The sequence below is a fragment of the Collinsella sp. wc0529 genome (assembly GCF_046116875.1).
Classification (GTDB): Bacteria; Actinomycetota; Coriobacteriia; order Coriobacteriales; family Coriobacteriaceae; genus Collinsella.
Genome location: NZ_JBJXBO010000002.1, coordinates 173,015 through 229,925 on the forward strand (window position 1 = coordinate 173,015; position 56,911 = coordinate 229,925).

Below are 56,911 nucleotides of genomic sequence, written 5' to 3' on the forward strand. Positions count from 1 at the left end.
ATGATGAGGCCCGTCGCGCGCTGACCGTTCAGGCCGCGCAGGATTCGCAGCGTCAACGCGAACTGCAAAAGTCGATCGGCGGCGTGGCGGACCCCTTCCGTTTGATCGGCCTGGAGGCCGCAGGCACCGAACAAGCCTAGATGTTGTGGTCAACCAGCGTATTCTCGCCTATATCCAGTTCTCTTTTTGGGTATAGACGTCAATGTGTGTGCTAAAGTATTGAGTCCTGTGGACTATGAAGGGAGAATCTGTGCCAAAAAAGACTGAGAGCACGGGTGCTGGGCTGGAATCCTACGTTGCAAAGCTCATGGGCAACGGCTCAAACAGGACTTCGGTAACCGAGGACGAGATTCAGGTCGCCCTGAAGGATATCGATGTTTCTGACGAGCAGCTCACCGCGGTGTATTCCGCGCTGCGCAACAGCGGCATCCAGATTATCTCCGCGAGCGGTAACGACGACGCCCCCATGGACGTCGACGATGACGATAACGATACCGATACCGACGATTTCGATGACGACGACGAGCACGATTCCGGCTCGCTCGACGATCACGAGCTCAAGATGGCCCGTCAGGCCGACGCCGAGATGGGTTCTTCCAAGAGCAAGAAGAAGCGCACCGTGCGCACGTCTCGTTCACGCTCGCGCGTGCGTGGCATCGATGCCTCCACGGTGATGCTGACCGGCGACCCGGTCCGTATGTACCTCAAGGAGATCGGCAAGGTCGACCTGTTGACCGCCTCCGAAGAGGTCGATCTGGCCATGAAGATCGAGGCCGGTCTTGAGGCCACCGAGAAGCTCGAGGCTGCCGATGCTGGTGAGCTCGAACTCACGCGTGCCGAGATGCGTCGTCTTACGCGCATTGAGAACGTGGGCCTCGAAGCCAAGCAGGCGCTCATCAGCGCAAACCTGCGTCTGGTCGTCTCCATCGCCAAGCGCTATGTCGGTCGCGGCATGCTGTTCCTGGACCTGATCCAGGAGGGCAACCTCGGTCTGATCCGCGCCGTCGAGAAGTTCGACTACCAGAAGGGCTTTAAGTTCTCCACGTACGCCACGTGGTGGATCCGTCAGGCCATCACGCGCGCTATCGCCGACCAGGCCCGTACCATCCGTATTCCCGTGCACATGGTCGAGACCATCAACAAACTCGTTCGCGTGCAGCGCCAGCTCCTTCAGGACCTGGGTCGCGACCCGACCCCCGAGGAGATCGGTGCCGAGATGGATATGAGTGCCGACCGCGTCCGCGAGATCCAGAAGATCTCGCAGGAGCCCGTGTCGCTCGAGACCCCCATCGGCGAGGAAGAGGATTCTCAGCTGGGCGACTTCATCGAGGACTCCCAGGCCATCGTTCCGCCCGATGCGGCCAGCTTCTCCATGCTGCAGGAGCAGCTCACCCAAGTGCTCGATTCGCTTGCCGATCGTGAGCGCAAGGTTATCGAGCTGCGCTTTGGCCTTGTCGACGGACATCCCCGTACGCTCGAGGAAGTCGGCCGCGAGTTTGGCGTCACGCGCGAGCGCATCCGCCAGATCGAGTCCAAGACCCTGGCCAAGCTCCGCCACCCGAGCCGCTCGAGCAAGCTCAAGGACTACATCGAGTCTTAACCTCGCAAGGAAGAAGCGCCCTCAAGCACATCTGCTCGGGGGCGCTTTCATGTAGTCATTGGGGACGTTCTTGAATGGCTAGTCGTTTAAGAACGTCCCCAATGACTAGGTCGGAAAATTTCTTAAAAAAGTTCTTGCCCTAAGCTGATTCGTCCGTATAATAAACTTCGTTGCTTGAGAGCACGCACCTATTCCTCGGTAGCTCAATGGTAGAGCACGCGGCTGTTAACCGCGCTGTTGTAGGTTCGAGTCCTACCCGGGGAGCCAGGTTGTTAAACCCGTCGCTTATGCGGCGGGTTTTTTCATGCCGCGATCGCCGTTCGCAAACGTTACCGTATCAACATTTCGTGTCGAGGATGTAATCCCGAGTCCCGCCACCTCAACATGGCGCGGTCGTTGTAGAATATTGCAATGATTGCTCCCACGACATGGTGCCGCGAGCACCAAGAAAAGGAGATTCTTGTGTCTGAGACCATTAACGGCAGCCTGAGCGTCTCGAACGACGTTATTGCCGATATTGCCGGTTATGCCGCGATGACGTGCTATGGCGTTGTCGGTATGGCTGAGCAGCTCCAGGGCGCCGAGAGCGTGCGCCTGCTTGCCGGTCAGCGCCTCCGCAAGGGCGTGCTTGTTTCCGCCGACGAGAACGGCCTTACGGTCGATCTTCACGTCGTGCTCGAGAACGGCGTCAACATGAAGTCCGTCTGCCACAATCTTTCGAGTTCCGTTGCCTTCACTCTGCAGGAGATCGCCCAGATCGATCCCGCCAGCCTTAAGATCGGCATCCATATCGACGCGCTCAAGAGCCGTCTGAACTAGCATCCGAAAACGGAGATTCAAATACCCATGATTGCAAAGACCATTCGCACCTGTTTTCCGATCGCTGCGGCTGCCGTTTCCGACAAGGCCGAGGAGATCAACAAGCTCAACGTCTTCCCCGTACCCGACGGCGACACCGGCACCAACATGTCGCTCACGCTCGCCTCGGTGACCAAGGAGCTTTCCGCCCTTCCCGCCGATGCCGATATGGAGGCCATCGCCGGCGCCATCACCCACGGCTCCCTGATGGGTGCCCGCGGTAACTCCGGAGTCATCACCTCGCAGATTCTGCGCGGCGTGGCCGAGGGTCTTGTCTCTGCCGACGAGCCTATTACGTCCGCCAACATTGCCTTCGCCTTTCGTCGTGCCGTCAAGGTCGCCTTCCAGGCTGTCCGCAAGCCCATCGAGGGCACGATCCTCACGGTCCTGCGCGATGTCTCGACCAAGGCCGATGAGTGCGAGAAGAAGAAGTTCTCGGCCGAGGATGCGCTCGATGCTATCGTCGTCGAGGCGTACCAGTCCGTCGCCCGCACGCCCGACTTGCTGCCCGTCCTCAAAGAGAACGGCGTGGTCGACTCAGGCGCCTTCGGCTTTGCCATCTTCCTGGAGAACTTTGTTGCCGCCGCGCTTGGTCGCAGCACCGTTGTCGAGGATTTCTCCGCTACGTTTGACTCCGCCGGCTCTGCCCGCGATGCCGCTCTTGGCCGCGTTGAGATCGAGGCTAACGACGACTGGGAGGGCTCGGAGTTCCGCTACTGCAACGAGTTTCTCTTTAAGGCCGACGCCCCGTTTGACGAGGACGAATGCCTTAAGTTCCTAGGCTCCATGGGCGACTGTGAGCTGCTCGTGGGCGCCTATCCCGACTACAAGATCCATGTGCACTCCAATACCCCCAACCTGGTGCTCGAGCACATGCTGCAGCTCGGTCAGATCTATGAGGTCTTTATCCACAACATGGAGATGGAGGCCCACGACCGTACCGCCAAGATTCATGAGGACCAGGAGAAGGCTGCCGAGCCCGCCAAGGCGCTGGGCTTTGTCGCCGTTGCCGCCGGTTCCGGCGAGGCCGACATCCTCAAGTCCCTTGGCGTCGACGTGGTCGTCTCCGGTGGCCAGACTATGAATCCCTCGACCGCCGACCTGCTGGGCGCGGTGGACCAGGTCAACGCGACCTCGGTCATCATCTTGCCCAACAACGGCAACATCCGCATGGCCGCTGAGGCTGCTGCCTCAGCCTGCACCGACAAGAAGGTCGCCGTCGTTCCCACCAAGACCGTCCCGCAGGCCTTCTCCGCGCTGTTCGCAGTCCTGCCCGATTCCGAGCTCGAGGATGCCGTCGCCGCCATGGTCGACGCCATCAGCGAGGTCCGCGATGGCGAGGTCACCCGCGCCGTGCGCGACTCCAGTGCCTCTGACGGTTCTCCGATTCACTCCGGTGACGTCATGGGTATCATCGCCGGCTCCATCGACGTGGTCGGCTCCGACGTGAAGCAGGTCACGCTCGACTGCATCAACCGCATGCAGGAGGAAGAGGAGGGCGACGCGCTGACGATTCTGGCCGGCGAGGAGCTGTCCGATGAGGCCTTCCAGGAGATCGTCGACGCCATCGAGGAAGCTCAGCCCGACTTGGAGATTGACGCCCATCGTGGCGAGCAGCCGCTCTATCCCGTGATCTTCTCGATCGAGTAGGCATCTGCCCATGTCCGAGCTCTGCTCCGTGCCGCGCGTCTCGGAGCGCTTTGCCCAGAGCAATGCGCTCGACGAGGATATCGCGCGACTCAAATATGTTTCGGGTAAACGTGAGGAGGCCCTTCGCCGTCTGGGAATTAGGACGGTGGGGGACCTCCTTCTCCATATCCCTCATCGATACCTCGACTTTACCCGTTCGTGGTCCATCGAGATGGCGCCCATCGGTACCGTGTGCACCATCATCGCCACGGTCGACCGCATCGTCCAAAAGCAGCCGCGTCCGCGCATGCAGGTGACCGAGGTATCGCTGGTGGACGAGACGGGCGTGTTGCAGGTCGCCTTTTTCCGCCAGCCCTGGATTGCCCAGCAGCTTAAACAGGGCGACCGCCTGGCCGTGATGGGCAAGGTCGAGTTTGCCTACGGTTTTAAGCAGATGGCCTCGCCGCATTTTGAAAAGCTTGAGGATGGTCGTGCCGCGGGTACCATTTTGCCGGTCCACTACGTAAGTGACGGCGTGAGCCAGGCATGGATGCGTCGCATCGTGAGCGGTGCTCTTGAGCTCGTCGGCAATCCCTTTGATCCCATCCCGGCACCGCTGCGCGCAAAGCGCAAACTCATGAGCAATGCCCGTGCGCTTCGTTCGATTCACTTTCCCTCGAGTATGGCCGAGCGCGACATTGCGCGCCGCCGTTTGGCCTATGAGGAGTGCCTGTACCTGCAGCTCGCGCTGCGTCTGCGCAATGACGGCGGCTTGGTCGAGGTGGTTCCCTACGCCCACACCGCGGGCGAGCATCTTGTTGCTCTCAAACAGGCCCTGCCGTTTTCGCTGAGCGACGAGCAGGAGGCCGCATTCCAGGATATTTTGCACGACATGTGCGATGGTGCGCGCGTCATGAACCGTCTGCTGCTGGGCGACGTCGGTACCGGCAAGACGGCCGTTGCCGCCTGTGCGTTGGCCGTAGCCGTCGATAGCGGCACCCAGGCCTGCGTCATGGCGCCTACGGGCGTGCTGGCTCGTCAGTATGCCGATAAGACCGGCCCTTTGCTCTCTCAGGCTGGCATGTCCTGGGCGCTCCTGACGGGCGCCACGCCGGCGGCGGAGCGCGATCGCATCCATGTGCAGCTGGAATCGGGCGAGCTTGACGTGCTCTTTGGTACGCATGCCGTGCTTTCCGAAGACGTGAATTTTAGGCACTTGTCGCTCGTGGTCATCGACGAACAACACCGCTTTGGCGTGGGTCAGCGCAACGCCTTGCGCGCGAAGGGTCCTGGTGCGGACCTGCTCGTCATGACGGCGACGCCCATCCCGCGCACGTTGGCGCTCTCGGTCTACGGCGACCTGGACACGAGCGTCATCCGCCATCGTCCAGTCCCTGGTGCCGGCGTGACGACGCGCGTCCTCACCGAGTCGAGCCGAGACCTGGCCTATGGTGCCATCCGCGAGGCGCACGAGAAGGGTCAGCAGGCCTACGTGATCTGTCCGCTTGTGGAGCCGAGTGACTCGGCCGACGAGCTCGAGGATGTGTCCGGTATCGCCCGCGACGACGAGGGCCGCGTGACCGTCCCCGTGCCGCTGCACGATACGGCGACCGAGCTCGACCGCCTGCGCCTGGCGCTGCCGGGCCTTACGATCGATCGCCTCCACGGCCGCATGCGGGCGGGGGAGAAGGATCACGTGATTGACGCCTTTAAACGCGGCGAGATTGACGTGCTCGTCTCGACTACGGTGGTCGAGGTGGGCGTCGACGTGCCTAACGCCACCGTCATGGTCATCGAGAACGGCGAGCGCTTTGGATTGGCTGCCCTGCACCAGCTGCGCGGCCGCGTGGGCCGTGGCAGTGTGTCGGGCACGTGCCTGGTCATGACGCACTCCAAGGGCAATGGCGGCGCCTCGGCGGCACAAGACCGTCTACAGTCGCTCGAAAAGACCTCGGATGGTTTTACGCTTGCCCAGATGGACCTGCGTCTGCGTCACGAGGGCGAAATCCTGGGGTACCGTCAGCACGGTGGCGTGACCTTGCGCTTTGTGGACCTGGATGCCGATGAGGACCTTATCGAATGGGCCCATTTGGACGCGGTCGAGCTCTTGCGGTATGCTTGCAACCTTGACTCTGTGGCGACGCGTCCCTTGCGCGAGGCGGTCGCCATGCGATATCGACACATTTTTAAGGAGGTCAGCGGAGGATGAGAATCATCGGCGGCGAATGGCGCGGTCGTAAGATCGAGGAGCCCCGTGGTCGCGATGTCACCCGCCCCACGACTGATCGCGTGCGCGAGGCGTGCGCATCTATGGTCATGTCGGCATTCGATTTCGATTTGGACGAGGTTCGTGTGCTGGACGCCTTTGGCGGCTCCGGTGCCTTAGGGTTAGAGATGCTCTCTCGTGGGGCCCGCTCGCTCACGACGTTTGAGATCGATCGCAACGCCGCGCTGCTCATTGCCAAGAATATCGAGTCGCTCTGCCGTGACCGTGCGCGTTGGCGTGTGGTCACGGGCGACATGCTGGCAAGTGCCTCGCGCGGTCGTGTACCGGGCGGCCCCTTTGATTTGGTCCTGCTCGACCCGCCCTATGCCTTTGGTGCCGAGCCGGTCGAGGAAATGCTGCAGAACCTGGCTCAGCAGGGTCTGCTTGCGCCTGGCGCTTATGCCCTGTTTGAGCATGCCTCCGCCGATGCGGGCGCGCATCCGGCAGGCTTTGAGACTGTACGTGAGAAGCGCTACGGCATTACCTCGGTCGACCTGCTTCGTTGGGTCGGCGATGACGACGGTGAGGACGATAGTGCCGTCACCGATGCCGATAACAACGATGCCACGACGTTTCAGGAGGACGCCCATGAATGACACCATCAACCGCGTGATCGTTCCGGGCACCTTCGATCCCATCACGTTTGGCCATATCGATGTGATCCGCCGCGCCCGCCGCATCTTTCCCAGTGTGATCGTCGCTGTTGCAGAGTCGCAGGGTAAAAACGGTGTGGGCACCACGTTTATGCTCGATGAGCGCGTGGCGCTGGCCCGCGAGGCGCTCGGTAATATCGACGGCGTCGAAGTCCTGCCCTTTACCGGCCTCTTGGTCGACTTCGCTCGTGAGCAGGGGGCGGGGGCCGTGGTCAAGGGCCTGCGCGCCATGACCGACTTTGAGTATGAGCTGCAGCAGGCCGACCTCAATTATCGCTTGGATAGCGAGCTGGAGTCCATCTTTGTCATGAGTGCTCCGCAGTACGGTTACATCTCGAGCTCGGTCGTTCGCCAGATCGCCTCGCTCGGCAGCGATGTATCGACGTTTGTGCCGCCCAACGTGGTCGAAGCGCTCAGACATCGCTTTTCGTGACGTTTTTTATTGCCTGGTGGCATGTGGTAAACTAGCACGATGATATGTTACCTATGAAAGGAGACCGGATGCCGGGCGAGAATTTTCCTGGCGATAGGATCGTCAGCTTGGTCGATGAGCTCGAAGGGCTGATCGAGGAAGCCAAGCCGCCTTTCGGCAAGAACGCTCAGTTCAAGGTCATCGACGCCGACGTGTTCTTCAACATCCTCGATGAGATCCGCATGAGCTATCCCGAGGAATGGCAGAAGTCCCGCCGTATCCTCAAAGAGCGCGAGGAGCTTATGGCTTCCGCCGCCGCTCAGGCCGATTCCATCATCGCCGATGCTCAGCAGCAGGCCCTCACCATTGCCGGTGAGCAGGAGATTGTCCGCCTTGCGCAGCAGCAGGCCGACGACATCCGCGATCGTGCCCAGCAGTACGAGCGCGAGACGCGTTATGCTGCCGAGGACTACGCAGAGCAGGTCTTTACGCACCTGGAGGAGAACCTCAAGAGCCTGACCGGCACCGTTACCCGTTGCCGTCAGCAGCTCAACGAGGGTGCCGCCCAGCAGAATGGTCAGTGGTAATGGCTGAGTTCCCGAGCGTTACCGTCGATCTTTCCGAGCAGCTCGAGTTTCCTGGAGATTCGTTTCCGCTGACCGGTAAGGTCGATGTCGCCACCTACACGGTGGGCGAGAAGGAGTACCAGCTACAGGACGGCATCGACTACGACGTTGTCTTTACCAATGCCGGTACCGGTGTCTTGCTCACGGGCATGGTCCGCGCGCACGCCACCGGTGAGTGCGACCGTTGCCTGGAGCCCGCCTCGTTTGATATCGCCGGAGAGATCGAGGAGTTCTACCTCTTTGAGGAGCCCGAGGATCCCGAGGCCTACGAGGACGGCTACGAGCTCCTGGGTGAGGACCGCATCGTCGATCTGGGTGAGCCCATCAATGACGCGGTCGTTATGGACACGCCGTTTGTGGTGCTCTGCAAGCCCGATTGCCGTGGTCTGTGCCCCACCTGCGGTTGCAATCTCAACGTCGAGCAATGCGATTGCGCCGCCCAGGCAGAGGCAGAATGGGCCGCTGCCACGGAAAATCCATTTGCAGCATTGAAGAATCTCAAGCTCGATGAGTAAAACTGTGGTAGTATCGCTACTTGCGCGTAATCGCCACACTGGATAGTTCATAAGGAAGGTCACTATGCCCGTACCTAAACAAAAGCAGGGTCGTATCCGCACTCACACCCGTCGTTCCGCCAACATGAAGATCTCGGCTGCGGCTCAGTCCACGTGCCCCCGTTGCGGCGCTGTCAAGCTTCCGCACCACGTGTGCCCCAGCTGCGGTTTCTACAAGGACCGCGAGGTTATCGTTACCGAGTAACGGTATACTCTGGATGCGATGCCGTTCCAAATGGAACCACAATGGCCGGCTCAGTGAGTCGGCCATTTTTGTATAAGGAGCATGTATATGAGTAACGTTCGCGTTTGTGTAGACGTTGTGGGCGGAGACGAGAAACCTCAGGTTGTTCTCGATGGTATCGAGGCTGCGCTTGCCGCCGATCCCGATATCGAGGTCTTGGCAGCTGGCCCCGCCGAAATCGTCAATCCCTTTGCAGCTTCCCATGCACGTGTTGAGGCCCTTGAGGCACCTGACGTTATCGCCATGGATGACGATCCCATTCGCGCCGTGATGACCAAGCGTAAGTCGTCGATCGTGCTTTCTTGCCGCGCCATTAAGAAGGGCAACGCGGATGCGTTCTTCTCCGCCGGCTCGACCGGTGCCATGACCGCCGCTGCCACCGCCTACGTGACGCCGTTTAGGTATCAGGCCGAAGGCAAGAAGCAGCCGGTGCGCCCCTGTTTGACCAATGCACTGCCCAATCGCGCCGGCGGTCTGACGGTGCTGTGCGACATGGGTGCCAACCCCGATGTCGAGGTTGACGATATGGTGCGTTTTGCCCAGATGGGCAGCGCCTATGCCCGCGTCGTCCTGGGCATCGAGCATCCTCGCGTGGGCCTGCTCGCCAACGGCACCGAGGACGAGAAGGGCTCCAACTTTACCAAGGCCTGCTTCCCGGCCATGAAAGCCGCCGTTCCCGGCTTTGTTGGTAACTGCGAGGGAACGGACATCACCTCAGGTAACTTCGATGTCGTCGTTGCCGATGGCATGTCGGGCAATATTGCGCTCAAGGCCACCGAGGGCGCTGCCAAGTTTTTGCTGCAGGAGCTCAAGGGTGTCTTTATGTCTTCGCTTGGCACCAAGATTGCCGCGCTGCTCATCAAAAAGCAGATGCGCGAGATTAAGGCCAAGCTCTCTGGCGACGCCAAGGGCGGCGCGATTCTTCTGGGCCTGCGCGGCGTGGTCCTGATCGGCCATGGCGCCACCTCGGTCGAGGCTGTTAAAAACGGTACGCTCGCGGCGGCCGAAGCCGTGCGCGCGGGGCTGGTCGAGAACGTCGCCAACTCCATGGACGGTATCGTTTTATAAGAGCGAGTTAGAGCGCTGTTATGTGCTTCGCGGCGCACGTCGTGGGGTAGAATCAGAACCGTGTCTTGGTACCGCCCGGGCGGTACCATTCTTTTGGTATTCATGCACTATGAGAGGAAGCGCTATGGACCGCTCCGAAATCTTCGACAAGATCGCCGAGGTCGCTGCTGACGTTCTGGGCGTCGATGTTGCCGAAATTAGCGATGAGACCACCTTTGACGACCTCGATGCCAACTCGCTCGAGCGCCTGCAGCTGGTTACGGCTATCGAGGACGAGTTCAACCTCGAGATCGATGACGAGACCCTGCTCTCGCTCAACTCTGTCGCCGACGCCGTCGACGCTATCGAAGCTGCCAAGGAGGCCTAAGTCTTGGCTTTATCCGAACGACTTACGCGTGCCCAGGAAATCCTGGGCCACGAGTTCAATAATAAGGTGCTGCTGCGCGCGGCACTTACGCATCCCTCGGCCGTCGAGGGCCAGCCGGTTTCTGCCAGCTATGAGCGCCTTGAGTTCTTGGGCGATTCCATTTTGGGCGCTGTGGTCGCACGCTCCCTGTTTGAGTCCTATCCGGAGTTTGACGAGGGCAAGCTCACGCGCTTGAAGGTGTCGCTTGTCTCGGGCGCTACGCTGTCCGAGGTTTCTCACGAGCTGGGCATCGACGACATCATCATCTTTGGTGCCTCCGAGACCGGTACCGGTGCGCGCGGCTTGCATTCGGCCCTCGAGAACGTCTATGAGTCGCTCGTGGGCGCGCTGTACCTGGATGCCGGCTGGGATGCCGCGGCAGAGTTTATCCATCGTACGCTTAAGCCGCATTTGGCTTCCGAGCGTGCCGAGCATCCTGCAAACCCCAAGTCGTTTTTGCAGGAGTGCGTGCAAGCCGACGGTCACGAGCCCCCGGCGTATAAGCTCGTTGGCTCCGAGGGCCCGGCGCATGCGCCCACCTTTACCGCCGTGGTGTTGATCGATGGTATTCGTCAGGGTCGCGGCTCCGGCTCCTCAAAGAAGGAAGCCGAGGGAGCCGCTGCACTCGAGGCACTTGACCGCATGGGCTACACCACCAACGGCGTGATTCTCAACAAGAAGCCTGTTTAAGCGAGGAACCGTGTATCTCAAGTCCCTCACGCTCAAGGGGTTCAAGTCGTTTGCCGACCGCGCCCATATGACGTTTGAGCCGGGCCTGACCGTCATCGTCGGTCCCAACGGCTCGGGAAAATCGAACATCTCCGACTCGATTCTGTGGGTCCTGGGCGAGCAGAGCGCCAAGCAGCTGCGCGGCCAGGCCATGGAGGATGTCATCTTCTCGGGCTCGTCGGCGCGCAAGCCGGTGGGTGTCGCCGAGGTCACGTTGGTGCTCGATAACTCGGACCATGTACTACCTGTCGATTTTGACGAGGTCGCCATCACCCGTCGCATGTATCGCTCGGGTGAAAGCGAGTACCTCATCAACTCGAGTCCGTGCCGCCTGATGGACATTCAGGACATCCTGCACGATTCGGGCCTGGGCAAGGATACGCATTCCATCATCAGCCAGGGCAAGCTCGACGCCATTTTGCAGAGCCGCCCCGAGGAGCGCCGCGCCCTCATCGAGGAGGCCGCCGGCATCTCCAAGCACAAGCGCCGCAAGGAGCGCGCGCTCAAAAAGATTAAGTCGATGGACGAGCACCTGACGCGTGCCCGCGACATCAATAAGGAAATCGCCCGTCAGCTGCGACCGCTGGAGCGTCAGGTCGATCGCGCGCGCAAGTACAAAGAGCTGTCCTCGCGCGCGAACGAGCTTACGCAGATGCTGGCCGTTGACGAGCTGCGTTCGCTGCAGTCGCAGTGGAACGACCTGGAGAGCCGCTCCAAGGAAGGTGCCGCCGAGCTTGAGCTTGCGCAGTACCGCTTGGGCGAAAAGGAGCGCGAGCTCGAGAAGCTTCAGGTCATGCTCGAGGAAAAGGGCCTGTTTGTGGGCGACCTAGGCGAGCAGCGCCGTCATATGCAAGATGTGGTCGGCCGCATTAACTCCGACATGCGCCTGCTCGAGGAAAAGGGCCACAACATGGTGTCGCGCCTGTCTGACATGCGCGGGCAGATTTCGAGCTCCGAGCATCAGCGACGTCGCGTGGTCGAGGAGCTCGAGGACGCGCGTGCGCAGCTTGAGGAAGTGACCGGTGCGCACATGCAGGCCCAGGAGGACGTTGACGCCGCTGGTCCTGCTGCCGCTGAGCTCCACGAGCGGCGCGTGGCGCTCGACAATCAGATTTCGCAGCTTACGCGTGAGCAACGCGATGTGCAGCGCGTGGCCGACAACGCCGCGCTCGAGCTCGCCAAGGTGAAGGACTCGCTGAGCAACGCCGAGGTCGAGGACAACATGTATGTCTCGCGCCTGGAGCAGATTGACGAGCAGCTCGAGGAGGTCACGGCCTCGCTCGAGAGCCGTCGCAACCGCGCAGAGGAGCTTGAGGGTGCTCTTGAGGAAGCGCGCCAGGCCCAGGTCGATGCGCGTGAGGCCACCGAGGTCGCCCGTGCGGCGCTGAAGGACTTGCGTGCCCGCGAGAGCGAGGCGCGCAACAAGCTGTCCGAGGTGCGCTCGGAGCTTGCCAGCCAAAAGAAGCTTGATGCCCGCATGGCCGACAGCTCGCCGCTCGTGAGCCGTCTGGTGGGTGCGTTGGGCGACGATGTCTCGGGTCGTCTGGGCGACGTGCTCGAGGCCCCGCGCGAGCTTGAGGGCCTGGTGGAGCAGCTACTTGCCGGCGATATCGATGCCCTGTTGTTTGATGACGCCGCCGCGCTTGAGCGTGCCGGTCGTGTGGCTCTGGACCAAAAGAAGGCCTCGGGTGAGGCGCTGCTGGTGGCGCGCGGCGTGAGCGGCTCTGCTGCCGCCGAGGGCGCTGCCGGTATCCGCCTGGTTGATCGTCTGTCCGTGCGCGCAGGCTACGGACCCGTCGTCGAGGCGCTGCTCGGCGGCTATTACATGGTCGATGACTTGGCTGCCGCGCTGTTGGCGCCGGTCGTTGACGGTGTGACCTATGTGACTCCCGATGGCGCCCGCGTAAGCTGTGGCGGCCTGGTGCGCGTGGGCCTCGATGCTGGCGAGGCCTCGGGTGCTCTGGAGCGTAAGCGTCGCATTCGCGAGCTGGAGGGGCTTGAGCCCGATCTGGCTGCCGTGTTTGAGCATGTGTCGGATCAGGTCGTCGAGGCCAATGCGGCCGTTGAGGAAGCGCGTGCCGCTGAGGGCGATGCCGCCGGCGAGATCGCCCGTCTTGAGGGCGAGCGCCGCTCGCTGCTTTCCGAGATCGGCCGCTTGGAGCAAAGCGCCAACAATGCCGAGGTCGAGCGCGTGCGCATCTCCAAGCGCCGCGAGCAGGCCTCCGAAGCCGTTCGCGCTGCGCGCCCGCGCGTTGACGAGCTCACCCGTTCGCGTGACGAGGCCCGCGCGCGGGCAAGCGATCTGGGCTTGCAGATTGCCGAGGCCAACGACGAACTCGACCGCGTTCGCCGTGACGATTCCGAGGCTGCCGGCAAGCTCGCCGACGCCAAGGTTCGCCTAGCCCAGACGAGCGAACGTCTGCGTTCGCTGAAGGGCCGCGTGCCCGACCTGGAGCATCGTCTTGAGGGCATCGACCGTCGTATCCGCGGAACACGCCAGGCCTCGCGCTCGCTCGAGCTGCTGCGCCTGCGCGTCGATCCCATGCACGAACGCTATTCTGCCCTGTTGGAACGCGCGTCGGATTGGGCAGCGCGCCTGCGTGACCAGGCCTCTCTGGAGGAGGCGGACTCCGCTTCGCTCAAGAAGACCATCGAGGATGCCAAGGCAGAGGTTGCCCGCGCTAAGGAGCGAGTCGATACCGCCTCTGCCACGCAAAACGAGTTCAAGGTCGCGCGTGGCAAGCTCGAGGTGCAGGTAGAGGCCGCCATTAAGGCCATTACCGCCGATGGCACGACGGTGCTCGAGACAGCGCTCATGCTTCCGGCGCCCACGGACCGCGATGCCGCCGAGCGCGAACTCAACCAGCTTGTGCGCCAGATCAACAACCTTGGTCCCGTTAACCAAGTTGCCATGGAGGAGTACGAGCAGCTCAAGCGCCGTGCCGACTACATCGAGGAGCAGCTGGCCGATCTGGAGAGCGCGCGCAAGGCGCTCACCAAGATCACGGTGGCCATTGATTGCAAGATGCGGAAGGCCTTCCTGGTGACGTTTGAGAAGGTCGACGCGAACTTCCGCGAGATCTTCGCTATGCTCTTCCCGGGCGGCCAGGCTCATCTGGAGATGACCGATCCCGAGCATCCTGCCGAGACGGGTATCGAGGTCGTGGCGCAGCCGCGCGGCAAGCGCATTACCAAGATGATGCTCATGTCGGGTGGCGAGAAGAGCCTGACGGCGCTCGCCCTGCTCTTTGCCGTGTACCGTACGCGTACGGTGCCGTTCTATGTGTTGGACGAGGTCGAGGCGGCGCTCGATGACGCTAACCTGTCCAAGCTCATCGGCGCACTCGATGTGTTGCGTTCCGATACGCAGCTCTTGGTTATCTCGCACCAGCGCCGTACTATGGAGGACGCTGACGTTCTCTACGGCGTCTCGATGCAAGCCGACGGCGTCAGTCGCGTCGTCTCGCAAAAACTCGATCGCGAAACCGGAAAGGTCGTGAATGCATAATGGGATTCTTCGATGCTCTCTCGCGCGGACTTGAGCGCAGCCGTGAGGCTCTCAACGAGGTCTTTTACTTTGGCGGCGAGGTCGATGAGGATTTTTGGGAGGATCTAGAGGACACCCTCGTCATGGGTGATATGGGTGCCGAGGTCGCGATTCAGGTCTCCGATGATCTGCGCGATGCCGCGGCCAAGAAGAACCTTAAGACCGCCCCGCAACTCCGTCGCGCCCTGGCCGAGCAGCTCGAGCAGCATTTTGTGCCCGTGGAGCGCGATCCGTTCGCCGATACGCCGAGCTGTGTGCTGTTTGTGGGCATTAACGGTGCCGGCAAGACCACGACGGTCGGCAAGATCGCGAGCGCCATGGCTGCCCGCGGCAAGAATGTCGTGATCGGTTCGGCCGATACCTTCCGCGCCGCCGCCATCGAGCAGCTCGATGTGTGGGGCCAGCGCGCCGGCGTTCCCGTCATCAAGCGCGACCGCGGCTCCGACCCGGCAAGCGTTTGCTACGACGTGCTCGACGAGGCCGACAAGCGCGGCAGCGACCTGGTGCTTATCGACACCGCCGGCCGTCTGCACACGAGCCCCGAGCTCATGCGCGAGCTTGCCAAGGTGGTCAACGTGACGCGTAAGCGCGCCGCCAATATGGCCGCCGGCCCCATGCCCGTCTCGGTCGTCCTTGTAATCGATGCCGCGACAGGCCAAAACGGTCTGAATCAGGCGCTTGAGTTTAACGAGGCGCTGGGCCTGGACGGTATTATCATGACAAAGCTCGACGGCACGGCAAAGGGCGGTATCGCCATGGCCGTGGCCGAGAAGCTCAAGCTCCCGATCCTGCGCGTGGGCGTGGGCGAGCAGGTCGATGACCTGCAGGAGTTCAATGCCAAAGATTTCTGCCGCGCCCTGGTGGGCGAGTCCAATTAAGGAGTGACTAGTGTTTGATTCTCTGAGCGATCGCCTCAACGACACATTTGACCGCCTGCGTGGCAAGGGTAAGCTGACCGAGGCCGATATCACCTCGGCCATGCGTGACATTCGCATGGCGCTGCTCGAGGCCGACGTCAACTTCAAGGTCGTCAAGGAGTTCGTCGCCAAGACCAAGGAGCGCTGCATGACCGCCGAGGTCATGGAGTCGCTGTCGCCGGCGCAAAACGTCGTCAAGATCGTGCTCGACGAGCTCACCGAGATGCTTGGCTCCACCGAGAGCAAGCTCGTCTTTAGCAACCGCATTCCCAATGTCATCATGCTCGTGGGCCTGCAGGGCTCCGGTAAGACTACGGCGGCCGTAAAGCTGGCCTATCTGCTCAAGAAGCAGGGCCGCTCGCCGCTGCTCGCCGCGTGCGACGTCTACCGTCCCGCAGCTGCCGACCAGCTGGCCACGCTCGGTGGAGAGATCGGCGTTCCGGTCTTCCGCGGTGACGGCGAGCATCCGGTCGATATCGCCAAGGGCTCCATCAAGGAGGCCGTCGACCACCTTCGCGACGTGGTCATCGTCGATACCGCTGGCCGTCTGCAGATCGACGAGCAGATGATGCAGGAGGCCGTGGATATCAAGAAGGCCGTCAAGCCCGATCAGGTGCTGATGGTCGTCGATGCCATGACCGGCCAGGATATCGTCAACGTCGTCTCGACCTTCGCCGAGCGCATCGACTTTGACGGCGTGATCATCTCCAAGCTCGACGGCGACGCCCGTGGCGGCGGCGCGCTTTCCGTGCGCCAGGTGACCGGCAAGCCCATCAAGTTCGTGAGCATGGGCGAGAAGCCCGATTCGCTGGAGCCGTTCTATCCCGACCGCATGGCCAAGCGCATCTTGGGCATGGGCGACGTCGTCGGCATCATCGAGAAGGCCCAGGAGGCGGCTGACGCCGAGCAGCTCGAGGCTGCTGAGCGTATGCTGCGCGAGGGCTTTACCATGAACGACATGCTCGACCAGATGAAGGCCGTCAAGAAGATGGGCGGCATGAAGGGCATTCTGGGTATGCTCCCCGGTGGCCAACGCGCGCTCAACCAGATGGGCGGCAACCTGGACGAGGGCATCTTTGACAAGAACGAGGCCATCATCATGTCGATGACCAAGGAGGAGCGTTTGCGTCCCTCCATCATCAACGGCCAGCGTCGCGCCCGTATCGCCAAGGGCGCCGGTGTGACCCCCACCGAGGTCAACAGCCTTATGAAGCAGTGGGGCGAGATGAATAAGATGATGGGCCGCATGCGCACGATGGCCAATCAGGCGCAGGCCGGCGGCAAGAAGGGCAAAAAGGGTAAGAAGGGCAAGAGGATGCGCATGCCCAATATCCCTGGCCTGGACGCTATGGGTCTGGGCGGCATGGGCGGCCTGGGAACGGGCAGCCCCAAGTCCGATATGGATCTGCTGCGCCAGATGGAAGCGCAGATGCGCAATAAGAAGTAACGACTGGTTGAGTCGTGTATGGCGAAGGCCGCCTGGATGGTACTCCAGGCGGCCTTCGCCGTTCGTTCGTAGGCTGTCGCACGCGCGTAAGCGTGTTGGCGTTGAGATGCCTGCCGCTAGTGGCAGCTGCAGCCCTCCTGCCCGTCGTGGTCGTGATGGCCGTGGCAGCTGCAGGACTCGCCATGTTCGTGGTCATGGCCGTGGCAGCCGCACGTGGCCTCGCCGGTCTGCGCGAGCGTGCCGGCGATAAGGGCCTCGACACAGGCGTCGCAGCTGCCCTGGGCACCTGCGTATACCGTGATGCCGGCTTGGGCAAGCGCGTTGATAGCCCCGCCTCCGATACCGCCGCAGATGAGCGTGTCGACGCCACCGTTGGCAAGCAGGCCCGCCAATGCGCCGTGACCAGTGCCGCCGGTGCCTACGACCTGTTCGTTGAGCACTTTGCCATCCTGGATGTCGTAGATCTTGAACTGCTCGCTGCGGCCAAAGTGCATAAAGATGTTGCCGTTGTCGTACGTCGTTGCCACTCTCATGGTGCCGACCTCCTTTGCTGGCCATGCGGCCGTTGTCGTGGTGATGGGGGAGTATGCGATATTGCCGCCCTCGATACTCAGCGCGCGCCCGTTGACCAGCGCGTTTGCCACCTTGCGATGCGCGCGGCTGCAGATGGCCGCCACGGTGGCGCGAGCGATGCCCATGTGCTGGGCGACGGTCTGCTGATTGAGGCCTTCCAGGTCGCACAGCCGCAGGACTTCGAGCTCGTCGACCGTCATCTCGATGGCGTCTCCGCTGGCAAGGCCGTCGGGGGTAAAGCCGCGATATTCGGGGATGATCCCAACGCGGCGCAATTTTTCGCGTCTTCCTGCCATACACTCTCCAAATCTGACATATGTCAACAATAGAATAGCGCGCGAGCGGAACCTTGCAAGGTATTCTTGGCATATGTCAGAAAAAGGTAAAGGTGTTCCGCTTGCGAATGCGAGCCATGCTGCCGTGCATTGCGTGTGCCCGTCCAAGTGTCCAATCCGACACAGGGTGCCTGGGCTACAATGAATCTCGCTTGTAGGCGACTGACAGGAGGGTCAATGAGCAAAGCTGATCAGCAGTTTGTAGCCATGTGCCGCGATATTTTGGACCATGGCACCACCACCGAGGGTCAAAAGGTCCGACCGGTGTGGGAGGATGGCACCCCTGCCTATACTATTAAAAACTTTGGCGTTACGGCGCGTTACGACCTGCGCGAGGAGTTCCCTGCGCTCACCCTGCGTCGTACGGCGCTTAAGTCTGCCATGGATGAGATCTTGTGGATCTATCAAAAGAAGTCCAATAACGTCCATGACCTCAACAGCCATATCTGGGACGAGTGGGCCGACGAGACCGGTTCCATCGGCAAAGCCTACGGGTATCAGATTGGCCAGAAAAGCCATTATGCCGAGGGCGATTTCGACCAGATGGATCGTGTACTGTACGATCTTAAGCATACGCCGTACAGCCGCCGTATCATGACGAACACCTATGTGTTTAACGATCTGTCCGAGATGCACCTGTATCCATGCGCTTACGGCGTGACCTATAACGTCACGCAGCGCCCGCAGGACGATAAACCTACACTCAACATGATTCTCAACCAGCGCAGCCAGGACATTTTGGCCGCGAACAACTGGAATGTGTGCCAGTACGCCATTTTGCTGATGATGGTCGCGCAGTCGGTCGATATGATTCCCGGTGAGCTGCTGCATGTGATTGCCGATGCCCACATTTACGACCGTCATGTCGATATCGTCCGTGAACTTATCGAGCGTCCGCAGTTTGCGGCGCCTAAGGTAACGCTTAACCCCGACGTGCACGATTTCTACGCGTTTACGACAGATGACCTCATCGTCGAGGGCTACGAGCACGGCCCGCAGGTCAAGAACATTCCCATTGCGGTGTAGGTGGCGCTCATGACGTGTAAGCTATCTGCCATCGTCGCCGTGTGTGACGACTGGGGCATTGGGTGCGAGGGCGACATGGTGGTGTCCAATCGCGCCGACATGCGCCATTTTGTGGCGTGCACCAAAGGTTGCCCGGTCATTATGGGGCGCAAGACGCTGCTGAGTTTTCCCGGTGGGCGTCCGCTCAAGAACCGCCGCAATATCGTGCTCACCCGCGACGAGAGCTTTGCTCCCGAGGGCGTCGACGTGGTGCATAGCATCGACGAGGCGCTCGCTGCGGTTGCCGATGAGCCCGTTGCGTGGGTGATCGGCGGCGGCGATGTCTATCGGCAATTTTTGCCGTACTGCGTGGAGGCCGAGGTCACGCATAGCCACTGCGTCCATCCCGTGGACACGTACTTTCCCGACTTGGACGCCGATCCCGCGTGGGAAGTTGCGCGGCGCGAAGGGGTTGCCACGATTGCCGCGGGCGAGGGCGACGAAGGCCTCGATTATGAGTTCGTGACGTATCGTCGCGTTGATGCTTAAATCTCCTATTTGCCCACGGTATTATCGGGTCGGAATGAGGAAGGGGCGGCGCCTGGCGTCGCCTCGTTTGATATAGATGCTGCTGTAAGAAGGGTACGGGCTTGCTGTTATGACTGATGCCGTTGAGGTGCTGCGAATTGACTCGCTCGAGGATGAGCGGCTCGATGCCTACGTGCGACTGACCGAACGCGAGCTACGCTGCGTGCTGGAGCCGCAAAAGGGCATCTTTATCGCGGAGAGTGCCAAGGTTATCGAGCGCGCGGTGCGTGCCGGATATGAGCCGGTGAGCCTTCTTTTGGGCGAACGCTGGCTCGACCAGATGATGCCGCTGTTTGAGCGCCTGGTTGTGCGCGAGGACTCCGGCCCTGTTCCTGTGTTCGTTGCCTCCATGGAGCTCATGGAGCAATTGACGGGCTTTAACGTGACGCGCGGTGCGCTCGCGGCGTTTCGTCGCCCGCGGCAGATTCCGGTTGATGAGTTTCTCGACGGCGTCGTCGAGGCGGCGGGGGAGCGTCCGGTGCGTGTGTGCGTGCTCGAGGGCATTGTCGACCACACCAACGTCGGCGCGATTTTCCGCTCGGCCGCCGCGCTCAATGTCGACGGCATTCTGGTGAGCCCTACGTGCTGTGACCCGCTGTACCGTCGCTCGGCCCGCGTGAGCATGGGGACCGTGTTTCAAGTGCCGTGGACGCGTATTGGCAGTGAGGCGCGCGTGTGGCCGCATGACGGCCTGGCGGCGCTGCACGATGCCGGTTTTTCGTGTGCCGCCATGGCGTTGACGGACGATTCAGTGTCGTTGGACGATCCCACGCTACAGGAGATTGACCGCCTGGCAATCTTTATGGGCACCGAGGGTGCCGGCCTGGGCGCCAAGACCATCGCGGGCTGCGACCGTGCCGTGCGCATTCCGATGGCGCACGGGGTCGATTCGCTCAACGTGGCCGCGGCGAGTGCCGTTGCCTTTTGGCAGCTGTGCCCGCATGTGAGTAATGAGTATCACTACCAGCCGGGTTTGTATCACTAGGCAGATAGTTCGCACCGGGCTCTGACTCGGGGTGTTTCGGTCGACGCCAGTCGGTGCTAAGCTGCTATTGGTTTTGGCCTTAAATTGCCGTTTTGTTGTTTAACGTATGCTGGTGGGGAGGGCGTGTGGCTAAGAAATCTACGGCTATCGATGTAACGCAGGGTGTTATTTGGCAGCAGCTGCTTTCGCTGTGCGTTCCCATCTTTTTTAGTTCGTTTTTTCAACAGGCCTACACGCTTATCGGTACCTATATCGTCGGCCAGTTTGGCGGCAAGCTTGCACTGGGTGGCATTCAGGCCACGATGGTGCTCACCGAGCTCTGCATTGGCTTTTGCGTTGGCGTCGGCGCCGGCTGCGCGGTCATTACCGGTCAGTATTTTGGCCAGCACGATGATGAGCGACTGAGTCGTTCGGTCCATACGGCCATGACCCTCGCGCTGGTGGGCGGTATCGTTTTCTCGATTCTTGGCATAGTGTTCGTTGAGCCCATGCTGGTGCTTATGAACACGCCGCATGAGCTATTGGCTGAGGGCGTGGCCTATGCTCGTTGCTATTTTGCCGCCATGGTTGCGGCGCTGCTGCTCAATATGGGAACGGCACTGCTGCGCGCCGTGGGCGACACGCGCGGGCCTGCTGTGATCATCGCTTCCGGCTGCCTTGTTAATGCGGTGCTGGATGTTATCTTCGTTGCCGTGCTTCATATGGAGGCTCTGGGCTGCGGCATCGCGGTGGCGCTGACCATTTGCTCCAACGCCACGATGATCGTGATTCGCATGATGCACGCACCGGGTGCGTGGCGGCTTTCGCTGTCCAAACTCGGCATTGATCCTGGCATTTGTAAGAGCATGATCTCGTGTGGTCTGCCGCTTGGCTTTCAGTCTGCTGCGTATTCGATTTCCAACGTTTTGATTCAGGTGTCGGTCAACTCGTTTGGCGCCGATGTCACCACGGCGTGGGGTCTTTCGGGCCGTTTGGATGGCATTGTCTGGATGGTTACCGAGGCGCTTGGCGTGTCGATCACCACGTTCTCGGCACAGAACTTTGGCGCGCGCAACTACGAGCGCATGCGCAAGGGCTACCATACGTCGCTCGTGCTGTCGTTTATGCTCATTGGTGGCCTGTCTGCCGTGCTGCTGGTGTTCTCGGGTCCGTTGTCGCGTCTGTTTGTCGACGATGCTTCGATTTCGGCGTACACCACGACGATTCTTCATTTCATCGCGCCGTTCTACGCAATCTTCTCGATTATCGAGAACGCGTCGGGCTCTATCCGCGGCGCCGGCGTGAGCTTGCAGCCCATGCTGCTCACGATTTTTGGCACCGTCGTGCTCAGGGTGATCTGGGTGTTTGCGATTATGCCGTTCGATCCGTCGCTTGAGCATCTGCTGCTGGTTTACCCCGTAACCTGGCTCATCACAGCCACGATGTTCACCATCTACCACCACAGCGGCAACTGGCTAGGCCGCGCCACTGCCTAATGACCCGTAGGGGACGGAGGAAAACGGATCATTGGCCCGGCGATAAGGCGAAATGATCCGTTTTCCTCCGTCCCCTTTGGATCAATTAGTATTCGATGCCTTGGCGGGCTAGGAGGCCTTCGTCGAAGTAGTGTTTGATGGGGCGCATTTCGGTGACCAGGTCCGCGAGGTCTGCGAGGGGCAGCAGGCCCCGGCCGGTGAGCACGAGCTCCGTGGTGGCGGGCTTTATCGCAATCAGTGCTTCGATATCCTCGCGTGTCACAAAGCCGCGACGCATCGCTTCGCCGAGTTCGTCCAAAATGAGCACGTCGACCTGCGAGATCTGTTCGCGTGCAAGTTCCATGATCTGCTCGGCGCAAGCCTCGGGCGTGTTGCGATCGGCCTGTATAATGCGCAGTCCCAGGCGCGGCGCGGCATCGTGTTCGGCGCAGTGCAGCTTCTTGGCAAACTGCAGCATGAGTACGTCGAGTCCATAACCCGTGGCGCGCATCGCCAGTCCCAGCGCAGCCGTGGTTTTGCCCTTGCCGTCGCCCGTGTAGATCTGAACCTTGCCGACTTCCAGTGATGCCATCTCTGTCCTTTCGTGCCCGGCGTCGGTTTATCGCCGTCCGGGTTGGGTATTCTAGATAGCATTATCAACCCCAGTAGATGGAGTTCAAGCAGATGGAGATGGATGACAACAAACGTAGACGGAATATGATCCTCTACGTGCTCATCGCCTTCGTCGTCTACCTCGTGCTCTCGACCGTTCTGTTCCCCAACATCGGTCACACGCAGCAGATTACGAAGACCGATTATTCGACGTTTGTCAAAGCGCTCGATAAGAAGAGTGTCGACAAGGTCGAGTACAACACGGACGATTACACGATTTATTACACCAAGAAGGGCGAGGACGAGAACATCGCCTACAAGACGACCGGTGTTCCGAATGACGCGGGCTTTACCGATCGCGTGCTTGAGTCCGGTGCTTCACTGGAGTCGGTCGTTCCCGATAAGAACTCGGGTCTGATGACCTACTACCTGCTCACCCTTATCCTTCCCATGGCGATTTTCTTCCTGATCGGCTGGTGGCTCAACCGCCGCATGAAGAAGGCCATGGGCGATGACGGTCCGTCGATGAACTTTGGCGGCGGCGGTTTTGGCGGCGGCGGACTGGGTAAGTCCGGCGCGCGCGTGATCGCCTCCAAGGACGTGGGCGTGACCTTTAAGGACGTCGCCGGCCAGGAAGAGGCCAAGGAGTCCCTCAAGGAGGTCGTCGACTTTCTGGAGAAGCCGCAGCGCTACGAGGAGATTGGCGCCAAGCTGCCGCGCGGTGCTCTCCTTGTCGGCCCTCCGGGTACTGGTAAAACCCTGCTTGCCAAGGCTGTGGCCGGCGAGGCGGGCGTGCCGTTCTTTAGTATTTCTGGTTCTGAGTTCGTCGAGATGTTCGTCGGCCGCGGTGCCGCTAAGGTGCGCGATCTGTTTAAGCAGGCCAAGGAAAAGGCCCCGTGCATCGTCTTTATCGATGAGATTGATACCATCGGCAAGAAGCGCGATGGCGGCGGCTTTAGTGGCAACGATGAGCGCGAGCAGACGCTCAACCAGCTGCTGACCGAGATGGACGGCTTCGATAACCACAAGGGTATTGTCGTTCTCGCTGCTACCAACCGTCCCGACAGCCTTGATCCGGCCCTGTTGCGCCCCGGTCGTTTTGACCGCCGTATCCCCGTTGAGCTGCCCGACCTGACCGGCCGTAAGAACATTCTTGAGTTGCATGCCAAGAGCGTGAAGACGCAGCCGCCGATTGACCTGACCGCGATTGCCCGCGCCACGCCCGGTGCCTCGGGTGCGGACCTGGCCAACATCATCAACGAGGGCGCCCTGCGTGCCGTCCGCGAGGGTCGCAAGCGTGCCACCCAGGATGATTTTGAGGAGTCGGTGGAGGTCGTCATCGCCGGTCAGCAGCGCAAGTCCACGGTGCTGTCCGACCATGAGAAGCAGGTCGTTTCTTATCACGAGATCGGCCATGCCATCGTTGCCGCTCGCCAGAAGGGCTCTGCGCCGGTCACCAAGATCACCATCGTGCCGCGCACGAGCGGTGCTCTGGGCTACACCATGCAGGTCGAGGAGGATGAGCGCTTCCTGACCACACGTCAGGAGGTCCTGGACAAGCTCGCCGTCTATTGCGGTGGCCGTGCAGCCGAGGAGCTCATCTTTGGTGAGATGACGACCGGCGCAGCCAACGATATCGAGCAGGCCACCAAGCTCGCCCGTAACATGGTGACGCGCTTTGGTATGTCCGATGAGTTTGGCATGATGGCGCTCGGTACCGTTCAGAATGCGTACCTCAACCAGGACACGTCGCTCACCTGCGCCCCCGGTACGGCCGAGCGCGTGGACGCGATTGTCGCCAAGCTGATCGAGGATGCGCACGACCGCGCTTTGCAGATTCTGAAGGAGAACAAGTTTAAGCTCCACGAGCTGGCTCGTTATCTGTATAAGAAGGAGACCATCACGGGCGAGGAGTTCATGAACCTCCTCACGCGCGAGAATCCGCTGATGCCCAAGCAGCAGTAAAGCCGCGGCCGAGCCAGTAAACGCCGACGCCCCATTTGAGCAGCTTTCTCAAATGGGGCGTTTTGCTTGAGAGGGATGGAAATGAAGATCGTGGTGAGCGCCTGCTTGATGGGCGAGAGCTGCAAGTATAACGGGCTCGACAACTACCATCGCGAGTTGGTCGAGGCCTGCGAGCGTACAGGGACCGAGGTCCTCTTGGTGTGCCCTGAGGTCTTTGGGGGCCTGCCCACGCCGCGCAAGCCGTCCGAGATTGTGAACGGAGAGGTTCGTACCTGCGAGGGCATATCGGTCGATCGCGAATTTCGCCTGGGTGCCCAACGAGCGCTCGATATGTGCGAGCAGGCGGGCGGGCCGGAAGAGATCGCCGCGTGCATCCTGCAGGACCGTAGTCCCTCGTGCGGCGCGGGTCGCATCTACGACGGAACATTCAGCGGCACCCTTACGGCGGGCAACGGCGTCTTCGTTGATTTACTGCTCCGCCACGGTTATCGCGTGATCCCGGCTAGCGAGTTCGACCCCAGCATGCTGGAGCAATAAAAAACCACCACAAAGGTGCCTGTCCCCTTTGTGGTGGTTTTGGGCCAGCCCTAGAGCGTGTGGCCGTAGGCGTTGGCGGCTTTGATGGCGGCGGCGAACTTCTCGTCGGTGAAGGGCTCAGGGTTTCCCTGTTTCCACTCGTTGGTGGCGTGCGCGTGCTCGCACAGGGCCGGGATGTCGGCCACGGAAAGCCCGACCTGCTCCAGCGTCACGGGCAGCCCCATCTGCTTGTTAAAGGCGGCATAGCGCTCAAGGTTCTCGGTGTCGCCCGTGTAGGCGAACAACACGAGCACGCCCAGGCTCACAACCTCGCCGTGCAGGTAGGTGCCCTCACGCGGAATGCTGCAGGTGGCGTTGTAGAACGCGTGCGCCACGCTCGAGTTGTAGTAGTAATCGTTCTGGTTGGTCAGGTTCAAGACATAGCCCGTGTTGACCACGATGTCGAGCGCGATCTGCTTGACGGCCTCGCTCGACAGGTCCTGGCGCACGTCCTCAAGACCCTGGACGCCGTAGGTAAACAGCGGCTCGGAGCAGGTGTGGGCGAGTGCCAGGCCAAGACCGGCGGTGTGCTCTAAATTACCGGCGCTCGTGGCGTACTCGACCTCGGGCTGCTTAGACAGGGCATCGCCCACGCCGGCCCAGAAGTACTCCGCCGGTGCCTCGGCGATGATCTTGGGGTTGATGAAGATGTGCGCCGGTCGGTTGGGGTACGAATAGCCCTCGAGCGAGCCGTCGTCGTTATACACGACGGCAATGGCGGTCGCAGCGGAGCAGTTGGAGCAAATCGTCGGCACCGTAAAGACGATCTTCTTGAGCTCGATGGCTGCGGTCTTCACGGTGTCGAGCGCCTTGCCGCCGCCGCAAGCAATGAGCACGTCGGCTTCCTGGCAGGCGGGGGAGTTTACGACCTTGGCGATATTGGCGCGCGTACTGTTGGTGCCGTAGACGCGCGTCTCCAGAATCTCGACGTCGGTACCCGCTAGCGCAGCTTTGATACCGGGAAGTGCTGCGGCCAGTGCCCGCTTGCCACCGATGATCGCGACCTTGGTCGCTCCGTACTCCGCCAGTGCGGTGGGCAGCTCGTCAAAGCAATCCTCGCCAACGGTGTAGTCGCTCATTCCAATCGTGCGCATAGCAACCTTCTTTCGTTCGATAAAGTGCTTTCAGGTATTTTGCTCCAAGAGAAGGTCCACAGCCGCGAGAAATTTCGAACGTATAAAACCAGTGTTGAGGGTTTTTCGCCGGCGCGGAACGTGCTAGCATACTCCGCATAAGCGTTGATGGGGACGAGTAGTCGGCCGTCCGCATGCTACAGAGAGCGGGGAGCGCTGAGAACCCGTGCATGCAACTGATGAAAATCACCCCGGAGCTGCGGTCCCAACGGACGTGCCGCGCAGGTTCGTCTTAGTAGACATCGCCGAGATGGCCGTCGATACAGGCCAGCCGAGTAACGGATGCGAGCGCGCGAATACGCGGGCGAGGGCATCTAAGCTGGGTGGTTAAGCGAAGAGCTTTTACGGGCAGACTGCCTGTTTTGTGGCGCTTCGTCCCAGCTTGTAGGGACGGGCGCTTTTTTGGTGCCCAGAGGGCGTGCGCGCCCACGACATGAAAGGGGTACCGTGGCAAACGAGTACAAGCAGACGATGAATCTGCCCAAAACCGGATTTCCCATGCGTGCCGGTCTTTCCAAGTCCGAGCCCAAGCGACTCAAGGACTGGCAGGACAACAAGGTCTACGAGCAAGTTCTAAAGAAGAACGAGGGTCACAAGAAGTTCGTGCTGCACGACGGCCCTCCGTACGCCAACGGCCCGATCCACATCGGCCACGCCATGAACAAGATCTCCAAGGACATGATCAACCGTTACCGGATGATGCAGGGCTATGAGGTTCCCTATGTCCCCGGTTGGGACTGCCACGGTCAGCCGATCGAGCACAAGGTCGAGGAGAAGCTCGGCACCGAGAAGTTCAACCAGACCTCCACGGCTAAGATCCGCGAGCTTTGCAACAAGTTCGCTGTCGAGAACATCGAGCTCCAGAAGGCTGGCTTCCGTCGCCTTGGCGTGCTTGGCGACTGGGACAACCCGTATCTGACGCTCTATCACCAGCATGACGCCGCCGACATTGAGGTCTTCAAGGCCATGTTCGATAAGGGCATGATCTATCGCGGTCATAAGCCCGTCCACTGGTGCAAGCACTGCCACACCGCACTCGCCGAGGCTGAGATCGAGTACTCCGACGAGACGAGCCCGTCCATCTTCGTGCGCTTTGAGATGACCTCCAAGCCCGCCGGCCTCGAGAACTTCGACGGCCCGGTCGACTTTATCATCTGGACGACCACGCCGTGGACCATCCCCTCCGACCAGGCAGTTTCCCTCAAGCCCGGTGCCGCCTACGTCGCCGTTGAGCACGACGGCCGCGCCGAGGTCATGCTCGAGGACCTGGCTCCCAAGTGCTGCGAGGAGTTTGGCTGGGAGTACACCCCGGTCATGGTCGACGGCAAGCCCTATGTGGTTCCCGCCGAGACCTTCCACCACATCCACTACAAGCAGCCGATCTTTGACGGTGTCGAGGGCGTGGCGCTGCTGGCCGATTATGTTGGTGTCGACGACGGTACCGGTATCGTCCACAACTCGCCCGGCCACGGCGTCGACGACTACTTTGCCTGCCTCAAGGAGGGCATCACCGACATCTGCATGCCGGTCGATGACGACGGCAAGTTCTACACCGGTGAGGAGTTTGGCACCGGTGGCCCCTTCAGCGGTATGGACACCGATGAGGCCAACCCGCACATCATCGAGTTCCTGCGCGAGCGCGGCACCCTGGTCCTCGAGAAGAAGATCACGCACAGCTATCCGCACTGCTGGCGCTGCAAGCACCCGGTGCTCTTCCGTGCTACCGACCAGTGGTTTGTCTCGATGGACAAGACCGGCTTGCGCGAGCAGGCTGGCAAAGAGGTCCGCGAGAACGTTAAGTGGTATCCGGCCCACGCGGCCAACCGCATCGGCGCCATGGTCGAGCAGCGTCCCGACTGGTGCATCAGCCGTCAGCGCAACTGGGGCGTGCCTATCCCCAGCTACACTTGCGTCGACTGCGGTGAGAAGGTCATGAACGACGCCACGCTCGACGCCGTCATCAAGCTCTTCCACGAGAAGGGCTCCGACGCTTGGTTCACCGACGCTCCCGAGAGCTACCTGGGCGAGGCCTGCGTCTGCCCCAAGTGCGGCGGCCATCACCTCAAGGCCGATAAGGACATCCTCGACGTGTGGTGGGATTCCGGCGTCTCCTGGAAGGCCGTCTGCGAGTATCGCCCTGAGCTTGAGTACCCGGCGGATGTGTACCTCGAGGGCTCCGACCAGCATCGTGGTTGGTTCCAGAGCTCGCTGCTCACCTCGGTGGGTGCCAACGGCCACGCCCCGTACAAGGCAGTCGTCTCGCAGGGCTTCACCCTCGACGGCCAGGGCCGCAAGATGTCCAAGTCGCTCGGCAACGTCATCGACCCCAACAAGGTCTGCGACGAGATGGGCGCCGACATCATCCGTCTGTGGGTTGCGTCCGTCGATACCAGCTCCGACGTGTCCATCGACCACGAGATTCTTGATCGTACGTCCGATGCCTACCGTCGTTTCCGCAACACGCTGCGCTTCCTGCTCTCCGAGCTCGAGGGCCAGTTTGAGCCCGAGACCGACGGCGTCGCCTTTGCCGACCTGCTGCCGCTCGACAAGCTCATGGTTGCCCGTCTGACCCAGGTCCAGGCCGAGGTCGACGACGCCTACGCCAGCTACGAGTTCCCGCGCGCCTACCGTGCGCTTTACGACTTCGTGGTTACCGAGCTTTCCAACGTGTACCTCGACGCCCTGAAGGACCGCCTGTACTGCGACAAGCCCGGCTCGCTCGAGCGCCGCAGCGCCCAGACCGTGCTTGCCGAGCTCTTCTCGATGCTCATGCGCGACCTGCAGCCGATCCTGTCCTACACGGTCGACGAGGCCATGGCCTATGCGCCCGCCGGCTGCGTCGATCACCAGAAGTACGCCGCGCTGCTCGATTGGTACAAGTCGCCCATCACGGTCGACGAGGCCAATGAGTTCGAGGGTGTGCTCGAGGCTTCGCTCGAGCTCCGTAGCGCTGTGACCAAGGCCCTTGAGGATGCCCGCTCCGCCGGCACCTTCACTAAGAGTCAGCAGGTCCGCGTCAAGGCGGTCGTTCCCGCCGAGATGTACGCGCTGCTGACCGGCGACAAGGCCGTCGACCTGGCCGAGTTCTACATCGTCTCCGATGTTGAGCTGACCCAGGGCGAGGAGCTTTCCGTTGCTATCGAGGCTGCCGAGGGCGAGTGCTGCGACCGTTGCTGGAACTATCGCACCACCGTCGGCGAGTACAACGGCCACGCTCATATCTGCAAGCGCTGTGCTGACGCTTTGTAGTTACGCGGTTTTACCAAACCGCGTAAGCGGTTGACGCTGCAAACCCGCCAGAGCGGCAATCTGCCTTTCAGCTTCGGCGGCATGATCAAAAGATCTATGCCGCCTTGCTTCAAGGCACCTTGCTCGCTCTGGCGGGTTTTCGCTGTCGGTAACGAATCATCGGCTATTTCGTTGCTGGTCAATATAAGATATTGCTTTGCGTTAAACGTTATTTGACGTTCTTGAGGGTAGGGGATTTCTTTGGGTCGTAGTGCGGATATGACGCCGCCTTTGCGTTGGCGGTTGGGTGTTGCTGGCGGGGTGGCGCTCGTTGTGCTGCTTGTTGACCAGTTGACCAAGCTTGGGGTTCGTGCCATGGGCGATGCACTGCATGTGACCGTCATCCCCGGCGTGATCGACTTCCTGTTTGTCCGCAATATTGGCGCTGCCTTTAGCATGGGCGAGGGGCATGGCATCGCGTTTGCCGTGCTGGCGTTGGCGGTCATTATCGCTATTGCCGTGTACTTGCTTCGCGCGCCCCAGCTTGCTCGCTTGGAGGTGGTGGGCATGGCTATGGTCGCGGGCGGCGCCATTGGCAACGCGATCGACCGTCTGACTTTTGGCTTTGTGACCGATTTTATTGCCACCACCTTCATCGACTTTCCCGTCTTCAATGTGGCCGATATCGGCATTACCGTGGGCGTTGTGCTCGCCCTCTTCGGCTACATGTTCTTGAGTCCCGCGGCCCGCGAGGTTGATGCGACTGCCGAGCTCAATGCCCGTGATGAGGCCCGCGCTAAGCGCAAAGCCAAGCAGCGTGGGGAGCGTGCCCGCAAGATTCGCGAAAGGAATGAGCGTTAATGGCCGACATCCATATTCTTGTTGCTGACGATTCCGCTGGTCAGCGTCTTGACGCCTATTTGGGCGCCAACGATGGCTGTCCCACGCGCTCTGCCTGCGCGCATCTGATCGAGGGAGGCGCCGTTGCCGTCAACGGTGAGACTTGTCTCTCTAAAAAGTACGCCGTACGCGCCGGCGATCGCATCTCGGTCGACTTGCCCGAGCCGCACGACCCGACCGACGTGATTCCCGAGGCCATTCCCCTCGATATCCGCTACGAGGACGACTACCTTATCGTGCTCTCCAAGCAGCGGGGCCTGGTGTGCCATCCCGCCCATGGCCACGAGAGCGGCACCCTTGCGAACGCTCTGGTCTACCACTGCGGCATCGATCATCTTGGTACTGTGCAGGGTGAGGACCGCCCCGGCATCGTGCATCGCCTGGATCGCGATACCTCGGGCCTTATGCTCGCGGCAAAAGACGACGACACCCAGCGCGCGCTTCAGAATCTCATCCGCACGCGCACGCTCGACCGTCGCTATATCACGCTCGTTCACGGTCACATCGCCATGGACGAGGGCACTATCAACACCGGTATTGCCCGTTCCACGCGCGACCGCGTGAAGATGGCGGTTTCGGATGACCCCTTTGCCCGTCAGGCCATTACGACCTTTAAGGTCCTCGAGCGCTTTGATTCCACGCGTTTTGACGACGGCTATACGCTCGTTGAGTGCCACCTGTTTACGGGCCGCACACATCAGATTCGCGTGCATATGCGCCATATCAACCACGCCTGCGTGGGCGATCCGCTCTACGGCAAGTGCGATGCGCGTGCCGATCAGGGCCTGACCAGGCAGTTCCTGCATTCTTGGCGCGTTGCGTTCGATCATCCCGTAACGGGGAAGCGCATTGAGTGCCGTGATGAGCTGCCGTGGGATCTTGCCGCGGTTCTGGACGATCTGGCCCCGCGTTCGCTTGGTCGCACTGCCGCCGGCGACGACATCGTTCCGCAGCTCGGTCTTCTCGAAGCCTAGCCAGTATTAGGTGGTTTCTTGAACTCGGTAAGCCTGCGGTAAGATATACGATTGTTTACGTTACACGTTGCTGGGAGCCTGCATGCTCGCCTTTTTACAAACCAACACACCCATCGTGATCTTCAACCAGATTGTCGTCACGCTGCTCACGGTCTGCTTTCTGTACCAGGTGGTCTTCTTTGTCATTGGCGCTCTTCGTGGCGAGGTCGCGCCTCCCAAGGCCAAAAAACTCCATCGCTATGCCTTTTTTATCGCGGCGCATAACGAGGAAGCCGTAATTGCCAATCTCGTACGCTCCATCAAGGACCAGGACTATCCGTCCGAGCTTATCGAGGTCTTTGTCGTTGCCGACGCCTGCACCGACAACACCGCGCAGCTCGCACGCGAGGCCGGTGCCATTGTTTACGAGCGCAATGACCTGGCCCGAAAGGGCAAGAGCTGGGTCATGGACTTTGGTTTCGATCGCATTCTCAACGAGTATCCCGACACGTTTGAGGGCTACTTTATCTTCGATGCCGACAACGTTATCTCCCGCGATTACGTGTCCAAGATGAACGATGCCTTTGACCAGGGCTTCCATGTGGTCACGAGCTATCGCAATTCCAAGAACTTCGGCAGCTCGTGGATCTCGGCTGCTAATGCCACGTGGTATCTACGCGAGGCGCGCTTCCTCAACAACGCGCGCAATATCTGTAAGACGTCTTGTGCCGTCTCGGGGTCGGGCTACCTCATCTCCGCCAGCGTTATCGAGGGCATGCACGGTTGGCAGTTCCATACGCTGACTGAGGATATTCAGTTCACCACGTTCTGCGCCATTCACGGCATTCGCATCGGTTATGCGCCGGCGGAGTTCTTTGACGAACAGCCCGTGACGTTTAAGGCGTCCTGGAAACAGCGCATGCGCTGGACCAAGGGCTTTTACCAGGTGTTCTTTACCTACGGTAAGCATCTGGTCAAGTCGACGTTCCGCTATCATCGCTTTGCCGCCTACGACATGTTCATGACGATCGCCCCGGGTATGCTGCTATCGCTGATCTCGATGCTCGCTAATGCGACGTTCTTGATTGTGGGTGGCCTTTCGCATGGTTTCTTGGCAACCGAAGTCGAGATGCAGGCGTGCGCCGCTTCGCTCATTATGACCTTCGCCATGATGTATCAGACGTTCTTTATCCTGGCGCTGCTCACGACTATCTTTGAGTACAAGCATATTCACTGCGCGCAAAAGTGGCGCCTGGTGACTAACCTGTTTACCTTCCCGATCTTTATGTTCAGCTATATCCCCATCACGGTGGCCGCGCTGTTCCTGAAGGTCGACTGGGTTCCTACCCAGCATGCCGTAAACGTCACCCTCGACGAGGTCATGCAAGGCGCCAAATAACCACCACCAAAACCACCGCAAAGGGGACAGGCACCTTTGTGGTGGTTTTTGCTTTTGCGATGCAGCTCGAGGAGGTACTCGATGTTTTATATCCCGTTTTGGATTTGCATCTTTGCCGGCGCGGCGATTGATGCCCGTCAGCGACGTTTTCCCAATGAACTTGCCGGTGCGTGTGCGGTGACGGCGTTAGTGGGCGTTTGGCTCGACAAAGGCGTTAACACAGCGCTTGACCACGCGGGTCTTGCCGTCATTGTGTATCTTGCTCTCGTGCTGACTGAGTCCCTCTGGCGTCGTCTTCGCCAAATCCCGGGCATCGGCATGGGGGATGCCAAGGCGCTCTTCGCGCTTTGCACGCTCGACCCTATGGGTGGCATCGTGGCATTTGCCGTCGCACTCCTGGCTCTGGCCCTTTCCTGCCTCTTCACAAAATCGCGCTCCCTGCCATTGCTCCCGTTTTTAGTGCCGATTTTTGCCATAATCGAGGTCGTGGGCTGCACTTTGTAACCGATTGCGCATCCTTCTTAAGGAGCATGCCATGGAATCTAATCAAGAAACGGCCGTCATTAAGGCGCGCATGGACCGTATTCCCTCAGCGTTGTCGCCCGAACTTGTCGAGCGCATTGCCGCCGATCGTGCTTCGGGCTATGTCAACCCGTATCGTTGCAACGACGATCAGGTCATTCGTCGTATTGATCGCGCCGCCGACAAAGGCACGCTTATGCGTCCGGCGTTTATGCGCGATACCGAAAAGATACTTCATCTTCCGGCGTACACCCGTTATGCAGGCAAAACGCAGGTCTTTAGCTTCCGTAGCAATGACGATCTGTCACGCCGCGGTTTGCACGTGCAGCTTGTCTCGCGCATTGCGCGCGATATCGGTCGCGCCCTGGGGCTCAATTGCGATCTGATCGAGGCGATTGGCCTGGGTCACGACTTGGGACACACGCCTTTCGGCCATGCCGGCGAGCGCTTCCTCAACGATATCTATCATGAGCGTACGGGGCGTTATTTTTTCCATAACGTGCAGTCGGTCCGCGTGCTCGACACACTGTACGGCCGCAACGTGTCGCTCCAGACGCTCGACGGCGTGCTATGCCATAACGGCGAGTACGAGCAGCGTGTGTTTGAGCTCTCGGACATGAGCTCCTTTGACCAGTTTGACCAGACGGTTGAGGATTGCATTGCCACGGGCTATAGCGCAATTGGGCATCTGCGTCCCATGACGCTCGAGGGCTGCGTCGTTCGCATCTCGGATATTCTTGCCTACGTCGGTCGTGACCGTCAGGATGCGATCGCGGCGGGCCTGCTGTCACCCGACGCTTTTGATGATGGCCGGGGCGGTGCCTACAACAGTTGGATCCTCACGCATGCCTCCATCGATATCGTTGAGCACAGCTATGGTAAGCCGCGCATCGAGATGAGCGAGGACCTGTTTGAGGAAATCCGCCGAGCCAAGCGCGAGAACTACGAGAAGATCTATAGCAAGGGCGGTATCGAAGGCGATTCCGAGGTGGAGCTGCGCGAAGCCTTCGAAAAGCTTTACGATCGTTGCCTGCAGGATATAAACGAAGGTGACGAGTCTTCGTATATCTTTAAGCACCACATTTCTCGCATCGAGCAGCAGCTTTCCTACTACGATCGCGCCTATGCCTGGCAGAACGATAAGGACCAGGCGGTCGTGGATTACATTGCGAGCATGACGGACGGTTATTTCTGCGAGCTCACGAGCAAGCTGTTTCCGGGATTGAAGTTTCCGCACCGTACCTATATTAACGAACGGTAGTTCGTATAAATTCGGTATACTGTTAGTGGAAAACGTTTTTGATTGATACACGGGATGGCTATGGACGACCTTTTTTCTGCTTCGACGCGCGAGCGTTCCTTTCAGAATGCGCCGCTTGCGGTGCGCATGCGCCCCAATTCGCTCGACGAGTACGTGGGCCAGCAAAAGGCCGTCGGTAAGGGTTCATGGCTGCGTGCCGCGATCGAGCACGACGTGCTTTCGAGCGTGATTCTGTACGGGCCTGCCGGTACGGGCAAGACGACGCTGGCCCACATTATCGCCAACCATACCAAGAGCGAGTTTGTCGAGGTCAGCGCCGTCACGGGTACCGTGAAGGACCTGCGTCGTGTGATTGATGAGGCCAAGACGCGCCTGAATACGTACGACCGCCGCACCATTCTATTCATCGATGAGATTCACCGCTTCTCTAAGTCGCAGCAGGATGCCTTGCTGCATGCAGTTGAGAACCGTACCGTCATTATGATTGGCGCTACGACAGAGAACCCGTACTTCGAGGTCAACTCGGCACTGCTCTCACGTGGTCGCGTCGTGGAGCTTGAGCATCTGAAGGATGAGGATATCGCCACGCTTATTGAACGTGCGCTTGAGGCACCGCAGGGTTTGAACGGTAAGTTCTCGGCCGATGAGGATACGGTCAAGACCATTTGCACGCTGGCAGCGGGTGACGCTCGCTCGGCGCTCACGACGCTTGAGCTTGCGAGCGAGATTGCCGTCACGCGTCCCGATACCGAGGGAACGCCAGCGCCTGCGGCGGGGGAGCGCTATCCCATCACCGTGGATGACGTGAAGATCGCCAACCCGCGTCGCGGCTTTACGTATGACAAAAACGGCGACATGCACTACGACATCATCAGTGCGTTTATTAAGTCTATGCGCGGTAGCGACCCCGATGCCACGATCTATTGGCTCGCGCGCATGATCGATGCTGGGGAGAATCCTAAGTTTATCGCTCGCCGCATTATGATTCACGCTTCTGAGGATGTTGGCAACGCCGACCCGCAGGCGCTTTTGGTGGCGCATGCTGCCTTTAAATCTGCTGAAGTTATTGGCTATCCTGAATGTCGCATTAACCTTGCACAAGCTGCGCTCTATGTGTGCTTGGCGCCCAAGTCCAATGCGTGCGAGGCCTCGATCGATGCGGCGCTAGCCGATATCCACAGCAGTGGTCTTCGCGAGGTGCCCAGCTACCTGCGCGATCGCCATCGCCCGGGCAGCGATGAATACGGTGTGTATAAGTATCCGCACGATTATCCCGAAGGCTGGGTCGATCAGCGCTATTTGCCCGAAGGCTTGGAACGCGGTGCATTTTGGCAGCCTGCCGGCCGCGGTTGGGAAGAATGGCGCGTAGAGCAAAGTGAACGCGACCGCAGCGGGAATGCACCGAAGTAGCTGCTGATAATTTTGTCCCACGTTGCTGCTCATGGCATGTTCGGTCCCCTTTGGGGTACCATGGAAACCGTCTGTATATCGATTCCTTTGGGAGGCTTGTATGAGTCCCATTCAAATCGCCCTGCTGCTGCTCGCTGTTGCCGGCGTGTGGGCCATCGTTGAGCTCGCGCTTACCCTGCGCAAGACCCGCACCGTTGTCGACTCGCTCGATAAGACCGTTAACGACCTCAACAACACCATCGCCGAGGCTCAGCCTGTGGTGGCAAAGCTCGATGGCGCTGTCGATGAGCTTACGCCGGCGCTTGCCCAGATGGAGCCGCTGCTTAAGTCGAGCAAGACGGCAGTTGATGCCCTTACCTCCAATCTCGTAGAGGTCGAAGCCGTGGTTCGCGACATTTCTGAGGTCACCGGTAGCATGGCCGAGGCCAGCAATGCTGTGTCGAGCGTGACTGATTCTGCGGCAGGTGCCGTGCAGAAACTCTTTAACAAGGTGAAGGCTCCCGCGGCCGACGCTGAGTGCAAGCTTTCCGCTGCCGAAGAAGCCGAGCAGCCGACCGAGCGTGTCCTGATTGGCGAAGCCGGGGACGATGTCGCTGCTGGTGACAATGATGCACAGAAGCCTGCTGCTAAAGCAGCCCAGTATTACACCTACACGCCCGCCGAGACCTCTGAGGAGTCCTGCGATGAGTAGCGAAGCAACTTGCCCCATTACGCTGACCGTTGCCGGCGACCCGCGTCTGGCGCGCCTTGTGCGCATGACGGCGGCAAATGTCGGTGCGCTCTGCTCCATGTCCGTCGATCGCATCGAGGACATTCGTATGGCTGCCGAGGAAGCATTTATTTTCGGCTGCACGGCTGTTGATTCCGATGACATCTCGATCAAATTCGATGTCGACGAATCTCACGTTGGCATGACCTTTACCTTTGGCGACCAGGCCACCGTCGACGAGGATGACCAGGCCGCTGTGTATGCCGAGCTCATTTTGGCGAGCGTGTGCGACTCCTACGAAAAGACTGCGGCGCCCCTGACGCTTTCCCTCGACCTCAAGGCGGATATCTAATATGACCGAACGTTCCCGGAGCGGTAAGACCGCTTGGGACAAGGAGAAAACCCGCGAGCTGTTTCGTCGCTATAAAGAGACCGGTGACCCGGACGCACGCGAGCAGCTCGTCATGTCCCACATGAACCTGGTAAGGTTTCTTGCCAACAAGTTTAAGAACCGCGGCGAGCCGCTCGATGACCTGATGCAGGTTGGTTATTTGGGCCTGCTCAAGGCTATCGACCGCTTTGACCCTGAGCGCGGACTCGAGTTCACCACGTTTGCCACGCCTACCATCTTGGGCGAGATTAAGCGTCACTTCCGCGACAAGGGCTGGAGCGTGCGCGTGCCCCGTCGCTTGCAGGAGCTCTCGGCCAAGGTCAACCAGGCTACCGATAAGCTCACCAACGAGCTACAGCGCTCGCCTAAGGTTGAGGAAATCGCTGAGTACTTGGACGTGACGGTCGATGAGGTGCTGGAGGCCATGGAATCGTCTTCGGCCTATACCTCGGTGCCCATCGAGGCTCCTGGTGCGTCCGATTCGGACGATGCCCCCTCGATTCTCGACCGTTACGCCGACGACGACAACGAGCTCGACTTTACCGATGACCGCCTAGTGATCGAGGAAGCCATCCGTGATTTCTCGCCGCGCGAGCGCGAGGTGATTGAGCTGCGCTTTGTGAAGGGCATGACCCAGATCGAGATCGCCAAGAAGCTGGGTATTTCTCAGGTACAGGTTTCGCGTCTGCTGCGCCGCACGCTTAAGAAGATTCAGGACAAGATCGACCCCGACGGAGTGATGATTCGTTCATGAGTGAGCACCCCCAACAAACCGATCGCGTGCTGCGCGACACCCGCATTCTGACGCTGCGCATTTGGGCTGTTGTCGGCTGCATTGTTATTGCTGCTGTCATCTTTAACCTTATGGGCATCCTGGCACCGGTTATTGAGTTTCTTGCCGTCGGCTCCATCATTGCTTTTGTGATGTCCCCGATCACCAACTGGCTCGAGCACCATGGCATGAATCGCGGCATCGGTTCGCTTATCGCGCTTATTGTTGTTGTTGCCGTGCTCGTCGGTGTCGTTTGCATCTTGTCGCCGATTCTCTTTGGTCAGATCATGGAAGTCCTGAGCCGCCTGCCCGAGCAGCTTCGTGTTGCGGGTGGCGATCTCAATGAGATGATCTCGCATGCCAAGACGCTCAACAACACGCCGCTCAAGGAGTATTTGGACGATAATCTTTCGTCCCTGGTTACCGTGGCATCGAAGTATGTGTCTCAGATTGCTGCCGAGCTTGGTCGCGGTGTGTTCCCGCTCATCACCAATACGGCCTCGCAGTTGTTCGTGATCTTCCTTGGTCTGGTGCTTGCCTACTGGATGGCCTGCGACTACCCTCGCATGCATCACGAGATTTGCACCATCATCGGTCAGGAGAAGGAGACCTCGTACCGCTTTATGGTCGCCATCCTTTCTCGCTCTGTCGGCGGCTACATGCGCGGTATGGTCGTGACGTCCATCTGCGGTGGTTTCCTCGCCTTTATCGGTTTTTTGATCATCGGTCATCCGTATGCGGCGCTCATGGCTATCTTTACCGGCATCATGCATTTGGTTCCGGTCGTCGGTCCCTGGGTGAGCGCAGCAATCGCCACGGTACTCGGCTTCATGTTCAGTCCCATGTTGGCGTTATGGACGCTCATCGTGACGATGGTCGCGCAAAACGTCACCGATAACGTGATTTCGCCTAAGGTTATGCAGAGCTCGGTGCAGGTGCATCCCATCATGAGCCTCACGGCGCTCGTTATTGGCTCGGCACTCATGGGCCCCATCGGCATGATTATTGCCATCCCGCTATGTGCGGCCCTCAAGGGTATCTTCGTGTACTACTTCGAGAATGAGACCGGCCGCCAGCTTGTGGCCTATGACGGCGCCGTGTTTAAGGGCACACCGTACCGCGATGCCGATGGCAACCCGGTCGCCGCCTACGACGCGCTCGGCGACGACACCTTCATCTACGAGTCCGAGCTCATCGGCAACGAGACCGCGCCCGAGGCCCAGGCCATGCCCAAACCCGAGCTCGATAATCCCTGGATGAAGCTCTCGGGCCTTCAGCCCGATGCTACGGGCTTTTTCAAGAATCCCTTCGCCAAAGACGACGATTTCAATATGAACGACGAAACCAAAACCGGCATCGACGGCTCCATGGACGATTCGGATTCTAAATAGGTTCTATTAACGTTTCTTGAAGTTGTAAATGACAAGAAACGCGACCAAAGCGATTGATAAGGGGCCGGCTACATAGAAAAAGAGAACGTCAATTGCGCGTAGAGTGTAATAAGCCTTATCGCCGGACATTACTGTATACAATACGTATCCAAATGATGGTTGGTTTGCGTACCAGCATGAGAAGGCTAAGAGCGCTAAAAGTGCTACAACCAGAAGTGCATTCAGGACAAATCGTTTGCTTTTCATCGATCGCTCCTTCCGGGTGAATCTTATATGCAATTATACAGCAGTCCTTTTTCAAAGGATCGCGCAGTACTAAATAACGTGCACTTTCGCTGGAGGGTCGCTGTTTGGCGACCCTCTTTTTTGCACAGGCGCGGCGGGATGGTAATATCGTTACGTTTGAACTGTTTCGATGTGAAACCGAGGAGATTCCCTCTATGAGTGCTGACTACCCGTCAATGACTACGGCCGAGATTCGCTCCAAGTTCCTCAACTTCTTTGAGGAGCGCGGTCTTAAGCTCTATCCTTCTTCGTCCCTCGTCCCTGACGATCCTTCGCTGCTGCTTGCCAACGCCGGCATGAACCAGTTTAAGGAGTACTACCAGGGCAAGAAGACCATGAAGGAGATCGGCGCTATCTCCTGCCAGAAGTGCGTCCGCACCAACGACATCGATTGCATCGGCGAGGACGGCCGTCACCTGTCCTTCTTTGAGATGCTCGGCGACTTCTCCTTTGGCGGCGTCTCCAAGCAGCAGGCTTGCGCCTGGGCCTTTGAGCTCATCACCAAGGAGTTCAAGCTGCCGCTCGACCGCCTGTACTTCACCGTCTTTACCGAGGACGACGAGACCCACGACGTGTGGCGTTCTCTGGGCGTTGCTGAGGACCACATCTCCCGCCTGGGCGAGGACGATAACTTCTGGGCCGCTGGCCCCACCGGTCCCTGCGGTCCGTGCTCAGAGATCTACTTTGACATGGGCGAGGAGGTCGGCTGCGGCAGCCCCGACTGCAAGCCTGGCTGCGACTGCGACCGCTTCCTGGAGTTCTGGAACCTCGTCTTTACCCAGTACGACCGCCAGGAGGACGGCTCCATGCCGGAGCTGCCGCACCGCAACCTCGATACGGGCATGGGCCTGGAGCGCATGGCCGCCATCATGCAGCACAAGACCGCCAACTACGACGGCGATCTGATGCAGCACCTCATCAAGCTGGGCGAGAAGATTAGCGGCAAGACCTATGACGCCGACGATTACTCTGGCGCCAGCCGCTCCCTGCGTATCATCGCCGACCACTCCCGTGCCGTCGACTTTATGATCTCGGACGGCATCCTTCCCGGTAACGAGGGTCGCGAGTACGTCCTTCGCCGCCTGCTCCGTCGTGCCGTGTTCCACGGTCGCCTGCTGGGCATCGAGGGCGCCTTCCTGACCAAGTTCATCGACGAGGTTAACGCTCAGATGGGTGAGGCTTATCCCGAGCTGCTCAAGAATGTCGCGCTCGTCAAGGGTATCGTCGCCTCCGAGGAGGAGCGCTTCTCCACGACGCTCGACAACGGCCGCGTCTATCTGGACGAGGCCCTGGCAGCGCTTGCCGAGGGCGCCGTGCTTCCGGGCGATGTCGCCTTTAAACTGCACGACACCTTTGGTTTCCCCATCGATCTGACCGTCGAGATCGCCGGCACCGCTGGCCACGACGTCGATATGGACGGCTTCACTGCCTGCATGGAGGACCAGAAGGCCCGCGCCCGCGCCAATGCCAAGGGCGACGCCTGGGGCAGCTTCAACGACGTGTGGGTCGAGCTTTCGGACAAGGTCGCAGCGACCGAGTTCGACGGCTATGACAACGATGTGATCGAGGGCGCCAAGGTTGTCGCCATCGTGCGCAACGGCGAGTCCGTCGAGTCCGCTGCCGCCGGCGAGGATGTCGAGGTTGTGCTCGACCGCACCCCGTTCTATGCCGAGATGGGTGGCCAGCAGGGCGATGCCGGCAAGCTTTCCGCCGAGGGCGTTGTTCTGACCGTTGCCGACACCAAGAACCACAACGGCCTGTATGCCCACGTCGCGCACGTTGCCGAGGGCACGCTGGCTGTCGGTGCCGCTGTTACCGCCGCGCTCGACGCCGAGCGCCGTGGCTTCCTGCGCCGCAACCACACCGCCACGCACCTGCTCGACGCTGCCCTTAAGCAGGTCCTGGGCGAGCACGTCTCCCAGGCCGGCTCGCTGGTGACGCCCGAGCACCTACGCTTTGACTTCACGCACTTCGAGGCCCTGTCCTCCGAGCAGCTCAAGGCTGTCGAGGACCTGGTCAACCAGCAGATCTTCGCTTCCAAGCCGGTCGTGACCCGTGTCATGGGCATCGACGAGGCTAAGGCTGCCGGCGCTGTCGCTCTGTTTGGAGAGAAGTACGGCGATGTCGTCCGCGTCGTCTCCGTGGGCGCCGAGGACCAGCCGTTCTCCCGCGAGCTCTGTGGTGGCACCCATGCCGCCAATACCGCAGAGATTGGTCTGTTCAAGATCATTTCCGAGTCCTCCACGGGCTCCAATGTCCGCCGTATCGAGGCCGTGACCTCTAAGGGTGCCCTCGACTACATGGCCGACCGCCTGGCGCTCGTTGACGCCGCCGCCGCTGCGCTCAAGTGCCGCGTCGACGAGGTTCCCGCCCGCGTGGAGAACCTGCAGGCTGAGCTGCGCGAGACGTCCAACAAGCTCAAAAAGGCTCTGACCGGTGGTTCCTCCGACGCCATCTCCAGCGCCATCGAGGGCGCCGTCGAGCTCGACGGCTATAAGCTCGTTGTCGCTGAGCTCCAGGGCCTTGAGGCTGCCGACCTGCGCAACGTATGGGATACCGTGCATCAGAAGGTCGCCGGCCCTGTCGCTTGTGTCGTCGCCAGCGTGACTGAGAAGGGCACTCCGGCCCTGCTCGCTGCCGGCTCCGATGACGCCGTCAAGGCCGGTTTCCACGCCGGTAACGTGATCAAGCAGATCGCGGGTCTGGTCGACGGTCGCGGTGGCGGTCGTCCCAACATGGCCCAGGCCGGTGGCAAGAATGCTGCCGGCATCGCCGATGCCCTCGCGGCCGCTAAGACCGCGCTCGGCGCCTAAGAATCTAAGAAGTCGCTGTGGTTGCGCTCGCGCTGGACATAGGGGAGACCAGGATTGGCATCGCCGTCTCGAGCCGTGATGGCAAGATGGCGATGCCTGTCAAGGTGCTTCCGGCTGCCGAGGTCACCGGTATGGCCAAGACGTTCCGCTACCTGGTTGAGGACTATGAGCCCGACATCCTGGTAAGCGGACGCCCCCTGACCATGGCCGGTGAGCCCGGCCCCCAGGCCGAGCGCGTTGCCGCCGTGGCGCAAAAGATTGCCGACGAGCTCGATCTTCCGCTGGAGTTTGAGGACGAACGCCTGTCTTCGCAAGAGGCCAAGCGTATCCTGCGCGAGCAGGGCCTCAACGAAAAGCAGATGAGGGGCAAGATCGACATGATTGCCGCCAGCCTGTTTTTGCAGACGTGGCTCGATCGTAAAAACGAGGAGGTTTCGCATGTCTAGCGCTTCCGATCCGCGCCAGCAGAATCGTACACGGCAGCCGGCGTCGCGCCCTGCCCAGCCTGGCCAGCGTCCGGCACAGCCGACGCAGCGCGCAGCTCAGTCTGCCGCGCGCTCGGTGCAGTCCTTCTCTCATTCGGCCCAACCTGTTCAACGGACGGGTCAGCAGCCTTCTGCTCGTTCGGTTCAGCATTCGGCTTCTCACGCGGCTCAACAGCCCACTGCTCGTACGGCCCAGCCTGCAGGCGGTACCCGCTTTAAGCAGCAGGCACCTACCCAGCGAACTCAGGCCCCTCAATCGCATTCGCATCACGCTCGCGGTTCGCATGGCGTTGCTCCGGCGACCCGCTCGAGCTACAACACGCATGCTCGTCGCGGTGCTCAAAAGAAAAGCTCCCCGGTGCCTATGATTATCGGTGGCGTTGTTGCCGTGCTTGCGCTTGTCGCGATCGTTTTCTTTGTCGTGCCAGCCGTCAAGGGCTTCTTTGGCGGTGAGGGTGCGAAAGTCGTTGCAGGCCAGCAGGTTACTATCACGATTCCCGATGGTGCCTCGGGTGACAGCATCGCTTCGATTCTCTCCGAGAATCATATCGTCGAAAATCCCAAGGATTATTATGCGGCGGTGAAAAAGCTCAACGCCGATATGTCGCTCAAGCCTGGTGATTATTCGTTCACCACACTCATGGATGCGACCAAGGTTGTTCAGCAGCTCATGGAAGGCCCCAACGCGGGCTCCAATGCGCTGACTATCCCTGAGGGCCTAACGGTCGATCAAGTCGCCGACCGTGTGGCCCAGGCCTACGACAGCATCTCTAAGGAAGACTTCCTCAACCAGGCCAAGGCCTCCAACTACGTTGACGACTATAGCTTCCTTAAGGGCGCCGCCAACGATTCGCTCGAGGGTTTCTTGTTCCCCAAGACCTATTCGCTGGGCGATTCGCCGACGGCCGATGACGTGATTCGCGCCATGCTCGATCAGTTTAAGACCGAGTACAAGTCGCTTGACTTTGCGAGCTGCGAAGCCAAGATCAAGGAACGCTACGGCGTGGAGATGTCCGACTACGACATCGTCAACTTGGCCTCTATCGTTGAGCGCGAGGGCCTCAACGCCGATCAACGTGCGCACGTGGCCTCGGTCTTCTACAACCGCCTTGCCGGCAAGCTCGACGGTCTGCGCTATCTCAACAGCGATGCGACCATGATGTATGTCACCGGTGGCGAGGTTACCGCCGACGACCTGCAGAGCGATAGTCCGTATAACACCTATAAACACGAGGGTCTGCCGCCCACGCCCATCTGCTCTCCGTCGCTCGAGGCACTCAAGGCCACGCTTGAGCCGACCGACTCCGAGGACCTGTATTTCTACATTACGCAGGACGAGGAGTACTTCTCGCAAACCTACGAAGAGCATCAACAGTCTTGGAATTAGCATGAGGATTTTTAGCCCCAAACGATACGTTGCCTCGGTCGATCGCATCGACCTTAATACCCTGTGGGCCGACGGCAAGCGCGCCATTCTGCTCGATCGCGATAACACCTTGGTGCCGCGCGACACCGAGCAGGTTCCCGCCGCGGTTTCCGCTTGGCTCGACGCCGCCCGCGCCAAAGGCTTTAAGCTGTGCATGGTGTCCAACAACTGGCATCGCGACCAGGTCATGAGCTCTGCGCGCGAGCTGGGACTCGAGGCCATCAGCCACGCCATGAAGCCGGCGCCGTTTGCCCTCAAGGCGGGCCTTAAGCGCCTCGGCGCCTCGGCCGACGAGACGGTGCTGATCGGTGATCAACTCTACACGGACGTGTGGAGCGGCAACTTCGCCGGCGTCGATACCATCCTGGTAAAGCCGCAGGCGACGCAGGACCTGTGGTATACGCAGATTTTCCGTATCTTTGAGCGCCGGGCCCTGCGTGACCTTCCCTGCGAGGAATAGGTCTCGCTATGTCCCAGCACACCAAACACGGCTGCGACCATATCTTCTTTATCGGCTTTTTGGGCGCGGGCAAATCGACGCTCGCGCGCAACGTCGGCACTATGTTCAAGCGGCGTTTTATCGATACCGACCGTCTGGTCGTGCGTCGTTGCGGCAAGTCGGTAACCGAGATTTTTGAGACCGAGGGCGAGGATCGTTTTCGCGAGCTCGAGACCTCGGCGCTCCGTTCGCTCCAAAGTGAGCGCAGCCTGTTGGTTTCGTGCGGGGGCGGCATTGTCGAGACGCCGGTGAATATTGAGCTGATGCACGAAATGGGTACGTGCGTGTACCTCGAGGGCGACTTCGAGGATTCGATTCGCCAGATTCGTCGGTCCGACACGCGCCCCGATTTCCGCTCGCCCGAGCATGCCGCGCGCCTGTTTGAGCATCGCCGTCCGCTGTATCGCCAAGCCGCCGACCTTACCCTTGATATTCGCAACAAGTCCTTCGAGGACGTTTCCTACCTTTGTGCCGAGATGCTTTTGGAGCGTGGGCTGCTATGATTCGCCGTCAACTGATCAATTTCCAAAACCGCAGTGTCGATGTCCGCGTCGGATTGGGCGCGTTCGATGAGCTGTCGCGCATGTTTTCCTCGGCTGTGGGCAAGCCTAAGCGCGCGATGGTGGTTTGGAACGACGCCACATCCGAGCGTTTTGGTGAGGTCGTCGAGCATGCGCTGGTCGACGCCGGTTTTGCCGTGTCGCCGCTAGTCCTCGAGGTTTCGCCTGCTGGTGCCACGCTGGCCGATGCTGATGCTATCTTTGGCGCCCTGTCTGCCAACGCCGTTACCTGCGACGATCTGGTTGTCGCCGTTGGCGATGCCGCAACCTGCTCGGTTGTTAGCTGGTGCGCCAACCAGTGGTGCGGCCGAACCGAGTGCGCGCTGTTGCCGACGACCTTCGACGCCATGCTTACGGTCGCGACGACCATGAAGCCGCTCGTCGCCTCGTCTGCCAATGCGCTTCCCGCTATCGCGTTCCGTCCCGAACCGGGCTTGGTCGTGTGTGACCTCGACCTTGTTCGCGAGGCGGACCCCGAGGACCTCAAGCTCGGCTTTGTGGTGCTTGTTGGCACCATGCTTTCGAGCAGTAAGTCCCGCTGGAATCAGTTTACTGAGACCGTCCCCGAGATTCTCGCGGGCGAGGAGGTCGCGCTCGTCAATGCCGTTCAATGGTCTCAGACTGCCCGTAAGGACGTACTGATGGCCACGAACCCGAGCGCTCGCCATGCGCTCGATTTTGGCAAGACGGGGGAGCGTACCCTGCGCGCCTGCTTGGGCGATGCCGCTTCGCAGGTCCCTGCCTATCAGCTGTTATCCGAGGGCATGCGCTTTGAGGCGCGCCTAGCACATGATGCCTGCGACTTTGATATCGATTACGTCTTTGAGGTCGATGACTGCCTGGAGGACTTTGGCATCGAGGAACTTGCCTTCGACCTGGAGCCCACCGCGTTTATCGAGGAGTTCCGCAGGCAGCAGTTCGCCCGCTCGAACCGCAGTATGTTGCCGCTGCCCGCGGCACTCGGCGCCATTCGTCTAACGAGCGTCGAGGACGAGGTTCTTGAGCGCCATGCTCATGCCTACTTGGCTTCTCGCAAAGAACTTCTCTAAGATTTATTGACTTCCATCGTCTTTCGTATCATGTTGAGGGGCGGGTTTTCAATCGGTTGCGGATCGCATGCGATTCCGTCGTTCGGTTGAGACCCGTTCCGTCTATATAGAGACAACAAGAAAGGAATCTGCATGTCTGAGTTTGCTGCCGGTCCTGCCGGTCGTATCGAGCGTGTCCGTGCCCTGATGGCCGAGCGTGGCTACGACGCCATCGTGGTGCGCGACGAGGCCAACCTTCGTTGGCTTACGGGCGTGAAGGGCGTCTTCGACTACACCTTCGAGTTCCCGCACGCTGCGTTTATTACGGCTGACCAGTGCCTGTTCCACACCGACTCGCGCTACCTCAACAGCTTTGAGGAGAACACGCCCGCCGGCAGCCCCTGGGTCTACGACATGGACGAGGGCACCATTCCCGGCTGGGTCGCCGGCAAGATCGCGGCCAATAGGTGCCGCGTCTGCGCTGTCGAGGATGACATGCAGATTAACTTCTACCAGGGCATCCAACGTGGCCTGGAGGATCGTTCCGTCGCCTGCATGCTGCCGCTGATGCATGACGACATCCGTAAGATGCGCGCCATCAAGGACGCCGAGGAGATTGAGCTCATGCGCCATGCGCAGTCGATCACCGACGCCGCCTTCCAGCACATGCTCGGCTTTATTAAGCCCGGCATGACCGAGAAGCAGGTTCGCAACGAGCTCGAGAACTTTATGTTCGCCAACGGCGCCGACAGCTTGGCTTTTGGCTCCATCGTGGCGAGCGGTCCCAACACCGCCAACCCGCATGCCGTGCCGAGCGATCGCGTGATCGAGAAGGGCGACTTCGTCCTGATGGACTACGGCGCGGGCTACTGTGATTACCGCTCCGACATGACACGCACTGTTGTGATGGGCGAGCCCACGCAGGAGCAGCTTGACCTGTACGCGCTCGTGCGCCGTACGCACGAGGAGTGCGTCGCCGCCATTCATCCGGGCGTCGAGGGCAACGACATCTTCAAGCTCTCCAAGAAGATCATCGGCGATGCCGGCTATGGCGATTACTACAACCATGGTTTGGGCCACGGCGTGGGCATCGACATCCACGAGCTGCCCAACTTCAACCGTAGCAAGAACATCATTGAGGTCGGCTCGGTTATTACCATGGAGCCCGGCGTCTACCTGCCCGGTGTGGGCGGCGTGCGCCTGGAGGACTACGGCGTCGTCACCGAGAACGGATATGAGCCCTTCACCAAGACCCCGCACGACCTGTACGTCATCGATTGCTAGACCATTTCGATAGATTTTTGGGGCGGGGCGTCCGGAGCAATTCGGACGCCCCGCGTTCTCTTTTTATGCGCTCGCTGCAGGCGCCGTCTGCAAGTGTATAATTTCGGTCGTATGTAATTTGGACGCTTGTGCGTTCTGCCCATAACAAGAAAGGTCGCTATGCCTACCATTTCTACCGCCGACTTCAAGAACGGCCTCGGTCTCCGCATCAAGGACAAGGTCTACACCATCGTCGAGTTCCAGCATGTCAAGCCGGGCAAGGGCGGCGCGTTTGTGCGCTACAAGACCCGCGACATCAAGAGCGGCCGCGTCGTCGAGAACACCTGCAACGCCGGCACCAAGTTCGAGAGCGTCATGCTCACCACCCGTGAGTTCCAGTACCTCTACAACGATGGCACCGACTACATCTTCATGGACAACGAGTCCTATGAGCAGGTTCCCGTTCCCGAGGACATGGTGGGCGAGAACTCCAAGTGGCTGCGCGAGAACGACATCTGCCAGCTGCTCTTCGCCGACGATGAGCTTATGGGCGTGACCCCGCCGATGTTCATCGAGACCACCATCGTCCAGACCGACCCGGGCTTTAAGGGCGACACCGTCCAGGGTTCCACCAAGCCGGCCACGATCGACACCGGCGCTGTCATCCAGGTCCCCATGTACCTCAACGAGGGCGAGGTCATCAAGGTTGACACCCGCGACGGCAAGTTCGTCTCCCGCGTCTAGCAACCAACTCTTCTAGGAGGACTCATGCCCCAGGAAATCAAGATTGACGGCATCGGCATTTCGCCCGATGTTCTGACCGCCATCGTCTCGCGCGCCGTGTCGGATGTCGAGGGCATCGCCTCCGTTGGCGTCAAGGACCTTGCCACCAACCTTGTCTCCATGATGCTTTCGTCTAAGGCCCCGGCTTCCGAGCCGGCGGTCGAGGCCGAGGTCGTTGGCGACAAGCTCGCACTCACCGTGCGTGTCGTGGTGTTCTTTGGCTATCCGTTCAAGAAACTCGCCGAGGCCGTTCGCGCCGCCGTGGTCGCCGCCATCGATGCTCAGGTGGGCGTCGAGGTCGAGCGCGTTGACGTTTGCATCGACGGTCTCGTTTTCCCCAAGGAGTAACCTTTGAGCCTTAAGGTTTATCGCGGGCGTACGCTTGCCCGCAGTCAGGCGCTGCAGCTGCTGTTCCAGGCCGAGGCCACGGACAGCCCGCTCGAGCGCGTCCTCGAGGGCGATTTCCTGATCTCGAAGGGTCCCCTCGATCCCTATGCGCTGGAGCTGTGCCGCGGTGCCTATGAGCATATCGATCGCATCGACTGCGCTCTGCGCTCCGTTGCCAAGAACTGGGATCTTATGCGCATGCCCGGCGCCGACCGCAATCTGCTGCGTATCGCCGTTTACGAGATGCGTTTCCTCACCGACGAGGAGGTCTCGGACGCCATCGTAATCAACGAGGCCGTCGAGCTTGCCAAGGCCTATGGCACCGACCAGTCCGCGTCGTTCGTCAACGGCGTGCTGGGCAAGATCGCTCGCAGCGAGGAGCTGCCGGGCGAGGACCTGTATCAAGAGCTGCTGGCCGAAGATCGCGCTCGTGAGGAGGCACAGGCTGCCGAGGCTGCCGCCAAGGTTGCGGTTGCCCAGGCTGAGGCTGGCGTGCTGGCCGAGGATGCGGACGCCGCCGAGGCTGTTGTCGACTCCGTCGAGGAGTAGCCATGCCAGAGGGTTCCGTCCGCAACTTCGACGAGATCTCGGACCGTCTGGACCAGATCATCGCTACCGTTCGCTCCAAGGATACGTCCTTGGAGCGTTCACTCGATCTGTTTGACGAAGCGATTGAGCTGGGCTCCCGCGCGGTCGATATGGTCGACAAGTTTGAGCTGACGCCGCGTGAGGCCGACAAGCTCGAGCAGGAATATGATGAGGATGCGGCAAACGAATCCCAGGATAGCTAGGCCGCATCTCCGGATACGAATGGTTGATGGCATTCATGAAACGCGTGCGTCTTGATGACGAACTGATTTCACAGGGCATCTGCGCCGATCGCGCGGATGCCCTTCGCACTCTTATGGCCGGCTTGGTCTCGAGTGGCGGTGAGCGCTTGACTTCGCCGGGCCTTAAGGTGATCCCGGGGCTGCCGCTGCACGTGAAGGGGCGCATTCCCTATGTTGGCCGCGGTGGTCTTAAGCTCGAAGGCGCGCTTGATGCGTTTGGCATCAATCCGACGGCCCTTGCCTGTTTGGATGTGGGCTGCTCTACCGGCGGTTTTACCGATTGCCTGCTCAAGCGCGGAGCTGCGACCGTTGTCTCTGTGGACGTGGGTCGCGCCCAGTTCGATTGGTCGTTGCGTCAGGACGATCGCGTGATGCTGCATGAGCGCACAAACGTGACGCAGCTGCCTGAGCTTGGCTATGCCGGCGCCATCGACCTGGCTGTGTGTGATGTCTCGTTTACCAGCATCGCGAACATTATCGATGCGGTACTGGCGTGTCTGACTCCTACGGGTGCATTCTGTACGCTCGTAAAGCCGCAGTTTGAGGCTCCGGCGGCGCTGGTGGGCGAGGGCGGCATTGTGACCGATCCCGCCGTGCGCCACGATACACTCGTGGCGGCGGTTGAACTCTTTGCTGCCAAGGGCCTGTTCCCGGTCGATGTGTGCGTGTCGCCCATTCATGGTGCCAAGGGAAACGTTGAGTTTTTCCTTTACGGTACGAGGTTTGCTCTCGGTGAACGCACCGACGATGAGCTGCAATCCCAGGTATCGGTTTTGAGCGAGAAAGCTGCAACGCTATGAAGGTCTTTCTGGTTCCCAATTACTACAAGCAAGAGGCGGTCGAGAGCGGCCTGATGCTCGAGCTTTGGCTTTCGCGCCAAGGCTATGAGGTCGCATGGGCTGCCGACCAGCGCTCCAAGATTCAGAGCACGCCCGATGTTGACGATGCCGACCTGGTCATTACGCTCGGCGGCGACGGCACGTTGCTGCGCGCCGCCCGTATCCTCAATTACCGTGAGATTCCCATTTTGGGGCTTTCCTATGGTCACCTGGGCTTTTTGACGGCGGCCAGTCCCGAGGAACGCGATATTTTGCAGGTTGTGAGCGATGCCCTGTCCGGTGAGCTCCACGTGAGCCGCCGCGCCACCATCGCCGCGGATATCGTCTCGGTGCGCGATGACGGCACGAAGGATGTCGTGCGTTCGTTCGCCCTCAACGACATGGCGCTTACGCGCGGGCCCCTGTCCGATATGGTCGAGTTTGACATCACGGTGTCCGGCCATCATATCGATCGCCTGCGCGGTGACGGTGTCGTCGTGTCGACGGCGACCGGCTCCACCGGCTATGCGCTGAGCGCCGGCGGCCCTATCGTCAGCCCCGATTACACGGGCATGGTCTGTGTACCGATTGCTCCGCATACCATTCAAGCTCGCGCCTTCTTGACCTCGCCGAGCGATGTTGTCGAAATCTTTATGTCCGATGATCGCCCAAGCGTTCCGGCCATCGCCATCGACGGACAGTTTATTACCTGCGACGGCACGGTCGAGAGCGTGGCTGTGCGTCGCGGTCCCGGCGATGTGCTGCTGCTCGATTACGGTCCCGAGAGCTTCTATAACTCGGTGAGCCGCGTGTTCTATGGAGTGCGTCATGATCGATGAGCTGCAGGTTTCTAACATTGCTCTCATTCGCGAGGCGACGTTGGTTCCGAGCGCTGGTCTAACGGTTCTGACCGGCGAGACCGGTGCCGGTAAGACCGCGCTGCTCTCGGCGCTCAAGCTCATTTTGGGCGAGCGCGCCGATTCGTCGACAGTTCGCGAGGGCGAGGTGCTTGCCAGCGTCGAGGCGCGTCTGTTCGACGGCCCGCACGACACGGAGGGCTTTACCGTACAGCGCAGCCTTTCTGCCGAGGGCCGCAGCCGCGTAAAAATTGACGGCCGCATCGCCAGCGTGCGTGAGCTTTCGGAGCGCGTCGGCGTGATGATGGATCTGTGCGGCCAGCACGAGCATCAGCGTCTGCTCGACCCGGCGCATCATGTTGCCATGGTCGATGCCTGGGCTGGGCGCGCGGCGCTTGAGGCGCTCGAGAAGTATCGCACCTGCTTTAAGGCTTCGCGAGCGGCCGCCAAGGAGCTTCGCCGTGTGGAGGAAGCTTCACGCGCGCAGGGGAGTCGCGTCGAGGAAGCACGTTTTGCCCTCGAGCGTATCGCCGAGGTCGACCCCAAGCCAGGTGAGTACGAGGAACTCGAGGAGCTGCTGCCGCGCTCGGAGCACGCCGAGGTCTTGGTGGCGACGGCCAACGAGGCCCATGCATCGCTTGCTGCCGAAGGGGGAGCGCTCGATGCCGTGAATGGCGCCGTGGCTGAGCTTTCACGCATGGCGACCGTTGACCGCAAGCTCGGTGACATCGCCGACGCACTTTCGGATGCCTGCATCTCACTCGAGGATTGCGCCAATGAGCTGCGTGCTTATCGCGATGGCGTTGCGTTTGACCCTCGCGAGCTCGCTCGCATGCGCGAGCGGTATTCCGACCTCAAGGGCCTGCTGCGTCAGTGGGGTCCCACCATGGACGACGTGTTTGCCATGCGCGATCGCTCGCAAGAGCTGTTGTCGCTGGTAGACGATGGTGATGAGCAAATCAAGAAGGCGCGCGAAGCGCTTGGTGCGGCTGAACGCGAGCTCTTTGCTGCCGCCAAGGCGCTTAAGCGCGCGCGGAACACCGCTGCCCCGCGCTTTTGTCACGAGGTTGGCCGTCAGATGGCGCGCCTGGAGATGGGCGGCGCCGAGCTCGTCTGGGAGTCGCGCGATCTTCCGCGTGCCGAGTGGACACCGGCGGGGCCTTCAAGCTATGAGCTTTTGTATCGCAGCGGTGCCGGATTGACGCCGCGCCCCCTGCGCCGCATTGCGTCGGGCGGCGAGCTGAGCCGCGTTATGCTGGCGAGCAAGGTTGTCCTTGGCAACGCGGATGGTGTGGATACCCTGGTGTTCGACGAGGTCGATGCCGGTGTCGGCGGCTCCACCGCCCGTGCGCTGGCCGGTGTACTGGCCGATCTTGCCGCCACGCATCAGGTCATTGTCGTAACGCACCTGGCGCAGGTCGCCGTCATGGCCGACAAGCATTACGTGGTCAGTAAAGAGCCCGGCGACGTTCCTCAAACGCACCTGGACGAGGTGACCGGCGATGCCCGCACCGCAGAGATCGCCCGTATGCTGAGCGGCGATCAATCCGAGGCAAGCTTGGCCCACGCAAAGCAGATGCTCGAAGAAGCGCGTGCTTAGGCCGAGCCGCCACATGCATGTCCGACCCTGCCGCCACGAAACCGGCCCATCTACTACGTTTGATAGGCTATCGGCAACCACGTCAAGAATTGCAAAAAGAAAACCGCAGGTAGAACGCCTGCGGTTTTCTCTATTTTCGGTATGTGGTTGGTCCATACGGATAAAACGTAGTAGATAGGCCGGTTTCGTGGCGAGTGGCGTTTATCGGCTCCCAAAATGTCTACTCCACGACCTTATCCGGCTGGATGAGCTCCTCGTAGTAGCTGATATGCTCGCGCGCGTCCTCGATTTCGGGCAGCAGGAAGTTGTAGATAACCTCGATGATCATCGTTGCGCTCATCTTGGAGAACGCGAAGTCGCCCGTTGTCAGCAGTGCCTCGTGATTGACGGTATTAAAGGTGTAGTCGGCGAGGCGCGCAAGTGGAGACTTGCTGTCGCTGCTGATGACGACCACGGTGGCACCGCAGTCGCGAGCCGCTTTTGCCATGCGATTCAAACGGCGCGACTTGCCGGAGTTCGAGATTAGCACGATAACGTCGCCGGGGCGTAACGTGAGCGCAAAGCCGATTGATGTCTCGCTGATGGTGCTCGCCATACAGCGCAGGCCCAGCTGCGAAAACTTAAATGTCGCATCCAGCGCGACTGCGTTCGTATTGCCCACGGCGGCGAACTCAATAACGCCGGCATTCTTAAGTGCGTGCACAACTGCGGCCAACGTGTCGTGATCAATGCCATCAATGGTCGCATTAAGCTCGCTCACCTTAGCGGCGAGGATATTTTTAAGGCTCTGCTCCATGTTGTCGAGCGAGACCTCGTCGGTTAGGCCCTCGTTGCGCTGACTCTCCAAGTCGCGCGCCAACGAAAACTGAAAACTGCGGAAGCTGCCAAAGCCCAGCTTGCGGCAAAAGCGCGAAACCGTCGCCTCGGACGTTGCAGCGGCTCGTGAGAGCTGGGCGGCCGTAAGGCGCGGCGCCTCGGACTGGTGCTCTAGGATATAGTCGACAATGCGCTGCTCGGACTCGCTGTACCCTTTGTGCGTGCTAATAAGGGAGAGCGCGCTCTTGCTGCTATCGGTCATGGATGGCTCCTGGTTGGCATGAAAATCGGACTCGTTTTTAATGCCGTAGTATACGGGTATTTCAATTACAAGATACACCTTGCCGTTTCAAGTGTTGATGGTAAACTTTCACTTACCGTTTACGGTTATGAAAGAACCTTTCACCGGAGAATTGCGTCTTGTCTCTTCTCACGCGGACGGTAGGTTGGTATCTTTCAAGTGTGGAAAAACGCGCATTGAAGCGCGTATAGGGGAGCGCCCGCGGGCGCTGTACTCAAGAAGGAGGGACACATGGCTAAGTTTGACATCATCGCCGCGACCGGTTGCCCGACCGGCATCGCGCACACCTTCATGGCGAAGGAGGCGCTGGAGAAGGCAGCTGCCGAGCGAGGTCTGACCATTAAGGTCGAGACTCATGGCCAGGTCGGTGTCGAGAACGAGCTCACCAAGAGCGAGATCGCCGGTGCCAAGGCCGTCGTCGTCGCAGCCGATAAGGATGTCCAGGCTGAGCGTTTCGCCGGTAAGCCCATGGTTTCCGTTGGTGTTTCCAAGGCCCTGTCCGTCGAGGCTGCCGGTAAGCTGATCGACCGCGCGCTCGCCGCCAAGGGCGACGACTCGGTTGCGGCTGCTGCCGATGTCGAGGACGAGGTCGAGGAGAAGGAGTCCATCGGCCACGTCATCTACAAGCACCTCATGAATGGCGTCAGCCACATGCTGGTCTTCGTCGTCGCCGGTGGTGTTCTGACCGCCGTCTCGTTCCTGTGGGGCATCACGTCCTTCGATTCGACGGCTGCCGACTACAACACCTTTGCCGCTATGCTCAAGATCATCGGCGGCATTGCCATGAACCTCATGGTTCCGGTGCTCTCCGCTTACATCGCCGAGTCTATCGGCAAGCGTCCGGCGCTCGTCCCCGGTTTCGTCGCCGGCATGATCGCCATCCAGGGCTTGCCTGTTAACGCCGATACCGGCATGATCGACGCCGGTGGCGCCGGCGTGGGCTTTGGCTTCCTGGGCGGCATCGTCGGCGGCTTCCTCGCTGGCTATGTCATCCTGCTGCTCGAGAAGGTCTTTGCCGGTCTGCCCAAGAACCTGGACGGCCTCAAGGCTATCTTCCTGTACCCGCTGTTCTCGACGGCTATCGTCGGCCTGGTCATGCTCGGCATCTCCGGCCCCATGGCTGCCATCAACACCGCCATGATGGACTTCCTCAAGGGCCTGTCCGCCTCTGGCGCCGTTGTCCTGGGTCTTGCCATCGGCTGCATGTGCGCCTTTGACATGGGTGGCCCGGTCAACAAGGCTGCTTACGTCACCGGTACCGCTATGCTCACCGAGGCTCTGGCCGCCGGTGTCGGTACCGACACCTACAACTTCGGCACCAACTTCATGGCTGCCGTCTCCGCCGCCTGCATCGTTCCGCCGCTGATCACCACCTTCGCCGTCGTTGTCGGCAAGAAGTACTTCAGCCAGGAGGATCACGACGCCGGTGTCGTCAACCTCATCCTTGGTTGCACCCACATCACCGAGGGCGCCATTCCGTTCATGACCAAGAACATCTGGCCCGTCATGCCCATCATGATGCTCGGTTCCTCCATCGCTTCGATCCTGACCATCATGTTCAACGTTCATGATCCGGCGCCCCACGGTGGCTTCCTGGTCCTGCCCGTTGTCGAGAACGGTCCGCTGTGGGTCCTCGCTATCCTCATCGGCGCCGTGATCGGTGGCATCCTGTTCGTGGCCTTCAAGAAGTACGACTTCGAGAAGAACCATAAGGCCGCTCCTGCAGCCAAGCCGGTTGAGGCCCCCAAGGCCGCTGCCGTCGAGGCCCCCAAGGCCGAGGCTTCCGACTTCGTGAAGGTCGAGAACGTCTTTGTCGCCGAGGACTTCGCTTCTCGTGACGAGGCCTTGAGCTTTGTTTCCAACCAGGCCGTCAAGGCCGGTATCGCCGGCGACGCCGACGCCGTTATGAACGCCTTCCTGGCCCGCGAGGCCGAGGGCACCACGGGCATGATGGAGGGCTTCGCTATTCCGCATGCCAAGTCCGACGCCATCACCGAGGCTGCCGTCATCGTCGTCAAGGACGACTCTGGCGTGACCGGTTGGGACACCATGGACGGCGCTCCCGTCAACGTTGCCATTGCCCTGCTCATCCCGGGCGCTCAGGCTGGCACCACGCACCTCAAGATCCTGTCCAAGGTCGCCGAGGCGCTCATGGACGAGGACTTCCGTGCCACCGTCAAGGGTTCCACCGACGCCGCCGAGATCGCCAAGACGATCAACGCCCGCCTGGTCTAATTCCACGGTACGCGAATAACATCGCCCCTTGTAACAAAGGCGGAGACCCTCTCCAGGGCCTCCGCCTTTTTCATCCCCAAATAAGTTGCGGTGAAATAGGGACTGTGTAAACGATTCAACCCCAAATTCAGTCCCTATTTCACCGCAACTTACAAAAGGGTACAGATAGGCCCCTTCAACTAGTTCAACCAGGCGAACAAAAATCAGCCAGAATTCCGTTCGCACGATATTGCTCTGGACCGACTGAGTTTCCGCAGCTTGCTCGCCCACAGGGGGCCGGGCGCGGCCTGCGAGATTTATCGCGAGTTCCGCACGAGCCGAAGAGCACTTAATGTGCTCTTCGTGCGAGCAGGACTGTAGAGCAGGAAATCTCACTGGCCACGCCCGGCCCCCTGTGGGCGAGCAAGCGGACGACAAACACATCTGTCCAACAATTCGTGCGAAACATAATGAAAAACAGTTTGATGTGAGTTAATATAAACAACGTCGTGAATCTGACTCCTGCCGCATGCATGACAGGGGTTAAACACAAAAAAGGAGTCAATTATGGTTTCTGAGAAGGCTACCCTCGTCAATCCGCAGGGTCTTCACATGCGTCCGGCCGGCCTCTTCGCCTCCACCATGGGCAAGTACGCCTGCGACGTGACTGTCGTCACCCCCGAGAAGGAGGTCAACGGTAAGTCCCCGATGGCCCTCATGGCTGCTGGTATCCCCTGCGGTACCGAGGTCGAGGTCAAGTGCGACGGCGCTGACGAGGCCGAGGCTCTGGCTGCTGCCATCGAGCTCATCAAGAGCGGTCTTGGCGAG

The 56,911-nt window shown here is 60.2% G+C and carries 53 protein-coding genes and 1 tRNA gene (2 of these 54 cut by a window edge); 50 read left to right on the forward strand and 4 right to left on the reverse strand.

Annotated elements, in window-relative coordinates; all coding sequences use genetic code 11:
* The 17 genes from dnaG to ffh all read left to right on the forward strand — a co-directional run.
* Positions 1–140: the 3' end of a DNA primase gene (dnaG, locus tag ACKUTP_RS07320; protein WP_161116075.1), read on the forward strand. The gene continues 1,969 nt to the left of window position 1, outside the view; only the last 140 of its 2,109 coding nucleotides appear in the window; the start codon falls outside the window, past its left edge; it ends in the stop codon at positions 138–140.
* A 110-nt stretch (positions 141–250) separates the two neighbouring features.
* Positions 251–1,600 carry an RNA polymerase sigma factor RpoD gene (gene rpoD, locus ACKUTP_RS07325; RefSeq protein ID WP_409063960.1) on the forward strand — a complete coding sequence of 450 codons (1,350 nt, stop codon included), beginning with the start codon at positions 251–253 and terminating at the stop codon, positions 1,598–1,600.
* A gap of 192 nt (positions 1,601–1,792) precedes the next feature.
* Positions 1,793–1,867, forward strand: a tRNA-Asn gene (locus tag ACKUTP_RS07330).
* Positions 1,868–2,062: 195 nt separating this feature from the next.
* Positions 2,063–2,419 (forward strand): Asp23/Gls24 family envelope stress response protein, encoded by a 357-nt coding sequence (locus ACKUTP_RS07335; protein WP_022093773.1) that lies wholly within the window; start codon positions 2,063–2,065, stop codon positions 2,417–2,419.
* Between the two features lie 27 nt (positions 2,420–2,446).
* Entirely contained in the window at positions 2,447–4,108 is a 1,662-nt protein-coding gene (locus tag ACKUTP_RS07340) for a DAK2 domain-containing protein (RefSeq protein WP_055309525.1), read from the forward strand.
* Between the two features lie 10 nt (positions 4,109–4,118).
* A complete protein-coding gene (gene recG / locus ACKUTP_RS07345) occupies positions 4,119–6,296 on the forward strand; it encodes an ATP-dependent DNA helicase RecG (protein WP_409063961.1) in 2,178 nt (725 codons plus the stop codon).
* Complete coding sequence (gene rsmD, locus ACKUTP_RS07350) at positions 6,293–6,949, forward strand: 16S rRNA (guanine(966)-N(2))-methyltransferase RsmD (RefSeq protein ID WP_409063962.1); 657 nt, start codon at positions 6,293–6,295, stop codon at positions 6,947–6,949. Before recG ends, rsmD begins: the two co-directional genes overlap by 4 nt.
* Positions 6,942–7,439 (forward strand): pantetheine-phosphate adenylyltransferase, encoded by a 498-nt coding sequence (gene coaD, locus ACKUTP_RS07355; protein ID WP_152068081.1) that lies wholly within the window; start codon positions 6,942–6,944, stop codon positions 7,437–7,439. The genes rsmD and coaD overlap by 8 nt, the downstream gene beginning before the upstream one ends.
* 68 nt (positions 7,440–7,507) lie before the next feature.
* On the forward strand, positions 7,508–8,005 hold the full coding sequence (locus ACKUTP_RS07360) for an ATPase (RefSeq protein ID WP_040358176.1): 498 nt from the start codon (positions 7,508–7,510) through the stop codon (positions 8,003–8,005).
* The gene (locus ACKUTP_RS07365) at positions 8,005–8,559 is read left to right on the forward strand and encodes a DUF177 domain-containing protein (RefSeq protein ID WP_161145464.1); all 555 of its coding nucleotides are present in this window, start codon (positions 8,005–8,007) and stop codon (positions 8,557–8,559) included. The genes ACKUTP_RS07360 and ACKUTP_RS07365 overlap by 1 nt, the downstream gene beginning before the upstream one ends.
* Positions 8,560–8,623: 64 nt before the next feature.
* Positions 8,624–8,803 carry a 50S ribosomal protein L32 gene (rpmF, locus tag ACKUTP_RS07370; RefSeq protein ID WP_022094017.1) on the forward strand — a complete coding sequence of 60 codons (180 nt, stop codon included), beginning with the start codon at positions 8,624–8,626 and terminating at the stop codon, positions 8,801–8,803.
* 87 nt (positions 8,804–8,890) lie between these two features.
* Positions 8,891–9,910, forward strand: coding sequence for a phosphate acyltransferase PlsX (plsX, locus tag ACKUTP_RS07375; RefSeq protein WP_195234545.1), 1,020 nt, complete (start codon positions 8,891–8,893; stop codon positions 9,908–9,910).
* Positions 9,911–10,034: 124 nt separating this feature from the next.
* On the forward strand, positions 10,035–10,277 hold the full coding sequence (locus ACKUTP_RS07380; protein WP_006234023.1) for an acyl carrier protein: 243 nt from the start codon (positions 10,035–10,037) through the stop codon (positions 10,275–10,277).
* A 3-nt stretch (positions 10,278–10,280) separates the two neighbouring features.
* Positions 10,281–11,006, forward strand: coding sequence for a ribonuclease III (gene rnc, locus ACKUTP_RS07385; protein ID WP_117637759.1), 726 nt, complete (start codon positions 10,281–10,283; stop codon positions 11,004–11,006).
* Positions 11,007–11,016: 10 nt separating this feature from the next.
* On the forward strand, positions 11,017–14,553 hold the full coding sequence (gene smc / locus ACKUTP_RS07390) for a chromosome segregation protein SMC (protein ID WP_409063963.1): 3,537 nt from the start codon (positions 11,017–11,019) through the stop codon (positions 14,551–14,553).
* Positions 14,553–15,470 carry a signal recognition particle-docking protein FtsY gene (gene ftsY, locus ACKUTP_RS07395; protein WP_271807278.1) on the forward strand — a complete coding sequence of 306 codons (918 nt, stop codon included), beginning with the start codon at positions 14,553–14,555 and terminating at the stop codon, positions 15,468–15,470. The genes smc and ftsY overlap by 1 nt, the downstream gene beginning before the upstream one ends.
* Positions 15,471–15,480: 10 nt before the next feature.
* Complete coding sequence (gene ffh, locus ACKUTP_RS07400; protein WP_409063964.1) at positions 15,481–16,956, forward strand: signal recognition particle protein; 1,476 nt, start codon at positions 15,481–15,483, stop codon at positions 16,954–16,956.
* A 116-nt stretch (positions 16,957–17,072) separates the two neighbouring features.
* On the opposite strand, the gene ACKUTP_RS07405 is transcribed toward ffh, so the two are convergent.
* Positions 17,073–17,825, reverse strand: a complete 753-nt coding sequence (locus tag ACKUTP_RS07405) for a NifB/NifX family molybdenum-iron cluster-binding protein (protein WP_409063965.1) — start codon at positions 17,823–17,825, stop codon at positions 17,073–17,075.
* A gap of 216 nt (positions 17,826–18,041) precedes the next feature.
* Here ACKUTP_RS07405 and thyA point away from each other — a divergent pair, with 216 nt between their 5' ends.
* The 4 genes from thyA to ACKUTP_RS07425 all read left to right on the forward strand — a co-directional run bounded on the left by thyA (position 18,042) and on the right by ACKUTP_RS07425 (position 21,917).
* Positions 18,042–18,890: a thymidylate synthase gene (thyA, locus tag ACKUTP_RS07410; RefSeq protein WP_409063966.1), complete on the forward strand. Its 849-nt coding sequence runs from the start codon at positions 18,042–18,044 to the stop codon at positions 18,888–18,890.
* 9 nt (positions 18,891–18,899) lie between these two features.
* Positions 18,900–19,418: a dihydrofolate reductase gene (locus tag ACKUTP_RS07415; RefSeq protein WP_409063967.1), complete on the forward strand. Its 519-nt coding sequence runs from the start codon at positions 18,900–18,902 to the stop codon at positions 19,416–19,418.
* A 109-nt stretch (positions 19,419–19,527) separates the two neighbouring features.
* Positions 19,528–20,442 carry a TrmH family RNA methyltransferase gene (locus tag ACKUTP_RS07420; protein WP_409063968.1) on the forward strand — a complete coding sequence of 305 codons (915 nt, stop codon included), beginning with the start codon at positions 19,528–19,530 and terminating at the stop codon, positions 20,440–20,442.
* 125 nt (positions 20,443–20,567) lie between these two features.
* Positions 20,568–21,917, forward strand: a complete 1,350-nt coding sequence (locus tag ACKUTP_RS07425) for an MATE family efflux transporter (RefSeq protein ID WP_161115832.1) — start codon at positions 20,568–20,570, stop codon at positions 21,915–21,917.
* Between the two features lie 85 nt (positions 21,918–22,002).
* Here the strand turns inward: ACKUTP_RS07425 and ACKUTP_RS07430 are convergent, their stop codons facing one another.
* Positions 22,003–22,488, reverse strand: a complete 486-nt coding sequence (locus ACKUTP_RS07430) for a cob(I)yrinic acid a,c-diamide adenosyltransferase (RefSeq protein WP_409063969.1) — start codon at positions 22,486–22,488, stop codon at positions 22,003–22,005.
* Between the two features lie 92 nt (positions 22,489–22,580).
* Between ACKUTP_RS07430 and ftsH the strand changes: the two genes are divergently transcribed.
* Both ftsH and ACKUTP_RS07440 read left to right on the forward strand, forming a co-directional pair.
* Positions 22,581–24,473: an ATP-dependent zinc metalloprotease FtsH gene (ftsH, locus tag ACKUTP_RS07435; RefSeq protein ID WP_198019956.1), complete on the forward strand. Its 1,893-nt coding sequence runs from the start codon at positions 22,581–22,583 to the stop codon at positions 24,471–24,473.
* 81 nt (positions 24,474–24,554) lie between these two features.
* The gene (locus tag ACKUTP_RS07440; protein WP_138112401.1) at positions 24,555–25,010 is read left to right on the forward strand and encodes a DUF523 domain-containing protein; all 456 of its coding nucleotides are present in this window, start codon (positions 24,555–24,557) and stop codon (positions 25,008–25,010) included.
* A gap of 50 nt (positions 25,011–25,060) precedes the next feature.
* Here ACKUTP_RS07440 and ACKUTP_RS07445 read toward each other — a convergent pair whose 3' ends face one another.
* Positions 25,061–26,143: an iron-containing alcohol dehydrogenase family protein gene (locus ACKUTP_RS07445; RefSeq protein ID WP_409063970.1), complete on the reverse strand. Its 1,083-nt coding sequence runs from the start codon at positions 26,141–26,143 to the stop codon at positions 25,061–25,063.
* 510 nt (positions 26,144–26,653) lie between these two features.
* Here ACKUTP_RS07445 and ileS point away from each other — a divergent pair.
* The 25 genes from ileS to ACKUTP_RS07570 all read left to right on the forward strand — a co-directional run bounded on the left by ileS (position 26,654) and on the right by ACKUTP_RS07570 (position 52,752).
* The gene (gene ileS, locus ACKUTP_RS07450; protein WP_409064224.1) at positions 26,654–29,431 is read left to right on the forward strand and encodes an isoleucine--tRNA ligase; all 2,778 of its coding nucleotides are present in this window, start codon (positions 26,654–26,656) and stop codon (positions 29,429–29,431) included.
* 258 nt (positions 29,432–29,689) lie between these two features.
* A complete protein-coding gene (lspA, locus tag ACKUTP_RS07455; protein ID WP_409064225.1) occupies positions 29,690–30,271 on the forward strand; it encodes a signal peptidase II in 582 nt (193 codons plus the stop codon).
* Positions 30,271–31,284: an RluA family pseudouridine synthase gene (locus ACKUTP_RS07460; protein WP_161115827.1), complete on the forward strand. Its 1,014-nt coding sequence runs from the start codon at positions 30,271–30,273 to the stop codon at positions 31,282–31,284. The genes lspA and ACKUTP_RS07460 overlap by 1 nt, the downstream gene beginning before the upstream one ends.
* An 82-nt stretch (positions 31,285–31,366) precedes the next feature.
* Positions 31,367–32,662 (forward strand): glycosyltransferase family 2 protein, encoded by a 1,296-nt coding sequence (locus tag ACKUTP_RS07465; RefSeq protein WP_022094595.1) that lies wholly within the window; start codon positions 31,367–31,369, stop codon positions 32,660–32,662.
* An 81-nt stretch (positions 32,663–32,743) separates the two neighbouring features.
* Positions 32,744–33,166, forward strand: a complete 423-nt coding sequence (locus tag ACKUTP_RS07470) for a prepilin peptidase (RefSeq protein WP_161144951.1) — start codon at positions 32,744–32,746, stop codon at positions 33,164–33,166.
* Positions 33,167–33,197: 31 nt separating this feature from the next.
* Complete coding sequence (locus ACKUTP_RS07475; protein ID WP_250787094.1) at positions 33,198–34,445, forward strand: deoxyguanosinetriphosphate triphosphohydrolase family protein; 1,248 nt, start codon at positions 33,198–33,200, stop codon at positions 34,443–34,445.
* Positions 34,446–34,505: 60 nt separating this feature from the next.
* Complete coding sequence (locus ACKUTP_RS07480) at positions 34,506–35,855, forward strand: replication-associated recombination protein A (protein WP_409063971.1); 1,350 nt, start codon at positions 34,506–34,508, stop codon at positions 35,853–35,855.
* A gap of 100 nt (positions 35,856–35,955) precedes the next feature.
* On the forward strand, positions 35,956–36,546 hold the full coding sequence (locus ACKUTP_RS07485; protein WP_161160184.1) for a hypothetical protein: 591 nt from the start codon (positions 35,956–35,958) through the stop codon (positions 36,544–36,546).
* A complete protein-coding gene (locus ACKUTP_RS07490; RefSeq protein WP_022094590.1) occupies positions 36,539–36,916 on the forward strand; it encodes a hypothetical protein in 378 nt (125 codons plus the stop codon). Before ACKUTP_RS07485 ends, ACKUTP_RS07490 begins: the two co-directional genes overlap by 8 nt.
* A gap of 1 nt (position 36,917) precedes the next feature.
* A complete protein-coding gene (locus tag ACKUTP_RS07495) occupies positions 36,918–37,709 on the forward strand; it encodes an RNA polymerase sigma factor SigF (protein WP_022094589.1) in 792 nt (263 codons plus the stop codon).
* A complete protein-coding gene (locus ACKUTP_RS07500; RefSeq protein WP_409063972.1) occupies positions 37,706–39,118 on the forward strand; it encodes an AI-2E family transporter in 1,413 nt (470 codons plus the stop codon). Before ACKUTP_RS07495 ends, ACKUTP_RS07500 begins: the two co-directional genes overlap by 4 nt.
* Before the next feature lie 440 nt (positions 39,119–39,558).
* Positions 39,559–42,216, forward strand: a complete 2,658-nt coding sequence (alaS, locus tag ACKUTP_RS07505; RefSeq protein ID WP_368136759.1) for an alanine--tRNA ligase — start codon at positions 39,559–39,561, stop codon at positions 42,214–42,216.
* A gap of 17 nt (positions 42,217–42,233) precedes the next feature.
* Complete coding sequence (ruvX, locus tag ACKUTP_RS07510; protein ID WP_329737985.1) at positions 42,234–42,662, forward strand: Holliday junction resolvase RuvX; 429 nt, start codon at positions 42,234–42,236, stop codon at positions 42,660–42,662.
* Positions 42,655–44,088 carry an endolytic transglycosylase MltG gene (gene mltG, locus ACKUTP_RS07515; protein ID WP_409063973.1) on the forward strand — a complete coding sequence of 478 codons (1,434 nt, stop codon included), beginning with the start codon at positions 42,655–42,657 and terminating at the stop codon, positions 44,086–44,088. Before ruvX ends, mltG begins: the two co-directional genes overlap by 8 nt.
* A 1-nt stretch (position 44,089) precedes the next feature.
* On the forward strand, positions 44,090–44,587 hold the full coding sequence (locus ACKUTP_RS07520) for a YqeG family HAD IIIA-type phosphatase (protein WP_409063974.1): 498 nt from the start codon (positions 44,090–44,092) through the stop codon (positions 44,585–44,587).
* An 8-nt stretch (positions 44,588–44,595) separates the two neighbouring features.
* Positions 44,596–45,129, forward strand: coding sequence for a shikimate kinase (locus tag ACKUTP_RS07525; RefSeq protein ID WP_006233986.1), 534 nt, complete (start codon positions 44,596–44,598; stop codon positions 45,127–45,129).
* On the forward strand, positions 45,126–46,235 hold the full coding sequence (locus tag ACKUTP_RS07530) for a hypothetical protein (protein WP_409063975.1): 1,110 nt from the start codon (positions 45,126–45,128) through the stop codon (positions 46,233–46,235). The genes ACKUTP_RS07525 and ACKUTP_RS07530 overlap by 4 nt, the downstream gene beginning before the upstream one ends.
* Positions 46,236–46,367: 132 nt before the next feature.
* Positions 46,368–47,498, forward strand: a complete 1,131-nt coding sequence (locus ACKUTP_RS07535) for a M24 family metallopeptidase (protein ID WP_409063976.1) — start codon at positions 46,368–46,370, stop codon at positions 47,496–47,498.
* Between the two features lie 159 nt (positions 47,499–47,657).
* The gene (gene efp / locus ACKUTP_RS07540; RefSeq protein ID WP_006233983.1) at positions 47,658–48,221 is read left to right on the forward strand and encodes an elongation factor P; all 564 of its coding nucleotides are present in this window, start codon (positions 47,658–47,660) and stop codon (positions 48,219–48,221) included.
* A gap of 24 nt (positions 48,222–48,245) precedes the next feature.
* Positions 48,246–48,608: an Asp23/Gls24 family envelope stress response protein gene (locus ACKUTP_RS07545; RefSeq protein WP_006233982.1), complete on the forward strand. Its 363-nt coding sequence runs from the start codon at positions 48,246–48,248 to the stop codon at positions 48,606–48,608.
* A 3-nt stretch (positions 48,609–48,611) separates the two neighbouring features.
* Positions 48,612–49,196 (forward strand): transcription antitermination factor NusB, encoded by a 585-nt coding sequence (gene nusB / locus ACKUTP_RS07550; RefSeq protein WP_271743532.1) that lies wholly within the window; start codon positions 48,612–48,614, stop codon positions 49,194–49,196.
* 2 nt (positions 49,197–49,198) lie between these two features.
* Positions 49,199–49,438: an exodeoxyribonuclease VII small subunit gene (locus ACKUTP_RS07555; protein WP_006233978.1), complete on the forward strand. Its 240-nt coding sequence runs from the start codon at positions 49,199–49,201 to the stop codon at positions 49,436–49,438.
* A gap of 35 nt (positions 49,439–49,473) precedes the next feature.
* The gene (locus ACKUTP_RS07560; protein ID WP_409064226.1) at positions 49,474–50,277 is read left to right on the forward strand and encodes a TlyA family RNA methyltransferase; all 804 of its coding nucleotides are present in this window, start codon (positions 49,474–49,476) and stop codon (positions 50,275–50,277) included.
* Entirely contained in the window at positions 50,274–51,134 is an 861-nt protein-coding gene (locus ACKUTP_RS07565; protein ID WP_409063977.1) for an NAD(+)/NADH kinase, read from the forward strand. The genes ACKUTP_RS07560 and ACKUTP_RS07565 overlap by 4 nt, the downstream gene beginning before the upstream one ends.
* Positions 51,124–52,752, forward strand: a complete 1,629-nt coding sequence (locus tag ACKUTP_RS07570; RefSeq protein ID WP_409063978.1) for a DNA repair protein RecN — start codon at positions 51,124–51,126, stop codon at positions 52,750–52,752. The genes ACKUTP_RS07565 and ACKUTP_RS07570 overlap by 11 nt, the downstream gene beginning before the upstream one ends.
* Positions 52,753–52,972: 220 nt before the next feature.
* Here the strand turns inward: ACKUTP_RS07570 and ACKUTP_RS07575 are convergent, their stop codons facing one another.
* Positions 52,973–53,830, reverse strand: coding sequence for a MurR/RpiR family transcriptional regulator (locus ACKUTP_RS07575; RefSeq protein ID WP_409063979.1), 858 nt, complete (start codon positions 53,828–53,830; stop codon positions 52,973–52,975).
* Between the two features lie 270 nt (positions 53,831–54,100).
* Between ACKUTP_RS07575 and ACKUTP_RS07580 the strand changes: the two genes are divergently transcribed.
* Together ACKUTP_RS07580 and ACKUTP_RS07585 are read left to right on the forward strand one after the other, a co-directional pair.
* Complete coding sequence (locus ACKUTP_RS07580) at positions 54,101–56,104, forward strand: fructose-specific PTS transporter subunit EIIC (RefSeq protein ID WP_409063980.1); 2,004 nt, start codon at positions 54,101–54,103, stop codon at positions 56,102–56,104.
* A 546-nt stretch (positions 56,105–56,650) separates the two neighbouring features.
* A protein-coding gene (locus ACKUTP_RS07585) for an HPr family phosphocarrier protein (RefSeq protein ID WP_022094575.1) crosses the window boundary here: on the forward strand, positions 56,651–56,911 show its 5' portion. 3 nt of this gene lie beyond the right edge of the window; 261 of the gene's 264 nt are visible here — the first part of the coding sequence; the start codon lies at positions 56,651–56,653; the stop codon falls past the right edge of the window.

What these genes read in the sequence shown, in the direction of transcription:
- lspA (WP_409064225.1), top strand. Translation starts at nt 29,690, where the DNA reads ATGACGCCGCCTTTGCGTTGGCGGTTGGGTGTTGCTGGCGGGGTGGCG.
- ACKUTP_RS07545 (WP_006233982.1), top strand. Translation starts at nt 48,246, where the DNA reads ATGCCCCAGGAAATCAAGATTGACGGCATCGGCATTTCGCCCGATGTT.
- ACKUTP_RS07405 (WP_409063965.1), bottom strand. Translation starts at nt 17,825, where the DNA reads ATGGCAGGAAGACGCGAAAAATTGCGCCGCGTTGGGATCATCCCCGAA.
- ACKUTP_RS07520 (WP_409063974.1), top strand. Translation starts at nt 44,090, where the DNA reads ATGAGGATTTTTAGCCCCAAACGATACGTTGCCTCGGTCGATCGCATC.
- thyA (WP_409063966.1), top strand. Translation starts at nt 18,042, where the DNA reads ATGAGCAAAGCTGATCAGCAGTTTGTAGCCATGTGCCGCGATATTTTG.
- ACKUTP_RS07440 (WP_138112401.1), top strand. Translation starts at nt 24,555, where the DNA reads ATGAAGATCGTGGTGAGCGCCTGCTTGATGGGCGAGAGCTGCAAGTAT.
- mltG (WP_409063973.1), top strand. Translation starts at nt 42,655, where the DNA reads ATGTCTAGCGCTTCCGATCCGCGCCAGCAGAATCGTACACGGCAGCCG.
- plsX (WP_195234545.1), top strand. Translation starts at nt 8,891, where the DNA reads ATGAGTAACGTTCGCGTTTGTGTAGACGTTGTGGGCGGAGACGAGAAA.
- ACKUTP_RS07430 (WP_409063969.1), bottom strand. Translation starts at nt 22,488, where the DNA reads ATGGCATCACTGGAAGTCGGCAAGGTTCAGATCTACACGGGCGACGGC.
- ACKUTP_RS07415 (WP_409063967.1), top strand. Translation starts at nt 18,900, where the DNA reads ATGACGTGTAAGCTATCTGCCATCGTCGCCGTGTGTGACGACTGGGGC.
- ACKUTP_RS07465 (WP_022094595.1), top strand. Translation starts at nt 31,367, where the DNA reads ATGCTCGCCTTTTTACAAACCAACACACCCATCGTGATCTTCAACCAG.
- ACKUTP_RS07445 (WP_409063970.1), bottom strand. Translation starts at nt 26,143, where the DNA reads ATGCGCACGATTGGAATGAGCGACTACACCGTTGGCGAGGATTGCTTT.
- ACKUTP_RS07570 (WP_409063978.1), top strand. Translation starts at nt 51,124, where the DNA reads ATGATCGATGAGCTGCAGGTTTCTAACATTGCTCTCATTCGCGAGGCG.
- ACKUTP_RS07525 (WP_006233986.1), top strand. Translation starts at nt 44,596, where the DNA reads ATGTCCCAGCACACCAAACACGGCTGCGACCATATCTTCTTTATCGGC.
- ACKUTP_RS07420 (WP_409063968.1), top strand. Translation starts at nt 19,528, where the DNA reads ATGACTGATGCCGTTGAGGTGCTGCGAATTGACTCGCTCGAGGATGAG.
- ftsH (WP_198019956.1), top strand. Translation starts at nt 22,581, where the DNA reads ATGGAGATGGATGACAACAAACGTAGACGGAATATGATCCTCTACGTG.
- ACKUTP_RS07580 (WP_409063980.1), top strand. Translation starts at nt 54,101, where the DNA reads ATGGCTAAGTTTGACATCATCGCCGCGACCGGTTGCCCGACCGGCATC.
- ACKUTP_RS07560 (WP_409064226.1), top strand. Translation starts at nt 49,474, where the DNA reads ATGAAACGCGTGCGTCTTGATGACGAACTGATTTCACAGGGCATCTGC.
- rsmD (WP_409063962.1), top strand. Translation starts at nt 6,293, where the DNA reads ATGAGAATCATCGGCGGCGAATGGCGCGGTCGTAAGATCGAGGAGCCC.
- ACKUTP_RS07360 (WP_040358176.1), top strand. Translation starts at nt 7,508, where the DNA reads ATGCCGGGCGAGAATTTTCCTGGCGATAGGATCGTCAGCTTGGTCGAT.
- ACKUTP_RS07530 (WP_409063975.1), top strand. Translation starts at nt 45,126, where the DNA reads ATGATTCGCCGTCAACTGATCAATTTCCAAAACCGCAGTGTCGATGTC.
- ftsY (WP_271807278.1), top strand. Translation starts at nt 14,553, where the DNA reads ATGGGATTCTTCGATGCTCTCTCGCGCGGACTTGAGCGCAGCCGTGAG.
- coaD (WP_152068081.1), top strand. Translation starts at nt 6,942, where the DNA reads ATGAATGACACCATCAACCGCGTGATCGTTCCGGGCACCTTCGATCCC.
- ACKUTP_RS07480 (WP_409063971.1), top strand. Translation starts at nt 34,506, where the DNA reads ATGGACGACCTTTTTTCTGCTTCGACGCGCGAGCGTTCCTTTCAGAAT.
- ACKUTP_RS07365 (WP_161145464.1), top strand. Translation starts at nt 8,005, where the DNA reads ATGGCTGAGTTCCCGAGCGTTACCGTCGATCTTTCCGAGCAGCTCGAG.
- alaS (WP_368136759.1), top strand. Translation starts at nt 39,559, where the DNA reads ATGAGTGCTGACTACCCGTCAATGACTACGGCCGAGATTCGCTCCAAG.
- efp (WP_006233983.1), top strand. Translation starts at nt 47,658, where the DNA reads ATGCCTACCATTTCTACCGCCGACTTCAAGAACGGCCTCGGTCTCCGC.
- rpmF (WP_022094017.1), top strand. Translation starts at nt 8,624, where the DNA reads ATGCCCGTACCTAAACAAAAGCAGGGTCGTATCCGCACTCACACCCGT.
- ACKUTP_RS07490 (WP_022094590.1), top strand. Translation starts at nt 36,539, where the DNA reads ATGAGTAGCGAAGCAACTTGCCCCATTACGCTGACCGTTGCCGGCGAC.
- ACKUTP_RS07470 (WP_161144951.1), top strand. Translation starts at nt 32,744, where the DNA reads ATGTTTTATATCCCGTTTTGGATTTGCATCTTTGCCGGCGCGGCGATT.
- ACKUTP_RS07575 (WP_409063979.1), bottom strand. Translation starts at nt 53,830, where the DNA reads ATGACCGATAGCAGCAAGAGCGCGCTCTCCCTTATTAGCACGCACAAA.
- ACKUTP_RS07460 (WP_161115827.1), top strand. Translation starts at nt 30,271, where the DNA reads ATGGCCGACATCCATATTCTTGTTGCTGACGATTCCGCTGGTCAGCGT.
- ACKUTP_RS07340 (WP_055309525.1), top strand. Translation starts at nt 2,447, where the DNA reads ATGATTGCAAAGACCATTCGCACCTGTTTTCCGATCGCTGCGGCTGCC.
- ACKUTP_RS07495 (WP_022094589.1), top strand. Translation starts at nt 36,918, where the DNA reads ATGACCGAACGTTCCCGGAGCGGTAAGACCGCTTGGGACAAGGAGAAA.
- ACKUTP_RS07565 (WP_409063977.1), top strand. Translation starts at nt 50,274, where the DNA reads ATGAAGGTCTTTCTGGTTCCCAATTACTACAAGCAAGAGGCGGTCGAG.
- recG (WP_409063961.1), top strand. Translation starts at nt 4,119, where the DNA reads ATGTCCGAGCTCTGCTCCGTGCCGCGCGTCTCGGAGCGCTTTGCCCAG.
- ACKUTP_RS07485 (WP_161160184.1), top strand. Translation starts at nt 35,956, where the DNA reads ATGAGTCCCATTCAAATCGCCCTGCTGCTGCTCGCTGTTGCCGGCGTG.
- ACKUTP_RS07475 (WP_250787094.1), top strand. Translation starts at nt 33,198, where the DNA reads ATGGAATCTAATCAAGAAACGGCCGTCATTAAGGCGCGCATGGACCGT.
- ACKUTP_RS07535 (WP_409063976.1), top strand. Translation starts at nt 46,368, where the DNA reads ATGTCTGAGTTTGCTGCCGGTCCTGCCGGTCGTATCGAGCGTGTCCGT.
- ACKUTP_RS07555 (WP_006233978.1), top strand. Translation starts at nt 49,199, where the DNA reads ATGCCAGAGGGTTCCGTCCGCAACTTCGACGAGATCTCGGACCGTCTG.
- ileS (WP_409064224.1), top strand. Translation starts at nt 26,654, where the DNA reads ATGAATCTGCCCAAAACCGGATTTCCCATGCGTGCCGGTCTTTCCAAG.
- ACKUTP_RS07380 (WP_006234023.1), top strand. Translation starts at nt 10,035, where the DNA reads ATGGACCGCTCCGAAATCTTCGACAAGATCGCCGAGGTCGCTGCTGAC.
- ACKUTP_RS07500 (WP_409063972.1), top strand. Translation starts at nt 37,706, where the DNA reads ATGAGTGAGCACCCCCAACAAACCGATCGCGTGCTGCGCGACACCCGC.